General features: G+C 66.9%; 49 protein-coding genes (2 of these 49 cut by a window edge). 23 read left to right on the top strand and 26 right to left on the bottom strand.

The annotated features are described in order from the left end of the window. The 4 genes from OLX02_RS06070 to OLX02_RS06055 form a co-directional block, all read left to right on the top strand. Positions 1-437 carry the 3' portion of a DUF4136 domain-containing protein gene (locus OLX02_RS06070; RefSeq protein ID WP_264421106.1) on the top strand. It extends 250 nt beyond the left edge of the window, so only the last 437 of its 687 coding nucleotides appear in the window; its start codon lies beyond the left edge, outside the window; the stop codon is at positions 435-437. 77 nt (positions 438-514) lie between these two features. Then, positions 515-1,096: a DUF4136 domain-containing protein gene (locus tag OLX02_RS06065; RefSeq protein ID WP_264421104.1), complete on the top strand. Its 582-nt coding sequence runs from the start codon at positions 515-517 to the stop codon at positions 1,094-1,096. Further along, entirely contained in the window at positions 1,093-2,235 is a 1,143-nt protein-coding gene (locus tag OLX02_RS06060) for a M14-type cytosolic carboxypeptidase (protein WP_264421102.1), read from the top strand. The genes OLX02_RS06065 and OLX02_RS06060 overlap by 4 nt, the downstream gene beginning before the upstream one ends. A gap of 41 nt (positions 2,236-2,276) precedes the next feature. Then, positions 2,277-2,399 carry a hypothetical protein gene (locus tag OLX02_RS06055; protein ID WP_264421100.1) on the top strand — a complete coding sequence of 41 codons (123 nt, stop codon included), beginning with the start codon at positions 2,277-2,279 and terminating at the stop codon, positions 2,397-2,399. Positions 2,400-2,417: 18 nt separating this feature from the next. Here the strand turns inward: OLX02_RS06055 and arsC are convergent, their stop codons facing one another. Then, the gene (arsC, locus tag OLX02_RS06050; RefSeq protein WP_264421098.1) at positions 2,418-2,759 is read right to left on the bottom strand and encodes an arsenate reductase (glutaredoxin); all 342 of its coding nucleotides are present in this window, start codon (positions 2,757-2,759) and stop codon (positions 2,418-2,420) included. 156 nt (positions 2,760-2,915) lie between these two features. On the opposite strand from arsC, the gene OLX02_RS06045 reads away from it, so the two are divergent. After that, positions 2,916-4,988 (top strand): TonB-dependent receptor, encoded by a 2,073-nt coding sequence (locus tag OLX02_RS06045; RefSeq protein WP_264421096.1) that lies wholly within the window; start codon positions 2,916-2,918, stop codon positions 4,986-4,988. Positions 4,989-5,016: 28 nt separating this feature from the next. Here the strand turns inward: OLX02_RS06045 and OLX02_RS06040 are convergent, their stop codons facing one another. Together OLX02_RS06040 and OLX02_RS06035 are read right to left on the bottom strand one after the other, a co-directional pair. Further along, a complete protein-coding gene (locus OLX02_RS06040) occupies positions 5,017-5,526 on the bottom strand; it encodes a (2Fe-2S)-binding protein (protein ID WP_264421094.1) in 510 nt (169 codons plus the stop codon). Between the two features lie 41 nt (positions 5,527-5,567). Then, positions 5,568-6,335, bottom strand: coding sequence for a class II aldolase/adducin family protein (locus tag OLX02_RS06035; protein ID WP_264421092.1), 768 nt, complete (start codon positions 6,333-6,335; stop codon positions 5,568-5,570). A 219-nt stretch (positions 6,336-6,554) separates the two neighbouring features. Here OLX02_RS06035 and OLX02_RS06030 point away from each other — a divergent pair, with 219 nt between their 5' ends. Continuing rightward, entirely contained in the window at positions 6,555-7,196 is a 642-nt protein-coding gene (locus OLX02_RS06030) for an energy transducer TonB (protein WP_264421091.1), read from the top strand. Positions 7,197-7,203: 7 nt separating this feature from the next. Here the strand turns inward: OLX02_RS06030 and panC are convergent, their stop codons facing one another. Beyond that, on the bottom strand, positions 7,204-8,058 hold the full coding sequence (gene panC / locus OLX02_RS06025) for a pantoate--beta-alanine ligase (protein WP_264421089.1): 855 nt from the start codon (positions 8,056-8,058) through the stop codon (positions 7,204-7,206). Positions 8,059-8,182: 124 nt separating this feature from the next. Between panC and OLX02_RS06020 the strand changes: the two genes are divergently transcribed. The 3 genes from OLX02_RS06020 to pgmG all read left to right on the top strand — a co-directional run bounded on the left by OLX02_RS06020 (position 8,183) and on the right by pgmG (position 10,768). Beyond that, positions 8,183-9,001 carry a division plane positioning ATPase MipZ gene (locus tag OLX02_RS06020; RefSeq protein WP_264421086.1) on the top strand — a complete coding sequence of 273 codons (819 nt, stop codon included), beginning with the start codon at positions 8,183-8,185 and terminating at the stop codon, positions 8,999-9,001. Further along, positions 8,998-9,291 (top strand): molecular chaperone DnaJ, encoded by a 294-nt coding sequence (locus OLX02_RS06015; protein WP_264421084.1) that lies wholly within the window; start codon positions 8,998-9,000, stop codon positions 9,289-9,291. The genes OLX02_RS06020 and OLX02_RS06015 overlap by 4 nt, the downstream gene beginning before the upstream one ends. Positions 9,292-9,364: 73 nt before the next feature. Continuing rightward, on the top strand, positions 9,365-10,768 hold the full coding sequence (pgmG, locus tag OLX02_RS06010) for a phosphoglucomutase/phosphomannomutase PgmG (RefSeq protein ID WP_264421082.1): 1,404 nt from the start codon (positions 9,365-9,367) through the stop codon (positions 10,766-10,768). 76 nt (positions 10,769-10,844) lie between these two features. On the opposite strand, the gene OLX02_RS06005 is transcribed toward pgmG, so the two are convergent. Continuing rightward, positions 10,845-11,744: a BON domain-containing protein gene (locus tag OLX02_RS06005; protein ID WP_264421080.1), complete on the bottom strand. Its 900-nt coding sequence runs from the start codon at positions 11,742-11,744 to the stop codon at positions 10,845-10,847. 159 nt (positions 11,745-11,903) lie between these two features. Between OLX02_RS06005 and OLX02_RS06000 the strand changes: the two genes are divergently transcribed. Next, on the top strand, positions 11,904-14,345 hold the full coding sequence (locus OLX02_RS06000) for a ligase-associated DNA damage response DEXH box helicase (RefSeq protein ID WP_264421078.1): 2,442 nt from the start codon (positions 11,904-11,906) through the stop codon (positions 14,343-14,345). 106 nt (positions 14,346-14,451) lie between these two features. On the opposite strand, the gene OLX02_RS05995 is transcribed toward OLX02_RS06000, so the two are convergent. The 4 genes from OLX02_RS05995 to OLX02_RS05980 form a co-directional block, all read right to left on the bottom strand. After that, a complete protein-coding gene (locus OLX02_RS05995; RefSeq protein WP_264421076.1) occupies positions 14,452-14,883 on the bottom strand; it encodes an ExbD/TolR family protein in 432 nt (143 codons plus the stop codon). A 45-nt stretch (positions 14,884-14,928) separates the two neighbouring features. After that, the gene (locus OLX02_RS05990; protein WP_264421074.1) at positions 14,929-15,456 is read right to left on the bottom strand and encodes an ExbD/TolR family protein; all 528 of its coding nucleotides are present in this window, start codon (positions 15,454-15,456) and stop codon (positions 14,929-14,931) included. 128 nt (positions 15,457-15,584) lie between these two features. Beyond that, positions 15,585-16,334, bottom strand: coding sequence for a MotA/TolQ/ExbB proton channel family protein (locus OLX02_RS05985; RefSeq protein ID WP_264421072.1), 750 nt, complete (start codon positions 16,332-16,334; stop codon positions 15,585-15,587). 68 nt (positions 16,335-16,402) lie between these two features. After that, positions 16,403-17,062, bottom strand: a complete 660-nt coding sequence (locus tag OLX02_RS05980) for an energy transducer TonB (RefSeq protein WP_264421070.1) — start codon at positions 17,060-17,062, stop codon at positions 16,403-16,405. Positions 17,063-17,390: 328 nt separating this feature from the next. On the opposite strand from OLX02_RS05980, the gene OLX02_RS05975 reads away from it, so the two are divergent. The 4 genes from OLX02_RS05975 to OLX02_RS05960 all read left to right on the top strand — a co-directional run bounded on the left by OLX02_RS05975 (position 17,391) and on the right by OLX02_RS05960 (position 22,144). After that, positions 17,391-18,314, top strand: a complete 924-nt coding sequence (locus tag OLX02_RS05975) for a hypothetical protein (protein WP_264421068.1) — start codon at positions 17,391-17,393, stop codon at positions 18,312-18,314. Positions 18,315-18,363: 49 nt separating this feature from the next. Beyond that, the gene (locus OLX02_RS05970; RefSeq protein WP_264421066.1) at positions 18,364-19,677 is read left to right on the top strand and encodes a homoserine dehydrogenase; all 1,314 of its coding nucleotides are present in this window, start codon (positions 18,364-18,366) and stop codon (positions 19,675-19,677) included. A 261-nt stretch (positions 19,678-19,938) separates the two neighbouring features. After that, positions 19,939-20,931 carry a class II fructose-bisphosphatase gene (gene glpX, locus OLX02_RS05965; protein ID WP_264421063.1) on the top strand — a complete coding sequence of 331 codons (993 nt, stop codon included), beginning with the start codon at positions 19,939-19,941 and terminating at the stop codon, positions 20,929-20,931. A gap of 70 nt (positions 20,932-21,001) precedes the next feature. Continuing rightward, the gene (locus OLX02_RS05960) at positions 21,002-22,144 is read left to right on the top strand and encodes a serine hydrolase domain-containing protein (protein WP_264421060.1); all 1,143 of its coding nucleotides are present in this window, start codon (positions 21,002-21,004) and stop codon (positions 22,142-22,144) included. Between the two features lie 100 nt (positions 22,145-22,244). Here OLX02_RS05960 and rpoC read toward each other — a convergent pair whose 3' ends face one another. Then, a complete protein-coding gene (gene rpoC / locus OLX02_RS05955; RefSeq protein ID WP_264421058.1) occupies positions 22,245-26,528 on the bottom strand; it encodes a DNA-directed RNA polymerase subunit beta' in 4,284 nt (1,427 codons plus the stop codon). Positions 26,529-26,615: 87 nt separating this feature from the next. Next, positions 26,616-30,779, bottom strand: coding sequence for a DNA-directed RNA polymerase subunit beta (gene rpoB / locus OLX02_RS05950; RefSeq protein ID WP_264421055.1), 4,164 nt, complete (start codon positions 30,777-30,779; stop codon positions 26,616-26,618). A 588-nt stretch (positions 30,780-31,367) separates the two neighbouring features. Between rpoB and rplJ the strand changes: the two genes are divergently transcribed. Further along, the gene (rplJ, locus tag OLX02_RS05945) at positions 31,368-31,880 is read left to right on the top strand and encodes a 50S ribosomal protein L10 (RefSeq protein WP_264421053.1); all 513 of its coding nucleotides are present in this window, start codon (positions 31,368-31,370) and stop codon (positions 31,878-31,880) included. Positions 31,881-32,000: 120 nt separating this feature from the next. Next, complete coding sequence (rplL, locus tag OLX02_RS05940; RefSeq protein ID WP_264421051.1) at positions 32,001-32,372, top strand: 50S ribosomal protein L7/L12; 372 nt, start codon at positions 32,001-32,003, stop codon at positions 32,370-32,372. Between the two features lie 98 nt (positions 32,373-32,470). On the opposite strand, the gene OLX02_RS05935 is transcribed toward rplL, so the two are convergent. The 6 genes from OLX02_RS05935 to OLX02_RS05910 form a co-directional block, all read right to left on the bottom strand. Continuing rightward, complete coding sequence (locus OLX02_RS05935; RefSeq protein ID WP_264421050.1) at positions 32,471-33,289, bottom strand: RMD1 family protein; 819 nt, start codon at positions 33,287-33,289, stop codon at positions 32,471-32,473. Then, a complete protein-coding gene (locus OLX02_RS05930) occupies positions 33,286-34,563 on the bottom strand; it encodes an MFS transporter (RefSeq protein ID WP_264421048.1) in 1,278 nt (425 codons plus the stop codon). Before OLX02_RS05930 ends, OLX02_RS05935 begins: the two co-directional genes overlap by 4 nt. Before the next feature lie 63 nt (positions 34,564-34,626). After that, entirely contained in the window at positions 34,627-35,355 is a 729-nt protein-coding gene (locus tag OLX02_RS05925; protein WP_264421046.1) for a TorF family putative porin, read from the bottom strand. Positions 35,356-35,579: 224 nt separating this feature from the next. After that, positions 35,580-37,100, bottom strand: coding sequence for an aldehyde dehydrogenase (gene adh, locus OLX02_RS05920; protein WP_264421045.1), 1,521 nt, complete (start codon positions 37,098-37,100; stop codon positions 35,580-35,582). A gap of 154 nt (positions 37,101-37,254) precedes the next feature. Next, positions 37,255-38,217 (bottom strand): helix-turn-helix domain-containing protein, encoded by a 963-nt coding sequence (locus tag OLX02_RS05915; protein ID WP_264421043.1) that lies wholly within the window; start codon positions 38,215-38,217, stop codon positions 37,255-37,257. Positions 38,218-38,383: 166 nt separating this feature from the next. Then, positions 38,384-38,839: a c-type cytochrome gene (locus OLX02_RS05910; protein WP_264421041.1), complete on the bottom strand. Its 456-nt coding sequence runs from the start codon at positions 38,837-38,839 to the stop codon at positions 38,384-38,386. Between the two features lie 148 nt (positions 38,840-38,987). Between OLX02_RS05910 and OLX02_RS05905 the strand changes: the two genes are divergently transcribed. The 5 genes from OLX02_RS05905 (at position 38,988) to OLX02_RS05885 (ending at position 45,569) form a co-directional block, all read left to right on the top strand. Continuing rightward, positions 38,988-40,337, top strand: a complete 1,350-nt coding sequence (locus tag OLX02_RS05905; RefSeq protein WP_264421039.1) for an MATE family efflux transporter — start codon at positions 38,988-38,990, stop codon at positions 40,335-40,337. A gap of 172 nt (positions 40,338-40,509) precedes the next feature. Continuing rightward, complete coding sequence (gene groES, locus OLX02_RS05900) at positions 40,510-40,797, top strand: co-chaperone GroES (RefSeq protein ID WP_264421037.1); 288 nt, start codon at positions 40,510-40,512, stop codon at positions 40,795-40,797. Between the two features lie 49 nt (positions 40,798-40,846). Then, on the top strand, positions 40,847-42,490 hold the full coding sequence (groL, locus tag OLX02_RS05895) for a chaperonin GroEL (protein WP_264421035.1): 1,644 nt from the start codon (positions 40,847-40,849) through the stop codon (positions 42,488-42,490). 143 nt (positions 42,491-42,633) lie between these two features. Further along, a complete protein-coding gene (locus tag OLX02_RS05890; protein WP_264421033.1) occupies positions 42,634-44,271 on the top strand; it encodes an ATP-binding protein in 1,638 nt (545 codons plus the stop codon). A gap of 110 nt (positions 44,272-44,381) precedes the next feature. Then, positions 44,382-45,569, top strand: coding sequence for a serine hydrolase domain-containing protein (locus OLX02_RS05885; RefSeq protein WP_264421032.1), 1,188 nt, complete (start codon positions 44,382-44,384; stop codon positions 45,567-45,569). Between the two features lie 3 nt (positions 45,570-45,572). Here OLX02_RS05885 and OLX02_RS05880 read toward each other — a convergent pair whose 3' ends face one another. From OLX02_RS05880 to OLX02_RS05855, 6 genes are all read right to left on the bottom strand, one after another. After that, the gene (locus OLX02_RS05880; protein ID WP_264421031.1) at positions 45,573-46,094 is read right to left on the bottom strand and encodes a GNAT family N-acetyltransferase; all 522 of its coding nucleotides are present in this window, start codon (positions 46,092-46,094) and stop codon (positions 45,573-45,575) included. A gap of 11 nt (positions 46,095-46,105) precedes the next feature. After that, entirely contained in the window at positions 46,106-47,311 is a 1,206-nt protein-coding gene (locus OLX02_RS05875) for a DUF445 domain-containing protein (RefSeq protein ID WP_264421029.1), read from the bottom strand. An 83-nt stretch (positions 47,312-47,394) separates the two neighbouring features. After that, positions 47,395-50,592, bottom strand: a complete 3,198-nt coding sequence (locus OLX02_RS05870; RefSeq protein ID WP_264421027.1) for an efflux RND transporter permease subunit — start codon at positions 50,590-50,592, stop codon at positions 47,395-47,397. 15 nt (positions 50,593-50,607) lie between these two features. Next, the gene (locus tag OLX02_RS05865; RefSeq protein ID WP_264421202.1) at positions 50,608-51,825 is read right to left on the bottom strand and encodes an efflux RND transporter periplasmic adaptor subunit; all 1,218 of its coding nucleotides are present in this window, start codon (positions 51,823-51,825) and stop codon (positions 50,608-50,610) included. A 336-nt stretch (positions 51,826-52,161) separates the two neighbouring features. Further along, positions 52,162-52,461 (bottom strand): DUF1153 domain-containing protein, encoded by a 300-nt coding sequence (locus tag OLX02_RS05860; protein WP_264421026.1) that lies wholly within the window; start codon positions 52,459-52,461, stop codon positions 52,162-52,164. Beyond that, the gene (locus tag OLX02_RS05855; protein WP_264421022.1) at positions 52,458-52,817 is read right to left on the bottom strand and encodes a hypothetical protein; all 360 of its coding nucleotides are present in this window, start codon (positions 52,815-52,817) and stop codon (positions 52,458-52,460) included. Before OLX02_RS05855 ends, OLX02_RS05860 begins: the two co-directional genes overlap by 4 nt. A 148-nt stretch (positions 52,818-52,965) precedes the next feature. On the opposite strand from OLX02_RS05855, the gene mnmA reads away from it, so the two are divergent. Next, positions 52,966-54,114, top strand: a complete 1,149-nt coding sequence (gene mnmA / locus OLX02_RS05850; RefSeq protein WP_264421020.1) for a tRNA 2-thiouridine(34) synthase MnmA — start codon at positions 52,966-52,968, stop codon at positions 54,112-54,114. Between the two features lie 7 nt (positions 54,115-54,121). Here the strand turns inward: mnmA and OLX02_RS05845 are convergent, their stop codons facing one another. After that, a complete protein-coding gene (locus OLX02_RS05845) occupies positions 54,122-54,418 on the bottom strand; it encodes a hypothetical protein (protein ID WP_264421018.1) in 297 nt (98 codons plus the stop codon). Positions 54,419-54,555: 137 nt separating this feature from the next. On the opposite strand from OLX02_RS05845, the gene OLX02_RS05840 reads away from it, so the two are divergent. After that, positions 54,556-55,677: a serine hydrolase domain-containing protein gene (locus tag OLX02_RS05840; RefSeq protein ID WP_264421016.1), complete on the top strand. Its 1,122-nt coding sequence runs from the start codon at positions 54,556-54,558 to the stop codon at positions 55,675-55,677. Here the strand turns inward: OLX02_RS05840 and OLX02_RS05835 are convergent. Continuing rightward, positions 55,674-56,477 carry a PhzF family phenazine biosynthesis protein gene (locus OLX02_RS05835; protein ID WP_264421015.1) on the bottom strand — a complete coding sequence of 268 codons (804 nt, stop codon included), beginning with the start codon at positions 56,475-56,477 and terminating at the stop codon, positions 55,674-55,676. The genes OLX02_RS05840 and OLX02_RS05835 overlap by 4 nt on opposite strands. Next, on the bottom strand, positions 56,474-57,280 hold the 3' portion of the coding sequence (locus tag OLX02_RS05830; protein ID WP_264421014.1) for a cation diffusion facilitator family transporter. 174 nt of this gene lie beyond the right edge of the window; only the last 807 of its 981 coding nucleotides appear in the window; its start codon lies beyond the right edge, outside the window; its stop codon occupies positions 56,474-56,476. Before OLX02_RS05830 ends, OLX02_RS05835 begins: the two co-directional genes overlap by 4 nt.

Genomic DNA, 57,280 nt, shown 5'->3' with positions numbered 1-57,280 from the left:
AATGGAAGCTGCCCGTCTATGAAGCCGCCGTGGTCGATGAGCTTGCGCGGCGCGGCTACGATACGGTCAATGCCGCCGATCCGGGGCAGGTCGCGCAAGTGGGCGTCAGCCACCGCACCGTCGTGCCCGAAGAAGCACCGCACAAGCCGGTAAGCGGGGAAATGAGCACTTATGTCTCGAATCGCGGCAGCGGCTATGGGCTGGCGCTGAACGTCGACCTGTCGAAGCCGAGGAAGGCGATCGTCGAAACCCGTCTCGACGTGCGCATCCGCGACAAGGCCAGCGGCCAGACCCTGTGGGAAGGCCACGCCGAGGCGCAGAGCCGCGAAGGCGATGCCGGGCTGGACAACGGTGCCGTCGCCGCGCGGCTTGCCGCCGCCTTGTTCGCGAAGTTTCCCGAAGGCCAGATGGTGGACGTTCCCCGCGCCAATCCATGACGCGGCCTAACCCATGATATTGCGCGCGGGGGGAAAAGGCGCATATCCGGCGCCCTCCTCCAGCGTTCGGAACCGCCATGCGCCGCCTGCTTCCCCTGCTCGCCTTCCTTGCCGCCGCTCCCGCGCTGGCCGCGCCGGTGGAAGTCACGCGCTTCCACACGCCGGACACCATTGCCATTCTGGGCAAGGGGGCGGTGTTCGTGACCGGCGCGCCCGGCACCGATCCCGCCAGCCTTGAAAACCGCGTGTGGCTCGATGCGGTGGCCCGCGAACTCGCCGCGCAGGGCTGGGGCTTCGCCACGGCGGGCGCGGCCGACCGCGTGATCGAGGTGCGGGTGGAACGCCAGACACTGCGCCGCGACCGGCAGCGCGGCCCCGTCTCGGTGGGCGTGGGCGGATCGACGGGCGGCTGGCACAGCGGCGTCGGACTGGGCGTGGGCTTCGACCTGGGCGGCCGGCCGAAGGATCTGGTCGCAACACGGCTAAGCGTGGTGATCCGCGACCGACTGACCGGCCGCGCGCTGTGGGAAGGCCGAGCGGAGAACACCGAGAAAGCCGGCGGCAAGCTGGCGTCGGCCGAACCCGCCGCGCGGCGCATGGCCCATGCGCTGTTCGCGGGCTTCCCCGGCACGTCCGGGGCGACTATCACGGTGAAATGACCGCATCCCCCATCCAGATCGACGCCGCGTTCGACAGCGGCAATATCGAAGTCCTGTCCATCGATGGCGCCAGCGCGCGCCTCGCCATCCGCAAGGACCGCGATTCGGACTTCTTCCAGTGGTTCCACTTCCGCGTGACCGGCGCGGCGGGGCGAGCGCTGGAACTGAAGATCACCGGCCTTGGCCGCTCGGCCTATCCCGATGGCTGGCCCGGCTACCGCGCCGCCTTTTCCGAGGACCGGGAGTTCTGGGGCCGCGCGCACACCAGCTACGATGCGGCCGAGGACGGCGGCACCCTCACCATCCGCCACGCGCCGCAGGCCGGCGCATGCTGGTTCGCCTATTTCGCGCCCTATTCGATGGACCGGCACCACGATCTCGTTGCCTCGGCTGCTGCCAGCGAAGGCGTCACCCAGTGCTGCCTCGGCCATACCCTCGATGGCCAGCCGATCGACTGCCTCGAACTGGGCGAGGGACCGAAGCAGGTCTGGCTCTATGCCCGCCAGCATCCCGGCGAATCGATGGCCGAATGGTGGATGGAAGGCGCACTGGAACTGCTGACCGATCCGGCCGACCCGCATGGCCGCAGGCTGCGCCAGCTCTGCCGCTTCCACATCGTGCCCAACATGAACCCGGACGGATCGGCGCGCGGCCACCTGCGCACCAACGCGCTTGGCGTGAACCTCAACCGCGAATGGGCGGCGCCCACCGCGGAACGCTCGCCAGAAGTGCTGTGCGTGCTGGAAGCGATGAAGCAGACGGGCGTCGATTTCGCGATGGACGTCCACGGCGACGAGGCCATTCCCCACGTGTTCCTCGCGGGGTTCGAGGGCATTCCGTCGTGGAAGGAGGAGCAGGGCGCGGCCTATCGCCGCTACCGCGCGATCCTGGAACGGCGCACGCCCGATTTCCAGACCCGCCGCGGTTATCCCGAAGCACGCCCCGGCGCGGCCAACCTGACCATGTCGACCAACCAGCTGGCCGAGCGATTCGGCGCGGTCGCGATGACGCTGGAAATGCCGTTCAAGGACAATGACGACCTGCCCTGCGCGGTGCAGGGGTGGAGCGCCGAACGCTCGAAGCTGCTGGGTCGCGACTGCCTCGGCGCGCTGCTCGAATGGCTGGGCGAGGCGGGCTGATCTTTACCGCGTGTTAACGGGCGGGGGCGCATGAACGCTGCATGGCTTCTGCGCTTGCCCTTCCCGCGATTCCCGCCCTGCCCGCCGCCGACTGGCTGCGCAGCGCGATCGTGATCGGCTGCGCCCTCGCCCTGATCCTGGCCGACAAGGCGCTTCCCATCTGATTTCCGGGACCTGCGGTCTCAGAGAATCTCCAGCACCTTTTCCTTGGGCCGGCACAGCCGCGCGCCCTTGTCCGTTTCCACCAGCGGACGCTCGATCAGCTTCGGCTCGGCCGCCATCGCCGCCAGCACCGTCGCATCGTCAGCCTGCGGCAGGCCCCGTTCTTCCGCATCGGTGCCGCGCAAGCGCAGGCCTTGTTGCGGCGTGATCCCGGCATCGCGGTAGAGCTGCGCCAGCTTTTCGGCCGAGGGCGGGGTCTTGAGGTATTCGATCACCGTCACCTCTGCCCCGGCGTCCTGAAGCATCGCCAGCGTGTTGCGCGAAGTGCCGCAGCCCGGGTTGTGCCAGATCGTCGCCTTCATGATGCCTTCCTTGTCGTTTGAAGCACTTGGTGCAGCCCTAGCCGCACGGGAGCCGCGCGCAAGCTCGCGTTAATATTGCGATTGATTCGCAATTCCTCCTTGCAATTGAGAACGACTCTCATTTACAGACCCGTTCAGACTTTGAAGGGGACCACCATGAATCGCATCGCCCTCCTGCTGGCCGGAACCGCCATGCTCGCCGCACCGGGTTTCGCGCACGCCGACGAAGCCGCCGACGCCGAAGGCCGGGTGGCGATCGTCGTCACCGGCAAGGCCGATGGCTACCGCCCGGAGGACGCCAATGCGATCAAGACCCCCACGCCGCTGGTCGATGTGCCGCAGACGGTCACCGTGCTGACGCGCGAGCAGCTCGACGACCAGGCCGTCAGCCAGCTGGGCGAAGCGCTGCGCTACGTTCCGGGCGTGGTGCTGGGCCAGGGCGAAGGCCACCGCGACCAGGTCACGCTGCGCGGGCAGAACACCACCGCGGACTTCTATCTCGACGGGCTGCGCGACGACACGCAGTACTATCGCTCGCTCTACAACATCGAGCGCGTCGAAGTGCTCAAGGGCGCCAACGCGCTACTGTTCGGCCGCGGCGGCGGCGGCGGGGTGATCAACCGCGTCAGCAAGACCCCCGACCTCGCCGGGACCAAGGGCGCGGTCGCCGCCAGCGTCGATACCTTCGGCGCCTTCTCTGTCGCGGGCGACCTCAACCAGCCGCTCGGCGAAAAGCTGGGCGCCCGCCTGAACGCCACCTACGAGGAGTTCGACAACCACCGGCAGGACTTCGGAGGCCGCTTCATCGGCGTGAACCCCACGCTGGCGTTCGAGCCCGATGCCGACACCCGTATCGAGCTGTCCTACAACTATGACGACGACGAGCGCACCACCGACCGCGGCGTGCCCTCGATCAACGGCGCCCCGCTTACCGGCTACGACGACACGTTCTTCGGCAGCAGCGCGCTCAACGTGGCGCGCGTCACCGCGCACATCGCGCAGGCCCGCATCGACCACCAGCTGACGGACAACCTGACCTTCAACGTGATCGGCCAGTACAGCCACACCGACAAGTATTACGGCAACCTCTTCGCCGCTTCGGCGGTGAACCCCGCCACGCAGACCGTCACGCTGTCGGGCTACAGCAGCGCCAACGTGCGCGAAAGCTGGATCGGGCAGGCCAACCTCGTGTGGGAAGGCCGCACCGGCGGCATCGGCCACACCCTGCTCGCCGGTCTGGAAGCCTCCAGCCAGGAAACCACCGGCCTGCGCTCGGACCCGGTCTTTTCCGGCTCGAACGTGGTCACGCTGGCCAAGCGGCTGACCGTGCCCTCCGCGATCTTCGCCGCGCCCAGCCGATCGACGCTGAGCAAGGTCGATACGTGGTCGGCCTATGTGCAGGACCAGATCGAACTGGCGCCGTTCCTGCAAGTCGTCGCCGGCGTTCGCTATGACGAGTTCCGCATTTCCGCGACCGACCGCATCAACGCGACCTCGGCCGCGCGCACCGATGGCAAGTGGTCCCCCCGCGCCGGCATCATCCTGAAGCCGCGCAAGGAGATGTCGCTTTACGCCAGCTACACCCGCAGCTTCCTGCCGCAATCGGGCGACCAGTTCGCCTCGATCGACGCCACGCAGGCGACGCTCGCACCCGAGCAGTTCGAGAACATCGAGGCGGGCTTCAAGTGGGACGTGAACCCCGGCCTCGCCTTCACCGGCGCGGTCTATCGCCTGACGCGCGACAATTCGCGCTTCAACAACCCCGTCACCGGCCTGCCCGAACTGTCCGGCCGCACCCGCGCCCAAGGCATCGAACTGTCGCTGGCGGGGCGGATCCTTCCGCAGTGGCAGGCCAGCCTCGGCTATGCCCTGCAGGAAGGGGAAGTGCGTTCGCAGACCACGGCGGCGCCCTCCGGCCGCAAGCTCGCCCAGTTGCCGCACCACCAGGTGTCGGCGTGGACGCGCTACGACCTGACCCGCAAGTTCGGCCTGGGCCTTGGCATCACGCACCAGTCGTCGAGCTACACCACGATCAGCAATGCCGTGCGCCTGCCCGCTTTCACCCGCGTCGATGCGGCGGCGTTCTACACCCTGTCCGACCGTGTCTCGCTCCAGCTGAACGTCGAAAACCTGTTCGACGCCGACTATTTCCCCTCGGCGCACACTGACAACAACATCTCGACCGGCGAGCCGCTCAACGCCCGCCTGACGATCCGCGCCAAGTTCTGAGAAAGCACGGACCGCGATTCCGGGGCGGCTAAAGCCCCGGAGTCGTCGCGGTGGCGGGTGTCGGGAGCGGAACGCCCGGCTCCTCGCGCCGCAGGATGCGCCCGGCGCGCTGCACCGCGCGCACCAGCCGGGGATAGACCCCGCAGCGGCAGATATTGGTCAGCGCCGCCGCGATGTCCTGCTCGGTGGGATCGGCGGTGCGTGCCAGCAGCGCGGCGGCATTCATCACCAGTCCCGGCGTGCAGAAGCCGCACTGGATCGCCTGTTCGACCACCAGCGCCTGCTGCACCGGGTGACTGCGATCGGGCGAAAGCCCCTCGATGGTGGTCACGCTGCGCCCTTCGGCTTCGCCCAGCGAAAGCGTGCACGAGGGCATCGCCTGTCCATCGACGATGACCATGCACGCGCCGCACTCGCCCGTGCCGCAGCCATATTTCGTGCCGGTGAGATTGGCTGCGTCGCGCAGCGCCCACAGCAGCGGGGTATCCGGCTCCAGCCGGAATTCCATCGCCTGATTGTTGACCGTCAGCCGCGCCATGCCCCGGCTCTAGCGGGAATTGGCGCGGCTGGGAATCGGGCTCAGTCGCGCCAGCTGCGATCGACCCGGTCGATCCGGCGCACCCAGGCGTTGAAGTCGGTTTCGCCCGGTCGCGTGCCCGGCACCTGAACGTCGCGCAGATCGCGCTGGTGCACCGCGATCACATCGTCCGGCACGACGATCGGCTTCGCCCCGGTGGAGAGCACCGCCAGCTGGATTTCGCAGGCGCGCTGGAGGCTCCACTGCGTGATGAACATCTGCTGGAGCGAGGATCCCAGCACCACGGGGCCGTGGTTGCGCAGCATCAGGATGCGCTTGTCGCCCAGGTTCTTCAGCAGCCGCTCGCCTTCCTCCGCGCGCACCGTCACGCCTTCGAAATCGTGATAGGCAAGCTGGCCGACGAAGTTGCAGGCGTAGAAGTTGATCGGCATCAGCCCTTCTTCCAGGCTGCACACCGCCATCGTCGCGGTGGTGTGGACGTGGGCGATGGCATGCGCCCACGGCAGGTGCCGGTGGAAATAGCCGTGCTGGGTGAAGCCCGCCTTGTTCACCGGATACTTCGACGGCCCGATGTTGTTGCCGTCGAGGTCGATCTTGACGAGGTTGGACGCAGTGACTTCGGAATAGAGCAGGCCGTAGGGGTTGATGAGAAATGCCCCGTCCTCGCCCGGCACTTTCAGCGAGATGTGGTTGTAGATCGACTCCGACCAGCCGAGCAGGTCGTAGATGCGATAGCACGCCGCCAGTTCCTGCCGCGCCTGCCACTCGGCATCGGAGCAATCGATGTTCGGCCTCAGACTGGTGGCCATGATCCTCTCTCCATTTTTTTGAGTTTCTGGGTGCAACCTTATCGCAAGGGCGCCCGCGCGCAAGCGATCCGGCGCCTGCCTCGCGTCCCGCCGCGATGTGACCGCTCCGGCGAATTGTTAAATATTTTTGACATCATTCTGCAACAATGGCGCAACGGTCCGCGCAGTCCTATCTTCATTGTCCAAACGCCGCGCACGACGCGGCAAGGAGAGGATGCGATGGCACTTTTGTTCGTTCTGGCCGCCGCTGCCGCTGCGACCCAGCCGGTTCCGACCGGTATCGCCGATCCGGACATCAAGGGCATGGTGACCCAGTCCGAATACCCCGCCGACGCCCTGGCGCGCGGCAAGTCCGCCGCCGCCGCGATCGAGATCCGCGTGGATACCGAGGGACGGCCGCAAGGCTGCTCGGTGGTTCGCGCCATCGGCGATGCGAGCTTGGCGAAAGACATCTGCAAGATCACGCTGAAGAAGCGCTACAATCCCGCCCGCCTGCGCGATGGCACGCCCGCCTTCGCCGTGGTCACGACGATGGTCCGCCTCTACGTGCCCGGCACGCCCGATGCGCAGGCCGTGGCGGCCGCACGGCTGGAACCGGCCAACGTGGTCAAGGTGGCCAGCCTGCGCGGCGGAGCGAGCAGCGAGGACGTGGGGCTGGTCATCGCGGTCGATCCCTCCGCGCGCGTAGTCCAGTGCGGTCCCAAGGCCGAGGAACAGCGCACCATTGCCGAGGCCATCTGCGAAAAGCCCGACCTGTTCCACCCATCGGTCGTCACCGACGCCAAGGGTGCGGCCATGCCCTATATCGCGGAAACGACGGTGCGGGTCTTCGCCGCGGCCGACACACCTTCGCGCCCCTGATCGCCGGTCAGGCGACGGCCATGTTGTCGATCAGGCGCGCCGGGCCGATCCGCGCGGCGACCAGTAGCCGCGCGGGACGGCTGTCGAAGACCGGCAGGTTCTCCAGCGTCGCCGCATCGCGCAAGTCGGCATAGTCGATCGAGGAGAAGCCCGCCCCCAGCACGTCGGCGCGCAGCGTCTCCAGCGCCCCGGCCACCGGCTCGCCCGCCACCACCGCCGTGATCGCCTTCCGCATCGCGCGGCTCAGCCCTGCGGCCTGCTGGCGCTCCTCGGCGGAAAGATACTGGTTGCGGCTGCTCATCGCGAGGCCGTCCGCCTCGCGCACGGTGGGCACGCCGATGATCCGATCAGCGCGGGGCTGCGTCAGGTCGAGATCGCGCGCCATGCGGCGGATGATGGCCAGCTGCTGCCAGTCCTTCTCGCCAAACAGAGCGACATCGGGCCGCACCTGGTTGAAAAGCTTGTTCACCACCGTGGCCACGCCATCGAAATGGCCCGGCCGCGCGGCGCCGCACAGTACCGCGTCGAGCCCCGAGACCGAGATGTTGGTGGCATAGCCATCGGGATACATCTGGTCGGGCGTGGGCGCCCACAGCAGATCGACACCTTCGCCTTCGAGCAGCGCGGCATCCGCCGCCAGCCGCCGGGGATAGGCGTCCAGATCCTCGTTCGGTCCGAACTGGCGCGGATTGACGAAGATCGACACCGCAACCCGGTCCGCGCGGGCCTTCGCCTCGCGCACCAGGGTCAGGTGGCCTTCGTGCAGCGCGCCCATCGTGGGCACGAAAGCGAGCGTCTTGCCGCCGTCCTTGAGCAGGTCGACAGCCGGGCGCAGGGCGTCAAGCCGAGAGATGGTTTGCACGCGGGCGGCCTCTCCTTTAATCCCCGGGTCGGGGCATGACATCAACGGTCTTACGGGGGCTACCCCTAGCCGTGTCGCCCTGCCGGCAGCAAGCCCGGCTCACCGCAACGAGAGAGATACCGCCTTGTCCACCGGCCCGCACCGCATCGTCTTCGCCAACGAGAAGGGGGGCACCGGCAAGTCGACGACCGCCGTGCACGTCGCCGTCGCGCTAGCCTATCAGGGCGCCCGGGTCGCCGCGATCGATCTCGACGCGCGCCAGCGCACCATGCACCGCTACCTCGAAAACCGCGCCGAGACGCAGAAGCGCCGGCAGGTTGCGCTCCCCACCGCCACGTTCGCGGTCTATGGCGGAGACAGCACCGAGGAACTGGACCAGCTCACCGAACAGCTCGGCGCCGACCATGACTTCATCGTGTTCGACACGCCGGGCCGCGACGATCCGCTGGCCCGCCACGTCGCAACCCGCGCCGATACCTTGGTGACGCCGCTGAACGACAGCTTCGTCGATTTCGACCTGATCGGGCAGGTGGACGCCGAAACCTTCAAGGTCCGCCGCCTGTCGTTCTATGCCGAGCTGATCTGGGAAGCGCGCAAGAAGCGGGCCATGGCCACGATCAAGGATGCGCGGCGCGAAATGGATTGGGTCGTTGTGCGCAACCGCACCGGCTTTACCGAAGCGCGCAACCAGCGCCGCATCGACCAGGCGCTGACCGAGCTTTCCAAGCGCGTCGGCTTCCGCGTCGCCAGCGGCCTGTCCGAGCGCGTGATCTACCGCGAACTGTTTCCCAGCGGTCTCACCCTGCTCGACAAGGGCCACCTTGGCGAACTGGGCACCAGCCATCTCGTCGCGCGGCAGGAACTGCGCACGCTGGTGGCGGGGCTGAACCTGCCCATGCCGGGCGCCGCACCGGCGCAGCCTGCGCTCGACGGGGTCGCATGACCAAGCTCCTGTGGCTGGTCGTTCTCGCCAGCATCGCAGTGCGAATGCTGGCCGGGCGCTGGCCGTGGGAACTCCTGCGCGAAAACGAACGTTCCGTAGAAGAGAAACGCGCCCGCAATCTTTTGGGCGTAGCGACGGCTGCGAACCGTCAGGACATCATAGATGCCCACCGGCGCCTCATCACCCGGGTTCACCCGGATCGCGGGGGCAGTTCGGAAGCGGTACACGAAGCCAATGCCGCGCGCGACCTGCTGCTCGGACGGCTGGGAGAGCGAGGCCGGGGATCCTGATCCCGGGGCAAACCATCACGCCCTGCCGGGCCTTTCCGGCACGGTTACCGATTTAAGAGGGGACAAGTCCTTCATGACGCACCAGTTCCACCCTACCGTGCTGCGCGAATACGATATCCGGGGCGTGATCGGAGAAACGCTCGGGCCGGATGACGCCCGCGCCATCGGCCGGGGCTTCGGCACCCGCATCGTCCGGGCCGGAGGCAAGCGCGTCGCTGTCGGCTACGACGGCCGCGTCAGCTCGCCGATCCTCGAACATGCGCTGGTCGAAGGGCTCAACGCCAGCGGCGTCGACGTGGTTCGCGTCGGCATGGGCCCCACGCCGATGCTCTATTACGCGGCAGCGTCAATGGAACAGGTAGATGGCGGCATTCAGATAACCGGCAGCCACAACCCCGCCAATTACAATGGCTTCAAGATGGTATTTGAAGGGCGTCCGTTCTTCGGTCCAGACATACTCGATCTCGGCAAGCTCGCCGAGACCGGGGACTGGGTCTCGGGCAACGGGACGTCCGAGATCGTCGACATCATGGACGAATACGTCGAGCGGCTCCTCCGCGGTCTCGACGGAATCGATCCCGCCATGCTGGCCTCGCTCAGCATCGCATGGGATACCGGCAACGGCGCCGCCGGCCCCGTGGTCGAGAAGCTGACCGCTCGCCTGCCCGGCAAGCACACCCTGCTGTTCACCGAGGTCGATGGCAATTTTCCCAATCATCATCCCGATCCTACCGAGGAGAAGAACCTCGTTGATCTTCGGGAAGCTGTCGCGGCCGGAAAACTCGACTTCGGAGTTGCTTTTGACGGCGACGGCGACCGCATCGGTGCGATCGACGGCGAGGGCCGGATCATCTGGGGCGACCAGCTGCTGATGATCTATGCCGAAGACCTGCTCCGGATGGAGCCCGGCGTGACGATTATCGCGGATGTGAAGGCCAGCCGCGCGCTGTTCGACCGGGTCGCGGAACTGGGCGGCAAACCGCTGATGTGGAAGACCGGCCACTCGCTCATCAAGTCCAAAATGAAGGAGACGGGCAGCCCTCTCGCCGGCGAGATGAGCGGCCACGTGTTCTTCGCGCACGACTATTACGGCTTTGACGACGCGCTCTACGCCGCGATCCGGCTGATCGCGGCCTCGGGCCGGCTGGGGAAGTCGGTCACCGAACTGCGCGGCGAGATGCCGGCGATGATCAACACGCCCGAACTGCGCTTCCAGGTCGATGAAAGCCGCAAGTTCGCGGTGATCGACGAAGTGAAGGCGCGGCTCCAGGCCGAGGGCGCCGAGGTGAACGACACCGATGGCGCGCGCGTCAATACGCCCGACGGCTGGTGGCTGCTGCGCGCCTCGAACACGCAGGACGTGCTCGTCGCCCGCGCCGAAAGCCACACCGAGGAAGGCCTCGCACGGCTGATGGGCATGATCGACGCCCAGCTCGCCGCCTCGGGGCTCGAGCGCGGACCGCAAGCCGGGCACTGATCGCCGCTCGCACGATTTACAAAAGGAAGGGCGCCCCCGCAAGGAGGCGCCCTTCTTTCTTGTCGGATCAGAGGGGTCAGTCGCGATTGTCGGGCGTGATCGCGGCGCCGCCAAGGCTGGCGGCGGTGGGCGCCGTGCGGCTTGGCGCGGCATTCAGGTCGGTACGATATCCGGAGGTCTTTTCGCGCGCCTGATCGACCCGCAAGTTGTTCTGCACGTGCTTCACGCCGGAAATGCGCTCGACGCATTCCTCAGCCCTGTGCTTTTCCTGTCGCGTGGGGACCGAACCGGACAGCGTCACTTCACCGCTTTCGACCGCGATGCTGATCTGGCGGGCATCGACTTGCCAATCGTCGGTCAGGCGGTCGTTGGCGTCCTCGCGAATTCGCTCGTCCGAACGCGTATAGTCGGCCGGTCCGCGCCCGCGATGGTCTTCGCGGCGATCCTCCTCGCGGCGGCGGGCCGCACCATCATCGCCCCACCACGACATGACCTCGTCCGCCGCGCGGTCAAGAAACGAGCGATGGCCATCCTCGCGGGCATAGCCCTCGCCCGGCTCGTAGTCAGAGCCCATCTGCCGGTCGCCCCAGTTGCGCGCATCGCGCTGCACGGGCTGGCGGGTAGCACCATAGCCCCCGGCCTGGACGCCATAGCTGTTGCGCGGGACGCCATATCCCCGGTCCCAATTCGCGGAATAGGCATGGCTGCCCGAACCATAGTCGCCGGGTCCGAAGTAGTCTCCCGTCTGGGCGCCCGATCCATAGCCCGTGCCATAGCGCGGCTCGTACCCGCTACGGCCACGCGGCGCGTCGCGCCCGCTCTCGCGGCGATACTCCTGATTGCCGGACGCATAGCGATCGGCGCCGTTTTCGCGGCCCCACTGCTGCTCGCCGGAATAGTCGGCACTGCGGTCCTCGCGGGGGTCGCGCTCACGTTTCAGCGCCGGATCGCGCTGCCAGTCGTAGCGGTCGTTCATCGTCGCACTCCTCTCTCGTTCGTGGGGCGGACGAAAACGCCCGCCACATGGATGCAACTTCAACGGTCGTCGCAGCCGGAGAGTGCCGCGCCCCCACCGCATCGGCGCGGCGCTTCATCGCGGGTGCGGATCAGTGCGTGACGCGTTATCACCATCACGATGACCGATGCCGCCCTCCCCCGCGAAATCGAAAGCTGGTTCGCCGCGCGCGGCTGGCGGGCGCGGCGGCACCAGCGCGAAATGCTGGCTGCGGCCGATGCCGGACTGCACGCGCTGCTCGTGGCCGATACCGGCGCGGGGAAGACCCTGGCCGGGTTCCTGCCGACGCTTGCGGACTTCACCCCGTCACGGCTGGGCAGCGCCGCCGCGCCTGAAGGGCTGCACACGCTCTACGTCTCACCGCTGAAGGCCCTGGCGCACGACGTGCAGCGCAACCTGCTGGCGCCGATCGAGGAGATGGGCCTGCCCATCCGGGTCGAGACGCGCAGCGGCGATACCCCGTCCGACCGCAAGGCACGCCAGCGCGTCCGACCGCCTCACGTGCTGCTGACGACGCCGGAATCGCTGTCGCTGCTGCTCAGCTATCCCGAGAGCGCAACGCTGTTCGCAGGCCTGAAGCGCATCGTGATCGACGAGATCCACGCCTTCGCCACCGGCAAGCGCGGTGACCTGCTCGCGCTCTCGCTGGCACGGCTGCAGGCAATTGCCCCCGATATGCGCCGCGCCGCACTTTCGGCAACCGTCGCCGATCCCGAAGCGTTCCGGGCCTGGCTCGCGCCTTGGGGCGAGGTGGATGCGGTGGCGCTGGTCGAAGGAGAGCCGGGCGCGCCGCCAGAGGTGGAAATCCTGCTGCCCGAGGGCGAGCGCGTGCCGTGGGGCGGCCATGCCGCGGCCTGGGCCGTGCCGCAGCTCTACGACGAGATCCGGCGCAACCGCACCACGCTGATCTTCACCAACACGCGCTTTCTGGCCGAATACATCTTCCAGCTGCTGTGGGACGTGAACGACGACAAGCTGCCCATCGGCATCCACCACGGATCGCTGTCGAAGGAGGCCCGGCGCAAGGTGGAAGGGGCGATGGCGCGCGGCGAACTGCGCGCGCTCGTCGCCACGGCCAGCCTCGACCTTGGTGTCGACTGGGGCGATATCGACATGGTCGTGCAGATGGGTGCTCCGAAGGGATCGTCCCGGCTGCTCCAGCGCATCGGCCGCGCTAATCACAGGCTCGACCAGCCAAGCCGCGCGCTGCTGGTGCCGGGAAACCGCTTCGAGTTCCTGGAAGCGATGGCGGCGAAGGACGCGGTCGACGAAGGCCAGCGGGACGGCGAGGATTTCCGGCCCGGCGGGCTCGACGTGCTGGCCCAGCACGTCATGGCCTGCGCCTGCGCCGGGCCTTTCGATGAAACCGCCCTGCTGGCGCAGGTTCGCTCGTCGCTGGCCTACGCCTGGATCGACGCCGCGGCGTGGCAGCGCGTGCTCGAGTTCGTTGCCACCGGCGGATACGCCCTGCGCGCCTACGACCGGTTCAAGCGGATCGTGCGAGACCGGCAGGGGCTGTGGCGGTTGACGCATCCCGAGCACGCAGCACGGCACCGGCTCAACGCGGGCATCATCGTCGATGCCGAAATGCTCGACGTGCGCTTCCGTAACGGGCGTTCGCTGGGCCGGGTGGAGGAGAACTTCGGCGCCTCGCTCAGTCCCGGGGATACCTTCCGCTTCGCCGGGATGGACCTCGAGGTGGAAAGCCTGCGCGATCTGGAAGTGATCGTGCGCGCGGCGAAGTCGTCAGGTCAGATCCCCAGCTACATGGGGGCGCGGATGCCGCTGACCACGCACCTCGCCGGGCGTGTGCAGGCGCTGCTGGCAGACCGGGCGGGATGGGGCCGCCTGCCCGACGATGTGCGGGAATGGCTGGAAGTGCAGGACTGGCGCAGCCGCCTGCCGGCACCGGGCGAGCTGCTGGTCGAAAGCTTCCCCCACGGGGGCCGCGAATACACCACCTATTACACCTTCGAGGGCTGGAACGCGAACCAGTCGCTGGGAATGCTGATCACACGGCGGATGGAAGACGCGGGGCTGGGGCCACTGGGGTTCGTGGCCAACGACTATGCCCTGGCGGTGTGGGGGCTGAAGCCCGTCGATGATCCCGCCGCACTGCTCTCCCCCGACATTCTCACCCACGAATTCGTCGATTGGGTTCAGAACTCCTATCTGCTGCGCCGTGCCTTTCGCGAAGTTGCGGTGATTGGCGGACTCGTCGAGCGCCAGCATCCGGGCAAGCGCAAGAGCGGCCGGCAGGTGACCTTCTCCACCGACCTCATCTACGATGTGCTGCGCAAGTATGAGCCCGACCACGTTCTGATCGAGGCGGCGTGGGCGGATGCCCGCGCCCGGATGACCGACGTGGGGCGGCTGGGTGACCGGCTGGACCGCGCGGCGGCGCAGCTGGTCCACGTACGGCTGGACCGGGTGACGCCGCTGGCTGTGCCGCTGCTGGTGATGATCGGCCGGGAAACACTGCCGTCCGGCGCGGCGGATGACGAACTGCTGGTCGAAGCCGAAGGACTGGCGGAAGCCGTCATGCGCCCGACCAGAAGTTAGCGCCCCGGCAGGATCGCCGCTCTGGAAGAAATGCGCCGCACGCAAAAAGGGGGCGGATCGCTCCGCCCCCTTTTCGATGTACGTGGCCGTCAGGCCGCCGACGCGATCACTTGCTGAACGTAGCGAAGTTCTCGTTGCCGACGAAGCCGAACTTGGTGACCTTGCTGAGCGTGATGGTCTTCAGCATCCGGTTGGCGATTTCGTAGGACGCGTATTCCTCGGGCTGGAACTGAAGTTCCGGCTCGGGATTCATCGCCTTCGTCGCCTGGAGCAGAGAGACCAGATTGCCTTCCGTGATCGGCGAACCATTCCAGAGGATCTGGTTCTGGGCCGTCAGGATCAGCTTGTTCTTCACCGGGTCCACCGTCGGATTGTTCGTAGGCGGGGTCGCCTGCGGCAAGTCGATGTTGACCGAGTGAGTGGCCACGGGGATGGTGATGATGAACATGATGAGGAGGACGAGCATGACGTCGATCAACGGCGTCGTGTTCATCTCCATCATCGGCGAGCCATCGTCCTTGCCGCCGCTCATTGCCATGGGGTGATACTCCTGTTCGCTCTCTGGCCCGATCGGGAAACGGCGTTAGCCGTTCGGATCGACCGGGGTGGAGATGAAGCCGACCTTGGGATAGCCCGCAGCCTGCACATTATAGATCGCACCGGCGACACACTTCCAAGGAACATTGACGTCCCCGCGGATGTGAACTTCGGGGATCTTTTCCGGGTCCATGTTGGCCGCGCCGCCTTCACGCTTCACGATTGCATCGAGACGGTTGAAGGCCTGCTGGTACAGTTCCTGGTTATCGACCGGCGTGGTGTTGTTGAAGAACACCCGGCACTGGCCAGTGCGCGAGGACCCTTCGTAACCGGCCTGGCCGGGGCCACGCCCGGCAGCATCGGTCGACACGACAGAGAGCATCAGGTTCTCGACCTTGTCCTGCGTTTCTTCCGAAGGAAGGACCGGCACCTTGAGCTTTTCGACGGTCTGGATCGCAACCGGGACCGCGATGAGGAAGATGATCAGCAGCACGAGCATCACGTCCACGAGCGGCGTGGTATTGATGTCCGACATCGGGCGTTCTTCGCCGCCGCCGCCTACAGACATTGCCATTGGTTACATCCTATCCGTTTGAGCCACGGGATCGGCCGGGGATCTGGTCTTGCCCGGATCCCGGCCGGGACCCGCGTTTCCGGAAAGGGGTGTCAGCAGCTTGAGATCTGCTGACACCCGGTGGCCACTTACTTCTTGACCGGAGCGGCCGGGGCGGCCTTGGCCGCAGCGACCGGAACGGCCGGCTTCACGACGCCCTTCGAGGCGAGGTTGGCGAGGACGTCGGTGCTGAAGCCGGTCAGCAGTTCGGCGATGCGCTTGTTGCGCGCCTGCAGGTAGTTGTAGGCGAGCACCGCGGGAACCGCGACGAGCAGACCGAGCGCGGTCATGATCAGCGATTCACCGACCGGACCCGCGACCTTGTCGATCGAGGCCGAACCGGCGAGGCCGATGGCGATCAGAGCGCGGTAGATGCCGACGACGGTACCGAACAGACCGATGAACGGCGAGGTCGCACCGACGGTGGCGAGGAACGGCAGGCCGCCAGCGAGCTTCGCGTTGATCGAAGCTTCCGAGCGAGCCAGCGAACCGTGGGTCCAGTCGTGGGCTTCGGTCGCGTCCATCTTCGAGACCTGGTCTTCAGCGGCGATGCCGTCTTCGACGATCTGGCGCCAGGCCGAGTTCTTCTCGAGCTTGGTCGCGCCTTCCTTGAGCGAACCCGCGCGCCAGAAAGCGGCGATGCCCGAGAACTGGCCGAGGATCTTCTGCTGTTCGAAGAACTTGGTGAACAGGATGAAGAACGAACCGAACGACATGATGCCGAGGATCGTCACGGTGGCGTACGAAATGAAACCGCCAGCCTGAAGGGCTTCGGCGAAGCCGAACTTGTTCTGCGGCGCAGCGGTGGTCGCTGCAGCAGCGAGCGTCTGGATAAACATTCGGGTCTTCCTCTCAAGAATTCAAACGTGCCCTGGGGGCAGTCAAAAGGGGTAGGCCTGGCCGGGGGTCAATCCTTCGGGATGACCCAGCGCACCGAGCTGCTGTACGAACTGCCCACCGGCTGGCCGCCCTGCGTACCCGGCTTGAAGCGGGCACGACGCATGAGGTTGGCGCAGGTGGCCTCGTCGAGATCGGGGCTGCCGCTCGAACGGGTGATGGTGCAGTTGCTCGGCTTCCCGGACGCGTCGTATTCCAGACGGAATCCAGTCGTGCCTTCGCGCTCTTCACGCAGGGCGCGCGACGGATAGTCGTTCGTCGTCACCCAGCTGCCCGGATTGCCCTTGGGCGTGCCCGGAGTGGGCGGCGCGGGGGGCGGGGGCGCAGCGGGCGGCGGCGGAAGCTGCACAGCCACAGGCGCCGGCGGCGGAGCAACCGGCGGCGGCGTCGTCACGGCCTGCACCTGCGGAGCAGGGGCATTGAACGTGATGGGCGGCGGCGGCGCTACGATCGGCGGCGGCGGCGTATCCTGCTTTGGCGGCGGCGGCGGCGGCTCCTCCGGCGGCTTTTCCTCCTCGATGTTGACCGCCGAGGTTACCTCTTTCACCTTCTTGAACGCCTGATACGCCAGCCCAGTGACCAGCGCATAGCCGACGACGACATGAAGGAGAGCAACGATGATGAGCGCGGTGATCTTGTTACCGCTCATCTGTTGGTCAGCGTATGCCATTCAGCTCCATAACTCCTGATCTCCCCCCCTGACCCGATCGAGATTCGATCGGCCCAAGACGGGGCCTCGGGAAGAATCACCGTTCCCCCCGATAGGCCAAATCCAGCGATATTTATCCACCCTGCCGGCAACCCGGACCGCCGACATCGGGTGCAGATGACCCGGCGGCGGCTTTTCGGACGTTTATTTATGAACTGTCCGATTGCCGCGAGCTTTAACGCCGATGCTGGAGGCGCGCAAATGCTTTATCCGTTAAGTCTCGATTCACGCTTTCGCCTCCCCATATAGGGCGATTCCGGCGGCAAAACGCTCCCACAGGATGGTCACGATGCTTCGCTTTCCCCTCTTCGCGCCGACGGCGCTGACCGCTGCGGCGATGGTTCTTGCACCTCTGGCCGGGGCAGCTGCGCAGGCACCGGCCGGCGTGATTCGTGCACCCGCTGCCGCTTCGGCCGCCGCTGCCAATCCTCTCGATCTCACCTATGCCGATCTGGCCGACCTCGCGCTGCCGGCCGACCTTGTCGCCCGTGCGCAAGTGCGCAAAGTCGCCCGGCTCAAGCCCGAGCAGGCCCCGGGGCTGCCCGCCGGAAGCGCGCGCCTCTATGTCGAGGCCCGCACCACGGCGCTGCTGGCGGGGCCGGATCTGGGCGAATCGATCCGCTTCCTCGCCGACGTGCCGCTCGATGCGAAAGGCCGGGTGCCGCGGCTCTCCAAGGCGGACGTCCTCGTTCTGGCACATACCGTTCCGGCCAAGCCAGGCGACCTGCTGCTCGTGGCGCCCGACGCCATGCTGCCATGGTCTTCCGGTACCGAGCAGCGGCTGCGCGCGATCCTGACCGAGAAGCTTGCGCCCGACGCACCGCCCGCGATCACGGGCCTGCGTGAGGCCCTGCACGTCCCCGGCAACCTGGCGGGCGAAGGAGAGACCCAGCTGTTCTTCGCCACCGAAGGCGGCAAGCCCGTCTCCCTTTCGGTCGTGCGCCGGCCCGGCCAGGCAGCGACCTGGGGCGTGAGCTTCAGCGAGATCGTGGACCAGGCCGCACGCCCCCCGGCGAAAGACACCTTGGGCTGGTACCGACTGGCCTGCGCCCTGCCGGCCCAGCTGCCTGAGGGCACCAACATCTCCGGGTCGCCCGAGGACCAGCGGATCGCGGCCGAGGACTATGCCCAGGTGCTCGGCGAGCTTGGTGCGTGCCTGCACAATCGCGCACCGGCCGCGCCCCCCGTTGCAGCAGCGCGTCCGCTCCCCTAAGGCGCAGCGCGACAGCAGCAGGCCGCAAGCGCGGCGGAACGGGGAAGTCATGAGCGAACCATTGCGCATCGCGCTTGCCGGGCTTGGCACGGTGGGCGGCGGGGTCATCCGGGTGATCGAAACCAATGCCGATCTGATTGCCCGCCGCGCCGGGCGGCCGATCGTCATCACCGCGATCAGCGCGCGCAATCGCCACAAGGACCGCGGCGTCGACCTGTCGGGCTATGCCTGGGAAGATGACATGGTCATCCTCGGCGAGCGCCCTGACGTCGACGTGGTGGTGGAACTCGTCGGCGGGGCGGACGGCCCGGCCTTGGCGCTGGCGCGCACCACCTTCGAGGCAGGCAAGGCGCTCGTCACCGCGAACAAGGCGATGATCGCGCACCACGGGCTGGAACTGGCCGCACGGGCCGAAGCGGCCAAGGTCGCGCTGAAGTTCGAGGCGGCCGTGGCCGGCGGCATCCCCGCAATCAAGGGCCTGAAGGAAGGCGCGGCCGCCAACGACATCATGCGCGTCTACGGCATCCTGAACGGCACCTGCAATTACATCCTCAGCACCATGGAGGACACGGGCCGCGACTTCGCCGACGTCCTCGCCGAGGCGCAGGCCAAGGGCTATGCGGAATCCGATCCGACCTTCGACATCGACGGCATCGACGCCGCGCACAAGCTGTCGATCCTGTCGTCGATCGCGTTCGGCACGGCGGTCGACTTCCGCTCGGTGACCGCGACCGGCATCCGCCGCGTGCTTGCCGCCGATATCGCGCAGGCCGACGCGCTGGGCTACTACATCCGCCTGATCGGCATGGCCGACACCGAGATCGACGCCGAGGGCAATCGCCGGCTGTTCCAGCGCGTCCATCCGCATCTGGTGCACCGCGACCATCCGCTCGCGCATGTCGACGGGGCGACCAACGCGGTTGTCGCCGAAGGCAACTTCGTCGGCCGCCTGCTGTTCCAGGGCGCCGGCGCCGGCGATGGCCCCACCGCCAGCGCGGTCGTGGCCGACCTGATCGACATTGCCCGGGGCGATATCGGCGCGCCGTTCTCGATCCCGGTCGCTGAACTGGACAGCGCCGCGCCGGCCGAAACTGGCCACCGCACCGGCAAGGCCTACTTGCGCTTCTCGGTCGCCGACCGCCCTGGCGTGCTGGCCGAGATCACCGCCGCGATGCGCGATGCGGGCGTCTCGATCGAAAGCCTGATCCAGAAGGGCCGCGCGGGCGTGGACAGCGACCAGGTGCTGGTCGCGATGGTCACGCACGAAGGGCCGGAAAGCGCGATCGCCGAAGCGATGCGCCTGCTCGAAGGCTCACCCAGCCTGTCCGAACCGCCGCTGGTGATGCACATCCTCGAAGACTGAGCGTGCGGGGCGCCGTCAGGGCGCCCCGATCTCGCTTTTCGCAATGCGGTCCACGTCACGCGGCGGCGGCGCCACCGAACTGTCACCGTCGGTGGGTAGCCGGTACCGCTATCCCGCAGACCGCGCCTTCACCGCGCCGGAGAGAGCCAACGCTACGGCAACAAGGACAAGCCGCACTCTCGACAAACCGGCCATCGCCGGTCTAGGGCACGCATACGTCTGCACACGCGCGTTTTCACGCCGCCAGCCATCGGAGTCAACGTGACCGAATCGACCCACAAGCCTGCCCCCTCGAAGGTTCTCGACCGCGTCCTCGTGCTCGAAATGGTGCGCGTCACCGAAGCGGCGGCGATCGGCGCATCGAAGCTGATCGGCCGTGGCGACGAAAAGGCGGCGGATCACGCTGCGGTCGAGGCGATGCGCGCCGCCTTCAACGAGCTGTGGATGGACGGCACCGTCGTCATCGGCGAGGGTGAGCGCGACGAGGCACCGATGCTCTACATCGGCGAGAAGGTCGGCGCGGCGCCGGGCACCGGTCCCAAGATCGACATCGCGCTCGATCCGCTGGAAGGCACGACGATCACCGCCAAGGCCGGACCGAACGCGCTCGCCGTGCTCGCCGTTGCCGAAGAGGGCGGCCTGCTCAACGCGCCCGACGTCTACATGGACAAGCTGGCGGTCGGCCCCGGCTACCCCGATGGCATCATCGATCTCGACAAGTCGGTCACCGACAACGTCAAGGCCGTCGCGGCTGCCAAGGGCGTGGAGCCGGGCGACATCATCGTTTGCGTGCTCGATCGCCCGCGCCACGCCGATCTCATCGCCGAGCTGCGCGGCCTTGGCTGCGGCATCATGCTGATCCCGGATGGCGACGTCGCCGGCGTGATCGCGGTGACCAACGAGGACACCGGCGTCGACATGTACATGGGTTCGGGCGGCGCCCCGGAAGGCGTGCTCGCCGCTGCTGCGCTGCGCTGCGTCGGCGGACAGTTCAAGGGCCGGCTGCTGTTCCGCAACGACGACGAGCGCGCGCGCGCGCGCAAGTGGGGCATCGAGGATCTCAACAAGCAGTACGACCTGCGCGAACTGGCCAAGGGCGACTGCATCTTCGCCGCGACCGGCGTGACCGACGGCTCGCTGCTCGACGGCGTCAAGGTCCACAAGAACGGCATGCTGAGCACCGAGAGCGTCGTCATGCGCGCCAGCTCGGGCACGGTCCGCTGGGTCAAGGGCGAGCACCGCAAGCCCCGCTGAGCAGCACCTTCGCCGCGCTTGCACCCTTTGTCCGTCTGGGCCACCCTGACGGACAAAGGGAGAGAAAAGCATGAACGGCGAAGCTGAATTCGCGGCGGCATTGGCCGCCGCCAACCTTCCGGGCGCGGTCGCGCTCATTACCGACAGCACCGGAACCCGCTACCTGCGCGCCTTCGGCATGGCCGACGCCGTGGCAGGCACGCCGATGCGCGAAGACACGCCCTTCCAGATCGCGTCGATGACCAAGGCGCTGACCTCCGCCGCCGCTCTCCAGCTGGTTGAGCGCGGCCTGCTCGACCTCGACGCCCCGATCGGCACCGTCCTGCCCCAGCTGGCCGACCCGCAGGTGCTGGACGGCTTCGATGACAAGGGCGCCGCGATCCTGCGCCCGGCGCGCCAGCCCGTCACCCTGCGCCACCTGCTGATGCACACCTCCGGCTGCGGGTATACCTTCATGGATGCCGACCTGCTGCGCCATGCCATGGCCGAAGGCCGGATGGTGCCGGGCAGCCTCGACAGCCTGCGCCTGCCGTTGATGTTCGATCCCGGCGAGCGCTGGGCATATGGCACCGGGATCGACTGGGCCGGGCTCGCGGTCGAGGCGGTGTCGGGCATGCGTCTGGGCGAATGGTTCGAGCGCGAACTGACCGGGCCGCTCGGCATGACCCAGACCGGCTTCCACGCCGAACTGCCCGAGGGTGCGGCCCAGGTTCATGTCCGCGATGGACAGGGCGGCTTTACAATCTCGCCGATGGTGCTGGGCGGCGGCGAATATCACAACGGCGGCGGCGGCCTGACCTCCACCGCGTCCGACTATGCGCGCTTCCTGCGCATGGTGCTGCGCGGCGGCGAACTAGACGGCGTGCGGGTGCTATCCCCCGAAACCGCGCGGCTGATGCACACGGATGCGCTGCCCGCGCACCTGTCCGCTGGCGAGATGACCACCGCGATGCCGCAGCTGGCGACCGCGTTCGATCCGCTGCCCGGCCAGCGCGGCGGGTGGACGGTGGGCGGGTTCCTCGTCAACACCGAGGTCGGGCCGGCAGGCCGTTCGCCGGGCAGCCTGCACTGGGCAGGGATCTTCAACTGTTACTACTGGATCGATCCGGCCCGCGATCTCGCCGGCGTGATCCTGGCGCAAGTGGCGCCCTTCGCCGATCCAGGCGTGCTGTCGGCCTTTGCCGCGCTGGAAGGCATGGCCTGCGCGCAGTAGCGCCCGCGCCCCGCGCCCTGCGGCCAACACGCCGCCCAACAGAAAACCCCGCCGGATCGCTCCGGCGGGGCTTCTTGCATGGTCAGTGCGGCAGCGAAGCTCAGGCTTCGTCGTCGCCCTTGATCAGGTATTCGCCAGCGTCCGCGTCGGTGCCGTGGGTCTCGCCCTCGACCGCCGCGAGCGGATCGTTGCCGATCGCCGCTTCCGGACCCTGCGCCAGTTCAGCGGCGTGCTCCTCGGCTGCGGTGACCGGTGCGATCAGCGATTCCTGCAGCTTGCGATAGGACGCACGCAGCGCGGCATCGCGGCTGGAAGCGGCAACGCGCATCCGGTTCATGCCCGCGCCGGTACCGGCGGGGATGAGACGGCCGACGATGACGTTTTCCTTCAGGCCGATCAGCGAGTCCTTCTTGCCTTCGACCGCCGCCTGCGTGAGCACGCGGGTGGTTTCCTGGAACGACGCGGCGGAGATGAACGAGCGGGTCTGGAGGCTCGCCTTGGTGATGCCCAGCAGCACCGGCTTGCCTTCGGCCGGACGCAGGCCTGCTTCCAGGCGTGCGTTGGTCTCGGTCATTTCCTCGAAGTCGACCTGCTCGCCCGGCAGCAGGGTGGTGTCACCGCCATCGGTGATTTCCACCTTCTGCAGCATCTGGCGAACGATCACCTCGATGTGCTTGTCGTTGATCTTCACGCCCTGCAAGCGGTAGACTTCCTGGATTTCCGCCACGAGGTATTCCGCCAGAGCCTCGACGCCCATGACTTCGAGGATGTCGTGCGGATCCGGCGAACCGGAAATCAGGTTGTCGCCCTTCTTGACGTAGTCGCCTTCCTGCACGTCGATCACGCGGCTCTTCGGCACCAGGTACTCCACCGGATCACCCTCTTCCGGGATGATCGCGATCTTGCGCTTGGCCTTGTAGTCGCGAACGAACTCGATGCGGCCCGCGATCTTGGCGATGATCGAATTGTCCTTCGGCTTGCGAGCCTCGAACAGTTCGGCAACGCGCGGCAGACCACCGGTGATGTCGCGGGTCTTGGCGGCTTCGCGGCTGGCACGAGCGAGGATGTCGCCCGCGTTGACCGTCTGGCCGTCCTCGACCGAGAGCGTCGTGCCCGGCGCCATCATGTAGCGCGCGGCCTCGCCCGAATTCTCGTCGAGCAGGGTCAGGCGCGGACGCAGGTCTTCCTTCTTGGCCCGGCCACCCGCACGGTTCTCGGTGACGACGCGCTGGGCGATACCCGTTGCTTCGTCGACCAGCTCCGTCAGCGTGCGCCCGTCGATGAGGTCCTGATAGCGGACCACACCCGGCTTTTCGGTGATCACCGGCGTGGTGAACGGATCCCATTCGGCCAGGCGTTCGCCCTGCTTAACCACTGCACCGTTCTCGTGCAGCAGGTGGGTACCGTAGGGCACACGGTGCATGGCGCGTTCGCGGCCATCGGTGTCCATGACCACGATTTCGCCGTTGCGGGCGAGCGACAGGCGGCGGTTGCGGCTGTCCATGATCGTCGGGATGTCGCGATGGACCACCGTACCGTCGCAGATCGATTCAAGGTGCGACTGTTCGTTGACCTGCGCAGCACCGCCGATGTGGAAGGTACGCATCGTCAGCTGCGTGCCAGGCTCACCGATCGACTGCGCCGCGATGACGCCCACGGCTTCACCGATGTTGACCGGCGTACCGCGCGCAAGATCACGGCCGTAGCAGGTTCCGCAGACGCCCTGCGGCGCCTCGCAGATCAGCGGCGAACGAATGCGCGCCGACTGGACCCCAGCAGCCTCGATCCGGGCCACGGTCGGCTCGTCGAGCAGGGTGCCCTTCTCGACGATGACCGCGCCGGTCTTCACCTCGATCATGTCTTCGGCCAGCGTACGGCCGAGGATACGCTCGCCCAGCGAGGCGATCGTCGCGCCGCCCTGCACGATCGCGCGCATTTCCAGCGCACGCTCGGTGCCGCAGTCGTTCACGGTGACGACGCAGTCCTGCGACACGTCGACCAGACGGCGGGTCAGGTAACCCGAGTTCGCCGTCTTGAGCGCGGTGTCGGCCAGGCCCTTACGAGCGCCGTGGGTCGAGTTGAAGTACTCAAGGACGGTCAGGCCTTCCTTGAAGTTCGAGATGATCGGCGTTTCGATGATCTCGCCCGAAGGCTTGGCCATGAGGCCGCGCATACCGGCGAGCTGCTTCATCTGGGTCGGCGAACCACGCGCGCCGGAGTGCGACATCATGTAGATCGAGTTGACGGGCTTTTCACGGCCGTTCTCGTCGATCGGGGTCGCGCGGATCTCGTCCATCATGGCCGCGGCCACCTGGTCGCCGCAGCGGCTCCATGCGTCGATGACCTTGTTGTACTTTTCCTGCTGGGTGATCAGGCCGTCCTGGTACTGCTGCTCGTAGTCGGCAACCAGTTCCTTGGTCTCGCCCACCAGCGCGTCCTTGCTGTCGGGGATGATCATGTCGTCCTTGCCGAACGAGATGCCCGCCTTGAACGCGTTGCGGAAGCCCAGCGCCATGATCGCGTCCGCGAACAGCACCGTGTCCTTCTGGCCGGTGTGGCGATAGACCTGATCGATGACGTCCGCGATTTCCTTCTTGGTGAGCAGGCGGTTGACCAGCTCGAAGGGCACCGTGTGGTTCTTGGGCAGGCACTCGCCGATCAGCATGCGGCCCGGCGTCGTTTCATAACGCTTGAGGTACTGCTTGCCGTTCTCGTCGGTCTGCGGAACGCGCGCGACGATCTTGGAGTGCATGGTGACGGCACCGGCGAACAGCGCCTGGTGCACTTCCGCCATGTCGCCCAGCATCATGCCTTCGCCCGGCTCGCCCTTGCGATCCATCGAAAGGTAGTAAAGCCCCAGCACCATGTCCTGCGACGGCACGATGATCGGCTTGCCGTTCGCGGGCGACAGGATGTTGTTGGTCGACATCATCAGCACGCGCGCTTCCAGCTGGGCTTCCAGCGAGAGCGGCACGTGGACGGCCATCTGGTCGCCGTCGAAGTCGGCGTTGAAAGCCGAGCAGACGAGCGGGTGCAGCTGGATCGCCTTGCCTTCGATCAGCACGGGCTCGAACGCCTGGATGCCGAGGCGGTGGAGCGTCGGCGCGCGGTTGAGCATCACCGGGTGCTCGCGGATCACCTCGTCAAGGATGTCCCAGACTTCCTTGCGTTCCTTCTCGACCCACTTCTTGGCCTGCTTCAGGGTCATCGACAGACCCTTGGCGTCCAGACGGGCGTAGATGAACGGCTTGAACAGCTCGAGCGCCATCTTCTTCGGCAGGCCGCACTGGTGCAGCTTGAGTTCCGGACCGGTCACGATGACCGAACGACCCGAATAGTCGACGCGCTTGCCGAGCAGGTTCTGACGGAAGCGGCCCTGCTTGCCCTTGAGCATGTCGGACAGCGACTTCAGCGGACGCTTGTTGGCGCCGGTGATGACGCGGCCGCGGCGGCCGTTGTCGAACAGCGCGTCAACGGCTTCCTGCAGCATGCGCTTTTCGTTGCGGACGATGATGTCCGGCGCGCGCAGCTCGATCAGGCGCTTCAGGCGGTTGTTGCGGTTGATGACGCGGCGATAGAGATCGTTGAGATCCGAGGTCGCGAAGCGGCCACCGTCGAGCGGCACCAGCGGGCGCAGTTCGGGCGGAATGACCGGCACGACGTCAAGGATCATCCACTCCGGACGGTTGCCCGAATCGATGAACGATTCGACGACCTTCAGGCGCTTGATGATCTTCTTGGGCTTCAGTTCCGACTTGGTCTCGGACAGTTCCTTGAGAAGGTCTTCCTTCTCCTGGACCATGTCGAGGTCCATGAGCATGTGCTTGACCGCCTCGGCGCCGATGCCGGCCGAGAACGCGTCCTCGCCGTATTCGTCCTGCGCGTCGAGCAGTTCGTCCTCGGTCAGCAGCTGGTAGCGTTCGAGCGGCGTGATGCCCGGCTCGATGACCACGTAGCTTTCGAAGTAGAGGATGCGCTCAAGCTGCTTGAGCTGCATGTCGAGCAGCAGGCCGATGCGCGACGGCAGCGACTTGAGGAACCAGATGTGCGCGACCGGCGCGGCCAGTTCGATGTGGCCCATGCGCTCGCGGCGCACCTTGGTCACGGTGACTTCGACGCCGCACTTTTCGCAGACGACGCCCTTGTACTTCATGCGCTTGTACTTGCCGCACAGGCACTCATAGTCCTTCACGGGACCGAAGATGCGCGCGCAGAACAGGCCGTCGCGCTCGGGCTTGAACGTGCGGTAGTTGATGGTTTCCGGCTTCTTGATCTCGCCGAAGGACCAGCTGCGGATGCGCTCGGGCGACGCCAGACCGATCTGGATCTGGTCGAAGGTCTCGGGCTTGGCGAGCTGGTTGGTGAATTTGGTCAGGTCGTTCATTTTTTGCCGTTCCCTTGCCTCATGCAGAGGCGCTGGACGTGAAATTCCGCGAATGGGACAGGGCGGCCCGAAAGCCGCCCCGCCGCCTTATTCCGCCGCCTGCGCGAAGTCGTCGTCGTCGTCCTCGTTGTCGAGCGACGAGAGTTCGACGTTGAGACCCAGCGAGCGCATTTCCTTGACGAGCACGTTGAAGCTTTCGGGAATGCCGGCCTCGAAGGTGTCGTCGCCCTTGACGATCGCCTCGTAGACCTTGGTGCGGCCGACAACGTCGTCCGACTTGACCGTCAGCATTTCCTGGAGCGTGTACGCCGCGCCGTAGGCCTGGAGAGCCCAGACCTCCATTTCGCCGAAGCGCTGGCCACCGAACTGCGCCTTACCGCCCAGCGGCTGCTGGGTGACGAGGCTGTAGGGCCCGATCGAACGCGCGTGGATCTTGTCGTCCACAAGGTGGTGCAGCTTGAGCATGTAGATGATGCCCACGGTCACCTTGCGGTCGAACGCTTCGCCGGTGCGTCCGTCATACAGCGTCGACTGACCCGAGGTATCGAGGCCCGCCATCGTCAGCATCGCCGAAACGTCGGGCTCGCGCGCGCCGTCGAACACCGGGGTGCCCATCGGCACGCCGGCCTTCAGGTTATCGGCCAGCTCGAGGATCTCGGCCGTCGAACGGCTGTCGATGTCCTCGCGGTAGTTCTCGCCATAGATCTCGTGCAGCTTGTCGATCAGCACGCTCGGCGGCGCGGCCGCTTCGGGGTTCGGATTGGCGTGGCGCCATTCCTCGAGAGCATGCTTGATCTGCTGGCCAAGGCCGCGCGCGGCCCAGCCCAGGTGCGTTTCGAAGATCTGCCCGACGTTCATGCGCGAAGGCACGCCCAGCGGGTTGAGCACGATGTCCACGTGCGTACCGTCCGCGAGGAACGGCATGTCCTCGATCGGCAGGATGCGCGAGATGACGCCCTTGTTGCCGTGACGGCCAGCCATCTTGTCGCCCGGCTGCAGCTTGCGCTTCACCGCCACGAAGACCTTGACCATCTTGAGCACGCCCGGGGCGAGATCGTCGCCGCGTTCGAGCTTCTCCTTGCGGTCCTCGAACTTCTCCTGGATCGCCTTGACGGTCTCGTCGTACTGCGCCTTCACCGCTTCGAGCTGCGCCTGGCGCGCATCGTCGGCAACGGCGAACTTCCACCATTCGTGACGCTCGACATCGGCCAGCAGCTGCTCGTCGATATCGGCGCCCTTCTTGATGCCCTTCGGCGCGGCCGTGGCGACCTGGCCGAGCAGCATTTCGCGCAGGCGGTTGAACGTGGCGCGGTTGAGAATGGCGCGTTCGTCCTCGCGGTCCTTGGCGAGGCGTTCGATTTCCTCGTTCTGGATCGCACGGGTACGGTCGTCGATCTCGATGCCGTGGCGGTTGAACACGCGCACGTCGACGATGGTGCCCGAAACGCCCGGCGGCAGGCGAAGCGAGGTGTCGCGCACGTCGCTGGCCTTTTCACCGAAGATCGCGCGGAGCAGCTTCTCTTCCGGCGTCATCGGCGATTCGCCCTTCGGCGTGATCTTGCCGACGAGGATGTCGCCCGGATGCACTTCGGCGCCGATGTAGACGATGCCCGCTTCGTCGAGGTTGCGCAGGGCTTCCTCGCCGACGTTCGGGATGTCGCGCGTGATGTCCTCAGGCCCGAGCTTGGTGTCGCGGGCCATCACTTCGAACTCGTCGATGTGGATCGACGTGAAGACGTCGTCCTTCACGATCCGCTCGGAGATCAGGATGGAGTCTTCGTAGTTGTAGCCGTTCCACGGCATGAACGCGACGAGGCTGTTGCGGCCGAGCGCCAGTTCGCCGAGTTCGGTCGAGGGACCGTCGGCAAGGATGTCGCCCTTCTCGACAAGGTCGCCCACCTTCACCAGCGGACGCTGGTTGATGCAGGTCGACTGGTTCGAACGCTCGAACTTCTGCAGGCGGTAGATGTCCACGCCCGACTTGCCCGGCTCGATGTCGCCGCTGGCGCGGATGACGATACGGGTAGCGTCGACCTGGTCGACCACGCCGGAGCGCAGCGCCGAGATCGCGGCGCCCGAATCGCGCGCCACGGTCTCTTCCATGCCGGTGCCCACGAACGGCGCATCAGCCTTGACCAGCGGCACCGCCTGGCGCTGCATGTTCGAGCCCATCAGTGCGCGGTTGGCGTCATCGTTTTCCAGGAACGGAATGAGCGAGGCCGCGACCGAGACGAGCTGCTTGGGCGAAACGTCCATCAGCGTGATCTGGTCACGCGGGCTCATCACGAATTCGCCGTTCTGACGGGCGGAAACCAGTTCTTCGACGAACGAGCCGTCGGCGTTGGTTTCGGCCGACGCCTGCGCAACGGTGTGCTTCTGCTCTTCCATCGCCGAAAGGTAGACGACGTCCTTGGTCACCTTGCCGTCGATGACCTTGCGGTACGGGGTTTCGATGAAGCCGTACTTGTTGACGCGCGCGAAGGTCGAGAGCGAGTTGATCAGACCGATGTTCGGGCCTTCCGGCGTTTCAATCGGGCAGATGCGGCCATAGTGGGTCGGGTGAACGTCGCGGACTTCGAAGCCCGCGCGTTCGCGCGTCAGACCGCCCGGCCCGAGCGCCGAAACACGGCGCTTGTGGGTCACTTCGGACAGCGGGTTGGTCTGGTCCATGAACTGCGAGAGCTGCGACGAACCGAAGAACTCGCGCACCGCGGCAACCGCGGGCTTCGCGTTGATCAGGTCGTTCGGCATGACGGTCGACACGTCGACCGACGACATGCGCTCCTTCACCGCGCGTTCCATGCGCAGCAGGCCGACGCGGTACTGGTTCTCCAGCAGCTCGCCCACCGAACGGACACGGCGGTTGCCGAGGTTGTCGATGTCGTCGACTTCGCCCTTGCCGTCCTTCAGGTTCACCAGTTCCTTGACCACGGCGAGGATGTCCTCGGTGCGCAGCGTGGTGACGGTGTCCGGGCAATCGAGGCTCAGACGCATGTTGAGCTTCACGCGGCCCACGGCCGAAAGGTCGTAGCGGTCCGGATCGAAGAACAGGCCGTCGAACAGCGCTTCGGCGGTTTCGCGCGTCGGCGGTTCGCCCGGGCGCATCACGCGGTAGATGTCGGAGAGGGCCTGATCGCGGTCCTCGGCCTTGTCCGCCTTCATCGTGTTGCGGATCCACGGACCCGTGTTCATGTGGTCGATGTCAAGCAGTTCGAGACGGTCGACGCCCGCCTTGTCGAGTGCCTCGAGGTTCTCGGGGCTGACTTCGTCGCCAGCCTCGATCCAGATGCGGCCGGTGCTTTCGTCGATCAGGTCCTTGGCCGAATAGCGGCCGAAGATTTCCTCGGTCGGGATCAGCAGCTCCTCAAGACCGTCCTTGGCCGCCTTGTTCGCGGCGCGCGGGCTGATCTTGGTGCCGGCGGGGAAGATCACTTCGCCCGACTTGGCGTCGACGATGTCGAACGCGGGCTTCACGCCGCGCCACTGGTCGAGCACGAAAGGCACGCGCCAGCCGCCGTCGCCGCGGGCCCAGATCACCTTCTCGTAGAAGAAGTCGAGGATCTGCTCGCCGCCAAGGCCCAGCGCATAAAGCAGCGCCGTGACCGGCAGCTTGCGCTTGCGGTCGATGCGGACGTTGACGATGTCCTTGGCGTCGAACTCGAAGTCGAGCCACGAACCACGGTACGGGATCACGCGCGCGGCGAAGAGGTACTTGCCCGACGAGTGGGTCTTGCCACGGTCATGGTCGAACAGGACGCCCGGCGAACGGTGCATCTGCGAGACGATCACGCGCTCGGTGCCGTTGATGAAGAACGTACCGTTGTCGGTCATGAGCGGGATATCGCCCATGTAGACGTCCTGCTCCTTGATATCGATGAGCGACTTGGTCTCGGTCTCGGCATCGACCTCGAAAGTCGCGAGCTTGAGCGTCACCTTCATCGGCGCGGCATACGTGATGCCCCGCTGGCGGCATTCGTTCACGTCGTACTTCGGCGACTCGAGGACGTAACCGTCCTTTTCCTTGATATCGAGGCTGGCCGTGCCCGCGAAATCCTGGATCGGGAACACCGAGCGAAGGGTCTTTTCGAGGCCCGACACATAGCCCGTCACCGGGTCCGAGCGCAGGAACTGCTCGTACGATTCGCGCTGAACCTCGATCAGGTTCGGCATCTGCACGACTTCGTGAATGTCACCGAAGATCTTGCGGATGCGCTTCTTCACGCCAGCGCGTGCGGGAGCTTTGTTCGCCATGGAAGGGTTATGCCTCTTCGCTCTAATCGTGCCGGGAAACCGGCTGAATTCTGCCACGCGCGGCGGGTGGCGCCATCCAGCAGCAAAAGGCCGCATGGCGCGTAGCATCCGGTCGGATGCCGCGGCCCGCAGCCTGTTGCGTCAGAATGGAAATCCGGGATCGCTTCCTTCGTGGGCCTTCCCCCGCGCATGGGAAAGCCTTGCTCGAAGCGGCGGATGAAGGAGGCCGTATAGGCGTGCCACCGCGCAAAGTCAAAGCCTTGCGGGCCTGTCGCCCGCGGACCTCCCCGTCCATGCTTGACTTTCGCCGCCCGATGCGACAGAGGCCCGCCCCGACCGGCAGGCCTAGCGCCTGTGCCTGGTCATCCGTCCGAGACAGCTGGAGCAGGTTCCCTGCTTAATCACCAGCCTAGGCGGGGAAATGAGTTTCTGGCCCCTCGCTCCGATTGCGATGCGTGGTGCCTTTGGCGCTTTGATGCGCACCTCCTTCCCTTGTCAACGGACTCGCCGGTGCCCTTTTGCGGGGCATCGACAACGTAGCCGGCCGCGCGGGGTTCGCCCCGCTCGGCCATTGTGAAGGAGTAAGGCATGGATCGTTCGCAAAAAGCCGAATCGGTCGCATTCCTCAACGGCGTGTTCAGCGAGGCCGGCGCGGTGGTGATCACCCGCAACCTCGGCATGACGGTGGCCCAGTCCACTGTCCTGCGGAACAAGATCCGTGAAGCGGGTGCCACCTACAAGGTTGCGAAGAACAGTCTTGCCAAGCTTGCCGTCGCAGGCACCGATTACGAAGGTCTGGGTGATTTCTTCACCGGTCCGACCGCGATCGCTGCTTCCGTCGACCCGGTGGCTGCCGCCAAGGCCGTCATCGAGTTCGCCAAGACCACCGACAAGATCGAAATCGTCGGCGGCTCCATGGGGACGCAGGTTCTGAACGCGGATGGTGTCAAGGCGCTCGCCTCGATGCCCTCGCTCGACGAACTGCGCGGCACGCTCATCGGCCTCATCCAGGCTCCGGCCACGAAGATTGCCCAGCTCACGACCGCTCCGGCGGCCAAGCTGGCCCGCGTCTTCGGTGCCTACGCCAAGGAAGCCGCATAAGCGATTTCGAGCCGGGCGCTTGCGTCCGGCGCCTCGGAAATCGCGGCAAGCGCATAAGACTGTTCCTTTTCCGTCCGGCCGGAACGCGGCCGGGCACCACACAATCTGGAGTGATACAACATGGCTGACATCGCCAATCTCGTCGCCGAACTGTCGAAGCTGACCGTTCTCGAAGCCGCCGACCTCGCCAAGGCTCTCGAAGAAGCATGGGGCGTTTCCGCCGCTGCTGCCGTTGCCGTGGCTGCTGCCCCGGCTGCTGCTGCCGAAGCCGTTGAAGAGAAGACCGAATTCGACGTCATCCTGACCGGCGACGGTGGCAAGAAGATCCAGGTCATCAAGGAAGTCCGCGCGATCACCTCGCTCGGCCTGACCGAAGCCAAGGCGCTGGTTGAAGCCGCTCCGAAGGCTGTCAAGGAAGGCGTGTCGAAGGCTGAAGCCGAAGACATCAAGAAGAAGATCGAAGAAGCCGGCGGCACCGTCGAAATCAAGTAATCTTCTTCCGGATTTCCGGATCAGGAATACAGGAAAGGGCGGTCCTTCGGGGCCGCCCTTTTCATTTGGAGGGGCACCGTCCGCGTCGGCGATCGGCGCTAGTGCATCGCTCCCAGCAGGTTGAGCACGATCTCGAAGGCGATCAGCACGATCACCGCCGCTTCCAGCCGGACCGCCCGCTTGTCGCGCACGATCTCCACCAGCGTGTCGGCGAAATCGCCAAGCGCCGAGAACTTGCGGTCGAGCACTTCGGCGCGCTCCTTCAGTTCGTATTCGTTTTCCAGCCGCGCATAGAGCCGGTCGAGTTGCGGGTTGTCCCACAGCACGTCGGGCCGTTCGTCCACCTGGACCATGCCGGTCACGCGGTGGCGCGCGGCAAGCACCGCGCCCACCAGCCGCATCACCGCCCGGATCGAGAGACGTGCGCGCCCGTTGACGCGCAGATCCTCCACCACCGGCGCGCTCGCGTCGAAAGCGGAGGCGACCATCGCCTCGTCGCGGTTGAGGACGGCGCTGCGGGCCAGCACCGTCGCCACCAGCAGCAACCGGTCGGGATCGACATCGGCGAGCATGATGCTGCCTTCGGCGCCGATCCGGTCCGCCTGCTCGGCCGACACGAACAGTTCCACGCTTTCCGTTTCACGCTCGTCCGTGGGAGCCTCGACATGGGCCGCGCAGGCATTGACCAGCGCCTCGGCGCTCTGGCCGCGCGGCGCGAACGTGACGACCACGCCGAAACGGAAAACGAAAGCCGGCCCGATCCGCGATCCGGCCTGCGCCAGTTCGGCACTTTCGCCAATGTCCTTGGTCCGAACGCGGGCCCCCAGCAGCCATGCGGTGGCGACCAGCGGCTCCGCGCGAGAGGGTGCGGTATCGGCCAGGCTTCCCACCATCACGACATCGGGCGAAACGATCATGCCGGCGCGCTCCCCTTACCGGTCGCGAGACCGATCCCGATGGGCCGGATCGGCGGCAGCACCCACTGGAACAGCACCGCGCCCAGCAGGCTGATCGCGGCGGCAAACGCGAAAGCGCCCGCAAAGCCGCCCGAGGCATCGACGATCAAGCCGGTGATCAGCGGACCCGCCACGCCCGAAAGACTGCCGATGGCGTTCTGCCAGCCGATCCAGCTGCCGGCCAGCCGCTCCCCGGCGAAGATCTGGCCGATGGCATAGGTCATGGTCGGCCCGATCCCCATCGCAAGTCCGGTGAACACCAGCCAGCCAAGCAGGCTGGCCTGTCCCGGTGCCATGGCGATGCCGACGATGCCCACCGCGAGCGCGACCTGCCCGCCCACACTGAACGCCCGGCGCACCGTGTCCTCGTCGCGCCCGGCGCGCACCATGCGGTCGGACGCGTGCCCGAAGAACAGCGACGCGGCGGCCTGCGCGCCATAAGTCGCGGCCGCGAACCAGGCCATCGTCCCGATCGACAGGCCCCGGCTGTTGACGAGGTAGAGCGGCAGCCAGATCGAGACGAAGAAAAAGGCATAGTTGGCGGTCACGTGGCAGGCGCCGGTGATCCACAGCGCCCGCTGCCGCAGCAGCCCGGCATAGGACAATCCCTGCGGCGCCGCGCTCCTGCCCACATCGGGCAAGGCTCGCACCACGAAGAACCAGGGCACCAGCCAGGCCAGTGTCACCGCTCCAAACGCCGCGAACACCGCCTGCCAGCCCCAGCGCGCCAGGATTGCCCCGCCCGCCAGCGTGCCCAGCGCCGGCCCGAGCGCAAGGCCCACCGCGACGACCGCGTTGGCGGTGCCGCGCTGCGCCGGGCCGACATGGCGCGCGATCAGCTTGGATGTGCAGGGAAAGACGAAACTTTCGCCCAGCCCCAGCAGCAGCCTCAGGACGATCAGACTGGCCAGCCCACCGACCAGCCCGGTCAGCATCGTGCTCAGCGCCCACAGCGCCAGCGCGAAGGCCAGCACCTTGTAGACGGAAATCCGGTCGCTCAGCCAGCCGAGCAGCGGCTGCATCGCCGCGTATGTCCAGAAGAAGGCCGATGCCGCGAGGCCGAAAGTCGTCGCTGACAGCCCCAGGTCGGCTTTCATCTTCGGCGCGGCGATGCCCAGTGCGCCGCGATCGACGAAATTGAGCAGCACCGCCACCGCCAGCAGCAGCACCAGCGCCCGGACGGCTCCGGCTCTGCCCCCGCCGCCGGCCCTCATATCCGCCGATGCCGTGGCCATGTCCGCGCCGCCCCTTTCGCAAAGCGCAAGAGTAGCAGCGCGGCATGGCACGGCAAGCCTTGCTCAGAAGGCGAGGCTGAACGATCCCACCACGCGCGCCTTCGCCAGCCTGCCGATGTGGCTGGCATCGGTGTCGTGATAGCGCACATCGAGCTTGGCGCCCTTCATCACGGCGTAGCTCAGGCCCGCATTCCACGTCGTGTAATCGGGCAGGGCATCGATCTGCTGCCGCCCTACCGCACCCGACGCGGTCAGCTTGCCGGTCAGCGGATAGGACGCGCCCACTTCGCCATAAAAGGCGTGTTGGCGCGTGCCGAAGTAATTGCCGGTATAGTATCCGGCCGCCTTCAGCCCCAGCTTGCCCACGCTGCCCGAAATGGCAGCCTTGCCTTCCAGCGTGTCGATCTTCGCCGGTGCATCGACATAGCCATAGCGCACCGCGCCCAGGTCGAGCTTCACGGCGCCCAGATCGAAGACATAGCCGCCCCACAGGTCGTATTCCTGCGAGATGCCGGCAAAGTGGACGTTCTCGGTGCCCGCGCCGGCGTAGAAGTTCCGGTAGCCGACCGAGACGGTGGCAAAGACTGCCGGCTTCTCGTCCGACTGGCTGACCCCGCGCCAGACGTATTCGGTCGCGCCGGTCAGGCCGAAGCCCACTTTCAGGTCCGAAGGCGCCTCGGTCTTCACGTTCGCGGCGGGCGTCTTGTCCTGGTAGGTTTCCGCATCCTGGGCAAACGCGCACGCGGGGGCGATCGCCGCGGCAATGGCCGCGACGGCAAGAGTGATCCTCATCTGGCAATCCTTCCCTAGGTTTTATGGTTCGTTCTGGCGGGCGCGCGCATCCGTTCGCGGACCGCGCCCGCGTCATTGGTCATGGCAAATGGAGGGGAGCGTCCGGGACGCCGCCTTGGGAGAGGTGGCGCGGCGCCCCGAAGCCTGCGACCCACGCCTGCTATCCGCATTGGGGGTCGATGCGACCCGTCGGACTTTTCAGAGTTCCCGACGGTATATGCGCGTCAGAAGAAGCCGAGTTTCTTCGGGCTGTAGCTGACGAGCATATTCTTGGTCTGCTGGTAGTGATCCAGCATCATCTTGTGCGTCTCGCGGCCGATGCCCGACTGCTTGTATCCGCCGAACGCCGCGTGCGCGGGGTAGGCGTGATAGCAATTGGTCCAGACGCGCCCGGCCTGGATCGCGCGGCCAAAGCGATAGCAGGTGTTGGCATCGCGGCTCCACACGCCCGCACCAAGGCCGTAAGCGGTGTCGTTGGCGATCTGCAGCGCCTCCTCCGCGGTCGAGAAGGTGGTGGTGGAAACCACCGGGCCGAAGATCTCCTCCTGGAAGATCCGCATCTTGTTGTGACCCTTGAACACGGTCGGCTGGATGTAGAAGCCGCCCGCCAGATCGCCGCCAAGGCTGGCGACACCGCCGCCGGTCAGCACCTGCGCGCCCTCATCCTTGCCGATCTGGAGATAGCGCAGGATCTTCTCCTGCTGCTCCGCGCTCGCCTGCGCGCCGATCATCGTCGCCGGATCGAGCGGGTTGCCCTGCACGATCTGCTCCACGCGGCGGAGCGCCCGCTCCATGAAGCGATCATAGATCGATTCATGGATCAGCGCGCGGCTGGGGCAGGTGCAAACCTCGCCCTGGTTGAGCGCGAACATCACGAAGCCCTCGATCGCCTTGTCGAAGAAGTCGTCGTCGTGCGCGGCCACGTCGGCAAAGAAGATGTTGGGGCTCTTGCCGCCCAGTTCCAGCGTCACCGGGATCAGGTTCTCGCTGGCGTATTGCATGATAAGGCGCCCGGTGCTGGTTTCGCCGGTGAACGCGATCTTGGCGATCCGCCTGGAGCTGGCGAGCGGCTTCCCCGCCTCGAGGCCGAAGCCGTTGACCACGTTGAGCACGCCGGGGGGCAACAGGTCGGCGATCAGTTCCATCAGCACCAGGATCGAGGCCGGCGTCTGCTCCGCGGGCTTCAGCACCACGCAGTTCCCCGCCGCCAGCGCGGGCGCCAGCTTCCACGTGGCCATCAGGATCGGGAAGTTCCAAGGGATGATCTGCCCCACCACGCCCAGCGGTTCGTGGAAGTGATAGCCGATGGTGTCCTCGTCGATCTCCGCGATCGAGCCTTCCTGCGCGCGGATGCATCCCGCGAAATAGCGGAAGTGGTCAATGGCAAGCGGGATGTCCGCCGCCATGGTCTCACGGATCGGCTTGCCGTTGTCCCACGTTTCCGCCGTGGCGAGCAGGGCCAGGTTGGCCTCCATCACGTCGGCAATGCGGAGCAGCACCAGCGCGCGCTCGGCGGGCGAGGTGCGGCCCCATGCGTCCTTGGCGGCGTGCGCGGCGTCGAGCGCGAGTTCGATGTCGTCGGCATCGGACCGCGCGACGCGGCAGATCACTTGCCCGTTGATCGGCGAGACATTGTCGAAATAGCGGCCGGCGCATGGGGCCACCCACTTGCCGCCGATGAAATTGTCATACGTGCTCGCGAAGGGCGCAACCTTCGCCGCCTTTTCCGCCACAGCCGTGTCCATGGTGCCATCCTCTCTCGTTGTCCGGGGCGGCGCGTTTCCGTCACCCTCAAGCTGCGATGGTTCCACCAGATGGCCCGGCTGGAAATCCCCCCGCCGGCCTTGGCCGATCCACCTGTCTCATGCGTGAGACAGCAGGGACCAGGTCGCTGGCGGATCAGTGCATCCCGATCATGCCGGCGCGCTCCATCCGCCGGTACATCGTCGCGCGCGCCACGCCGAGCAGCCGGGCCGCTGCCGCCACATTGCCGCCGGAGCGCGCCAGCGCCTGCCGCAGCACGGCGCGCTCGCTGTCCTCGAACCCGGCGGGCGCTTCCTGCCCCAGCACGTCGGCCAGCGGCTTGGGATCGAGCGCGCGCGCAGCGCCCAGCCCCAGTCGCCGCCGCGCCGCGCGCGTTGCTCCGATAACCAGGTCGTCGCGGTCGACCGCCAGCAGCGCCGACCCGCGTCCCGGCGCGTCGGGCGCATGGACGATGCGCGCCCCGGAATAATGGCGGCAGAAGTATTCGCGCTCGATCTGGCGCGCGGCGTCCTGCACCAGCGCCGCCACAAGCGCGGCCATCGCCTCGCCGTGATCGGCCCGCGCGCTGGACACGTCGAGCGCGGCCACCAGCTGCCCCTCGGGGCCGAAGATCGGCGCATCCATGCACGAAACGCCGATGTTGCGGCTGGCGAAATGCTCGCCTTTCAGGATCGAGACGGGTCGTTCCTCGACCAGGCAGGTGCCGATGCCGTTGGTGCCCTCGGCCGCCTCGCTCCAGTGCGCGCCGATCGACAGGCCGATGGCGTCGAACAGCGCGGCATCGCCCGCACCGGACCGCGCCTCGATCACCGTGCCTTCCACGTCCGACAGGATCACGCAGCAGCCGGTTCGCCCCACGCTGCCGAACAGCGTGTCGAGCACCGGGGTCGCCGCCGCCAGCAGCGGGCCGTTGGCCTCTCGCAAAAGGTCCAGCGCGGCCCCGCCGATGCGGGGACCGGTGCGCCCGCCCGCCGGGTCCAGACCATGGTGCAGCGCAGACCGGCACCACGATGCGGCAACCGCGGAAGTGCCCGCGTCACGCCCGGATTCAACCGTGCTCAGCACATGTTCGCTATGCTTGCCGCGCCCATTGGGCATGATGTCACCCTCTCGCCAAGCCGCCGATGCCCCGGCACTCGTGGGCGGTGCCGCATGACTCGGGACTGGCGCGGCAATCCTTAGCCGGATCGCGCCGAATGCAAGGGTTTTTGGTGAGACGGGCGACGGGCGGTGTCTCGTTTCCGGGACACCGCCTGCGCGGCGTTCACTTCAGCGTCTTGAGGTAGTCGATGATTTCCTTGCGCTTGGCCGCGTCCGCCTGCCCCGCATAAGTCATGCGCGTGCCGGGGACGAGCTTCATCGGATTCTCCAGCCACTTGTCGAGCGTGGCGTCGTCCCACGTCAGGCCGGAGGCCTTGAGCGCGGGGCTGAAGCTGTAACCGGGCACGTCGCCCGCCTTGGTGCCGACGATGCCGAACAGGCTGGGGCCGATCACCGTCTTGCCCTTTTCGACCGCATGGCAGCTCTTGCAGATGCCGAACGCGGCGGGGGCGGCATTGGCGGCGACCGCCGTCGTCGCGGCCGTGTCAGCCGCAGCCGGAGCAGCCGCGGGGGCAGAGGTATCCGCCGTCTGCGCGGTATCTTCCTGCTTCGCGCCGCCGCAAGCCGAAACGCCGGCCGCAAGTGCGACCGAAAGCGAAACCTTCATCAGCATCTTCATCGGGTATGCCCTTTTCCTTGACGGCCACCTCTTCCCCCAACGCAACGCCGATGACAGGCGTTTGGTGCCGGGGCACGGGGCCTTTCCATGGGACCGCCCCCGCCCTATGCCCCCGCCCGTGATGTTTGAGAAGCCACCCGCAACGACCATGGACGAATGGCGCAGCACGCTGCGGCTCGCCGCGCCCTTGGTGGGTGCAAACCTGCTGCAGATGGCGGTGTTCGCGGTAGACGTGGTGTTCGTCGCGCGGCTCGGCCCGGAAGCGCTCGCCGCATCCTCGCTGTCGGTCGCGCTGTTCGGGCTGCTGATCTGGAGCCTGACCGGGCTGGTCGGCGCGGCCTCGCCGCTGATCGCTGCCGAACTCGGCCGCCGCCGCCACGCGGTCCGCGAAGTGCGCCGCACCGTGCGCATGGCCGCCTGGGCGGGCCTGCTCGCCGCGTTCATCGCCATGGGCGTGTGCCTGCTGGGCGGCCCGCTGATGCGGCTGACCGGCCAGCAGGAAGGCGTGATCGTGCGCGCCGTGCCGTTCCTGAACGTGCTGATGTGGGCGGCGATTCCCGCCGTGCTGGCGGCGCTGCTGCGCACCGTGGTGGCCACGCTCGGCCGGCCCGGTATCGGCACCGCGATCACCGCGATGGCGGTGGCGGTCAACGCTTTCGGCAACTGGGTCTTCGTGTTCGGCCACCTCGGCGCGCCCGAGCTGGGGCTGACCGGTTCCGCGATTTCCAGCGTCGTCACCAGCAGTGCCATGCTGATCGCCTATGCGCTGGTGATCCGCTTTGACCGGCGGCTCCGCCGCTACCGTTTCCTCGGCCGCTGGTGGCGCCCCGAATGGCAACGCTTTCGCGATGTGCTGGCGATCGGCCTGCCGATCTGCGGCACGATCATTGCCGAAGCGGGCATGTTCAACGGTGCGGCGTTCCTGATGGGCCGGATCGGCGAGGCGGAACTGGCCGGGCACACGGTCGCGCTCCAGTTCGCCGCGATCGCATTCCAGGTGCCTTTCGGCGTTGGGCAGGCCGCCACGATCCGCGTCGGGCTGGCCTATGGCGCGGGCGACAGCGGCGCGATCGCGCGCGCCGGGCGGGTGGGAATGCTGCTGGGCATCGGCTTCATGGCGCTGTCCGCCGGGATCATGCTGGCCTTTCCGCGCCCGTTGCTGCGGCTCTATGTCGATCCCGATGCGCCGGAAAACGCGCGCATGGTCGCCTTCGCGCTGCAATACATGGCGGTGGCGGCGGCATTCCAGCTGTTCGACGGCGCGCAGGCGGTGGGCGCCGGCATGCTGCGGGGGCTGCAGGACACGCGCGTGCCGATGCTGATGGCGCTGTTCGGATACTGGGTTCCCGGCGTGGGCACCGCGCTCTGGCTGGGCCTGTTCACCCCGCTCGGCGGCCTTGGCGTGTGGATCGGGCTGCTCATCGGCCTGGTGTTCGTCGCCGGCCTGCTGCTGTGGCGGTGGCATCGCCGGGCGCGGCTGGGCCTTCTGCCGGCCTGACGCCACTCCCCGACCGTCGCATGGGGCTGTTCATCGACGCGAAAAGATTCTTGGATCGGCGCGCTTGACGCCTCTTGGGCACGCACCCATATGCAGGCCGCTGGCACTCTCGCCTTGAGAGTGCCAAGCACGATTTCATATCCCAATTGAACATTGGAAGAGGGAGCAACCCATGACTTTCCGTCCGCTGCACGACCGCGTGCTGGTGAGCCGCGTCGAAGCCGAGGAAAAGACCGCCGGCGGGATCATCATCCCCGACAGCGCCAAGGAAAAGCCCGCTGAAGGCGAAATCGTCGCCGTCGGCACCGGTGCCCGCGCCGAGAACGGCACGATCACCCCGCTCGACGTCAAGGTCGGCGACCGCGTTCTGTTCGGCAAGTGGTCCGGCACCGAAGTCAAGGTCGACGGCAAGGACCTTCTGATCATGAAGGAATCGGACATCCTGGGCGTGATCGGCTGATCACCCGGATTTCCAACCTACCCAATCCAGATATTCAAAGGAAATCAACATGGCAGCCAAGGACGTAAAGTTCGGCCGCGACGCCCGCGAACGCATTCTGCGCGGCGTCGACATCCTCGCCGACGCGGTGAAGGTCACGCTCGGGCCCAAGGGCCGCAACGTGGTGATCGACAAGAGCTTCGGCGCCCCCCGCATCACCAAGGACGGTGTTTCGGTCGCCAAGGAAATCGAACTCAAGGACAAGTTCGAGAACATGGGCGCCCAGATGCTGCGCGAAGTGGCCTCGAAGGCCAACGACGCAGCCGGTGACGGCACCACCACCGCCACCGTTCTGGCCCAGGCGATCGTTCGCGAAGGCATGACCTCGGTCGCCGCCGGCATGAACCCGATGGATCTGAAGCGCGGCATCGACATCGCCGTCGGCAAGGTCGTCGAAAACCTCAAGGCGCGTTCGACCCCGGTTTCGGGCACGGCTGAAATCGCCCAGGTCGGCATCATCTCGGCCAACGGCGACGTCGAAGTCGGCGAAAAGATCGCCGAAGCGATGGACAAGGTCGGCAAGGAAGGCGTCATCACCGTTGAAGAGGCCAAGGGCCTCGAATTCGAGCTGGACGTCGTCGAAGGCATGCAGTTCGACCGCGGCTACCTGTCGCCCTACTTCATCACCAACCCGGAGAAGATGACGGTCGAGCTGGAAAGCCCGTACATCCTCATCCACGAGAAGAAGCTCTCGTCGCTCCAGGCGATGCTGCCGGTTCTCGAAGCCGTGGTGCAGACGGGTCGCCCGCTTCTCATCATCGCCGAGGACATCGAAGGCGAAGCACTGGCCACGCTCGTGGTCAACAAGCTGCGCGGCGGCCTCAAGGTCGCGGCCGTCAAGGCACCGGGCTTCGGCGATCGCCGCAAGGCCATGCTGGGCGACATCGCCACGCTGACCCAGGGCGAGATGATCTCGGAAGACCTCGGCATCAAGCTCGAGAGCGTCACGCTCGCGATGCTCGGCCAGGCCAAGAAGGTCACCATCGACAAGGACAACACCACGATCGTCGACGGCGCCGGTTCGGCTGACGACATCAAGGCCCGCGTCGAGCAGATCCGTGCCCAGATCGAAGTCACCACCAGCGACTACGACCGCGAGAAGCTCCAGGAGCGTCTTGCCAAGCTCGCCGGCGGCGTGGCCGTAATCAAGGTCGGCGGTGCTACCGAAGTCGAGGTGAAGGAGCGCAAGGACCGCGTCGACGACGCTCTCCACGCGACCCGCGCCGCGGTTGAAGAAGGCATCGTCCCCGGTGGCGGCACCGCGCTGCTCTATGCGACCAAGGCTCTCGACGGCCTCAAGGGCGCCAACGACGACCAGACCAAGGGCATCGACATCGTTCGCCGCGCGATCCAGACGCCGCTGCGCCAGATCGCCCAGAACGCCGGTCATGACGGTGCGGTCGTCGCGGGCAACCTGCTGCGCGAAAACGACGAGAACCAGGGCTTTAACGCCGCAACCGACACCTACGAGAACCTGAAGGCCTCCGGCGTGATCGACCCGACCAAGGTCGTCCGCACGGCTCTCCAGGACGCGGCGTCGGTTTCGGGCCTGCTGATCACCACCGAAGCGGCGATCAGCGAGCGTCCGGACGACAAGCCCGCGATGCCCCCGATGGGTGGCGGCATGGGCGGCATGGGCGGCATGGACTTCTAAGGTCCGCCAACCAACGTCAGAAGACAGGGCCGGAAGGGAAACCTTCCGGCCTTTTCTTTTAGGCGGGAACCAACTTCATCATCCATCGTTTGCCGCCCGATGGAACTCCCGGTGCGCTTCCTGCTTCATGGTCGCTCGTCATAATGGCGCGGGACGAAAATCACGCGCATCCCGACCTTCTGGCGGACTTCGATCCCGGCCTTTACCGCGCCCTGTTCGAATCAATGGACCAGGGATACTGCGTCATCCGCTTCCTCGACGGTCCGCACGGCCCGCTCAGCGATTACATCCACATCCTCGCCAACGCCGCCTATGAGCGGAACACCGGTATTCCCAACGTCGTCGGCCAGCGCCTGCGCGAAATGGTGCCGGACGAAGCCGACGCCTGGGTCGCGTTCTATGGCAAGGTGCTGCGCACCGGCGAGCCGATCCGCTTCCGCAACGAACTCGTGGCCACGGGCCGTCACCTGGAAGTCTCCTCGTTCCGCATCGGCCCCTTCGAGGACCGGCTCGTGGCGGTCCTGTTCAAGGACGTGACCGAGCAGGTCGATGCCGAGGACGCGCTGCGCCAGCTCAACGAAACGCTGGAGGCCCGCGTGGTCGAGGCGCTCGCCGGGCGAGAGGAAGCCGCCGCCGCGCTGCGACAGGCGCAGAAGATGGAAGCGGTGGGTCAGCTGACCGGCGGCCTCGCCCACGATTTCAACAACCTGCTCGCCGGCATCCAGGGCGCGTTCGAGCTGATCGATCGCCGGCTACAGAAGGACAACGCCGCCGACGTCTCGCGCTACCTTGCCGCCGGGCTGGGCGCCACGCGCCGCGCGGCCGCGCTCACCCACCGCCTGCTGGCCTTTTCCAGGCGCCAGACCCTTTCGCCCCGCCCCACCGACATCAATGCGCTGCTGCCCGAATTCCTCGACATGGTCCGCCGCACCGTCGGCCCGTCCATCGCGGTGGCGGTGGCACAGGAACCCGGGCTGTGGCGCACGCTGGTCGATCCCAACCAGCTGGAAAACGCGCTGCTGAACCTGTGCATCAACGCGCGCGACGCGATGCCGCAGGGCGGCACCCTGACCATCTCGACGCACAATCTTGCGCTCTATGGCGACGAGGCCCACACCCGCGGCCTTGAGCCGGGCGACTATGTCGGCATCACCGTTCAGGACGAAGGCGTGGGCATCGCCCGGGACGACATCGACCGCGTGTTCGATCCGTTCTTCACCACAAAGCCGCTTGGCCGGGGCACTGGCCTTGGCCTGTCGATGGTCTATGGATTCGCGCGGCAAAGCCGGGGCCTCGTGCGGATCCGGTCCGAACTGGGCAAGGGCACGCTCGTCCGCATCTTCCTGCCGCGCCACCACGGCGAGGGCGACGAGCACCACCCTGCGGAACAGGCGCCGACTCCCTCGCAGATGCGGCAGGGAACAGTGCTGGTCGTGGATGACGAGCCGACCGTCCGGCTGCTGCTGACCGAAGCGCTGGAAGCGCTGGGCTATGCCTGCATCGAGGCATCGGACGGCCCCGAAGCGCTCGCCTTGCTGGACAACGACCAGCCGATCGACCTGCTCGTCACCGACGTCGGCCTGCCCGGCGGGCTCAACGGCCGGCAGGTGGCCGATGCCGCACGGCGCACCCGCCCCGGCCTGAAAGTGCTGTTCGTGACCGGCTATGCCGAAGGAAGCGTGATCGATGGCTCGGCGATCGATCCGGGGATGGACATCCTGACCAAGCCCTTCACGGTGGACGAACTGAACCGCCGCATCGCATCCCTGATCGGAGCCTGATCCGGCATCTGTCCGGGCCGCCCCCAAGGGCACCCACGAATCGCCCTTCCCCGCGCCGCCGCGCGCGATATGCTGCGGCCAACGACAACATGAAAACGGGGGAACAGGGGATGCGCAAGCGCACGATCGCGCTGGGACTGGCCGGCGCGGCGATATTGGCGGGCGGGGCATGGTATGCCAGCCTCGACAAGGAAACGCGCGGTCTCATCGCCGCCATGCCCACCAACGCCGACGTGCTGATGTGGTCGCAGGACCAGCGCGACGCCGCCTTCCGCGCGCTCGACCGGCTGCCGGTGCTCGCGCGGCATCACACGATCGCTCCCTCGGCCCACCCCGTGCCGCTGCCACCGGGCAAGCCGCTCGCCATTCCCGGCATGGACCACTACCTCGCCAGCCAGCGCGCCGCCGCCATGGTCATCGTGCAGGACGGCAAGATCCGCTTCGAACGCTACGGCCTGGGCTTCGATGCCAACGGCCGCTGGACCAGCTTCTCGGTCGCCAAGTCGTTCACCTCCACGCTCGTCGGCGCGGCCATCCAGGACGGCGCGATCCGCAGCCTGGAGGACAAGGTAAGCCAGTACATTCCCGGCCTGCGCGGCTCCGCCTATGACGATGTCACCATCCGGCAATTGCTGACGATGAGTTCGGGCGTGCGCTGGAACGAGGATTACGAGGACCCGAAGTCCGACGTGGCCGAATTCAACCGGGCCAAGCCCGAAGACGGCCTGGACGCCACCGTCAGCTATATGCGCAAGCTGCCCCGCGCACACCCGCCGGGCGCCGTGTGGCACTACAACACCGGCGAAACCAACCTGATCGGGGTGCTCGTCACCTCGGCGGTGAAGAAGCCGCTGGCGCAGTATCTCGAGGAGAAGATCTGGCAGCCGGCGGGGATGGAGCAGGAAGCGACCTGGCTGCTGGGCAAGACCGGGCACGAGATCGGCGGCTGCTGCCTGCAAGCCGCCACCCGCGATTTCGCGCGGTTCGGCCTGTTCGTTCTGGCCAACGGCAAGGCTGGCCGCCAGCAGATCGTGCCGCCCGACTGGTTTGCGCAGGCCACCCACAAGCAGAAAGACATCGGCAAGCCCGGCAAGGGCTACGGCTTCCAGTGGTGGACCTACGACGACGGCTCGGTCGCGGCGCAGGGTATTTTCGGGCAGGGAATCTTCATCGACCCGAAGCGCCGGCTGGTGATCGCCTCCAACGCCGACTGGACCCGTGCAAGCAAGGGACCGGAACCAGAAGCGCGCGAGGCCTTCTACAAGCAGGTGCAGGCGCTGATCGACGCGGGGAACTAGCGCTCAGCCGTTCCGCTCCAGCAGGATCAGCCGCGCATCGCCGTCGTCATGCTCGCCGCAGCGGACGAAGCCCAGCTTCTCCGCCACCGCGACCGATGCAACGTTGGTGTCGTTGATCATGCAGGCGATCCGCCGCGGGCCAAAGGCGGTCTCGAACCAGCCGATCGCGGCCGCAGCCGCCTCGCTGGCGATGCCTTTGCCCCAGGCGCGCTCGGCGAAGATCCAGCCGATTTCGGGCGTGTCGTCCATGCCCTTGCCGAAACCGCGCCACGAATGGAACACGCCGCAGATGCCGATCACGCTGTCGTCGCCGCGCAGCCGGCACGTGAATATGCCATAGCCGTAGAGCGCCCAGCTTCCGGCATTGCGCAGCAGGCGGTTGAATTCCTCCATCGCGCTCGTCGGCCGCGCGCCCAGGTTGCGGCGCACCGCCTCGGGTGCAAGCAGGTCCACCAGCCCGGCATGGTCGCCCGCCTGCGGGCGCCACAGCTCCAGCCGCTCGGTCACCAGCACCGGTCCGCTCACCTGATCCCCCTTCACAGCAGCACGTCCACCGCATGGATGGCCACGCCCACCAGTCCGCCGACGACGGTACCGTTGATGCGGATGAATTGCAGGTCGCGGCCCACCGCGCCTTCGATCCGGTCGGTCACGGTGCGCGCGTCCCAGCGCCGCACCGTCTCGGACACCAGCCGCACGATCTGCCCACCATAGCGGCTGGCCACGCCTACCAGGGTGCGCCGCGCGAAGCGGTTGACCAGCACCTGCAACCGCGCGTCATGCTGCAGCGCGCGGCCCAGTTCGCCCAGGCTGTCGCCGATCTGGCCCGAAAGCACGCCCTCCGGCTCGCGCACCGCCTTGAGCAGGCGCGCGCGCCCGCGTTCCCACAGCGCATCGAGCCAACCCGCAAAGGCGGGATTCGCCAGCACTTCGCCCTTCATTCGCTCCACGCGGGCGCGCATTTCGGGATCGTGGACCAGATCGTGGGCAAGCTGGTTCAGCCCATCCTCGATCTTCACGCGCAGCGGATGATCCGGCATCACCACCGTCTCGGCGAGCAGCTTGTACAGCCCGTCGAGGATGGTGTTGGCCAGCCGCTCGTCCAGCCGCGCGAACCGCACCAGCGCATTGGCGCGCTCGTGGATCATCGCGCGGATCATGTCCTCGTTCGCTTCCAGCGTGTGCGCGGTCTTGCGGATCAGGCTTTCGATCAGCGGCATGTGCCGCCCGTCCGCGATCATCGCGCCCAGCAACTGGCCCAGCAGCGGTGCCAGATCGAGCTTCTCGATCTGGCCGCGCAGTGCGCCCTTGGCGATGCCGCCCAGCTTTTCCTGATCGAGCGATTCCAGCACGTCGGCGACAAGGCTGGTCGCGCCGTCGCGCAGGCGGCTTTCCGATCCGCGCGGATTGGCAAGGAACTGCCCCGCCAGTGTCGCCGCGTTCAGCGCCTGCAGGCGCCGCGCCACGACTTGCGGCGTCAGGAAATTGTCCTGCAGGAACGTAGCCATCGTGTCGGCGATACGGTCCTTGTTCTCGGGAATGATCGCGGTGTGCGGGATTGGCAGGCCCAGCGGATGGCGGAACAGCGCCGTCACCGCGAACCAGTCGGCCAGCCCGCCCACCATCGCCGCCTCGGCAAAGGCGCGCAGGTAGCCCCATGCGGGATCGGCCGTCTCGAAATGCCGGGCGAGGAAGAACGTCCCCGCCATCGCCACCAGCAGTCCCGTGGCGATCAGCCGCATCTGCCCCGCCCCGTCACGCGGGACGGCCAGGGCCCCGCGCCGGCCGGATCGGGCGGGCGGGGCGGGAACGGAAGGAAGCTGGCTCACTCCGCCGGGAATGCCTCGCCCGCCGACCGGTTCCCTCCGCCGGGGCCGCCGGCCGCATGGTTGCGCGGATCGTCGGGGTCGTAGCTCAGCACCTTGCGGCTCAGCCACGGGCCGACCCGCTTCTCCAGCCCGTCCGCCAGGCTGAAGCCAGCGGGCACGATCAGCAGCGTCAGCACGGTCGACAAGGTCAGCCCGCCGATCACCGTGGTGCCCATCGGCGCGCGCCAGCCGGCGTCACCGCCCAGCGAGATCGCGGTGGGGATCATGCCTGCCACCATCGCCACGGTGGTCATCACGATCGGCTGGGCGCGCTTGTGCCCGGCCTCGATGATCGCCTCCAGCTTGGTCTTGCCGGTGGCCATCTCGTCGATGGCGAAGTCGATCAGCAGGATCGAGTTCTTGGCGACGATGCCGAACAGCATGAGGATGCCGATGAACACCGGCAGCGACAGCGGCTGCCCCACCAGGCCCAGCAGGAGCAACCCGCCCAGCGGTGCCAGGAACAGCGATCCCATGTTGACCAGCGGCGAAATGAACCGGTGGTAGAGCAGCACCAGCACCGAGAACACCAGCAGCACGCCCGCGCCCAGCGCAACCATGAAGTTGGTGAGCATTTCGGCCTGCCAGCGATCCTCGCCCGCGGGGGCGTTGGAAACGCCCTGCGGCAGGTTCCGCATCACCGGCAGCTTGTTGATCGCCGCCATCGCGGTGCCCTTGGCCATGCCTTCGGGCAAGTCGGCGCCGATGAACACGCGGCGGTTCTGGTTGTAGCGCTGGATCGTCGTCGGGCCGGAACCGAAGCCGATGGTCGCCACGCGCGACAGCGGCACGGAGTTGCCCGAGGTGGTGGGCACCGGCAGGTTCTCGATTGTCGAAAGATCGCGGCGCGATTCCACCGGCAGCTTCACGCGGATCGGCACCTGCCGGTCCGACAGAGAGAACTTGGCGCTGTTCTGATCGATCTCGCCCTGCGTCGCGATGCGGATCACCTGGCTCAGCGCCTGTGTCGTCACGCCCAGGTTCGCGGCGAGATCGAGATGCGGCGTGATGACGATTTCCGGCCGGCGCATGTCGGCGCTGACGCGCGGCGCCACCACTTCCTTCAACCCGCTCATCTGTTCGACCAGCGTCTGCGCGGTCTTCTGCAGGAGGTCGGGATTGGAGCCGGACAGCATGATGCTGATCGGACGCCCAGATCCACCGCCCGGCCCGCCGCCGTTCTGGCTCAGGAACGAAACGCGCGCGTCGGCCACCGCCTGCAGGCGCGGGGTCAGCGCGCGCTCGAATTCGGCGCTGGTGCGCTTGCGGTCCTTCTTCAGGCTCAGGAACACGCGCCCCTTGCCTTCCTCGACGCGTTCCAGCGCCACGTTGACCTCAGGCTCGTTCTTCACCAGCGCGAGGACTTCATCCATCTTGCGCTCGGTCTGCTCGATGGTGGTGCCCGGCACCATCTCCACCGAGATGCGGCTGAAATCCTCGTCGGTTTCGGGGAAGAACTGCGACGGAATCACGAAGAACATCGCCACCGTAAACAGCAGTGCGCCCGCGCCCACGCCCATCATCCACAGCCGGTGATCGCGCATCCGCGCCCGGAAATGCCGGCGCGGATGTGCCGCGCGATAGGCCTGCGCATCGCGCGTATCGAGCGACCAGCGCAGCACCTTCATGTAGCGGTCCATCCACACGCCGCCGCCATGTTCGGCATGGCCGTGCGATTTCAGGAAGTAGGCCGCCACCATTGGCGTGATCATGCGTGCCACGAACAGCGAGAACAGCACGGCCACCACCACGGTCAGGCCGAAGTTCTTGAAGAACTGGCCCGAAACACCGGGCATCATGCCCACCGGGAAGAACACCGCGACGATCGAGAAGGTGGTGGCGACCACCGCCAGCCCGATTTCGTCGGCCGCGTCGATCGATGCCTGATAGGGCGATTTGCCCATCCGCATATGGCGCACGATGTTCTCGATCTCGACGATCGCGTCATCGACCAGCACGCCCGCGACCAGGCCCAGCGCCAGCAGCGACAGCGTGTTGAGCGTGAACCCCATCAGGTTCATCACCCAGAACGTGGGGATCGCGGACAGCGGGATGGCGATCGCCGAGACGATCGTGGCGCGCCAGTCGCGCAGGAAGAAGAACACCACGATCACCGCCAGCACTGCGCCCTCGACCATCGAGGACATCGAGCTGCGATACTGGTCCTTGGTATACTGGACCGAGTTGAACAGCTGGGTGAAGTGGACCTTGCTGCCCTGCTCCTTTTCGATCCGGGCCAGTTCCTTCACCGTGGCGTCGAACACGCTCACGTCGCTTTCGCCGCGCGCGCGGGCGATGCTGAAGGTCACCACCGGCTTGCCCTGGAACTTGGCGATGGAGGTGATCTCGCTGTAGCTGTCGCGCACGTCGGCCACGTCAGCCAGCTTGATCGTCCGCCCGCTGGGCAGCCCGATCTCGTTCTGCGAAAGGTCGAAGGCGCTCTGCGCATTGCCCAGCACGCGCACGGCCTGCCGCGATCCCGCCACTTCGGCGCGGCCACCCGCGGCGTTGAGGTTGACCTGCCGCAGCGCCGCATTGACCTGCACCGCGGTCACGCCCTGCGCCTTCATCCGCATCGGGTCGAGCGTCACCGCAATCTCGCGGTCGACGCCGCCGGAACGCGTCACTTCTGCCATGCCCGGCACCGACAGCAGCCGCTTGGCCACGGTATCGTCGATGAACCAGGAAAGCTGCTCGATCGTCATGTCGTCGGCCGAAACCGCGAAATAGGCGATCGGCTCGGACGAGGTCTGGGCCTTGATCACCTGCGGCTCAAGGATGCCGTCGGGCAGGTTGCCACGCACCTGGTCGACCGCGTTCTTCACCTCGTTCACCGCGGCATTGATGTCGGTGCCGATCTTGAACTGGATCATCGACTGGCTGACGCCTTCCGATGCGGTCGAACTGATCGTGTCGATCCCCGCGATCGTCCGCACGGCGGATTCGACGTGCTGGGTGATCTGGTTCTCGATTTCCGTCGGCGCGGCGCCCGGCTGGGTGATCGTGACGATCACCATCGGGAACTCGATGTCGGGCTGGTCCTGGACCTTCATGTTCATGAACGACATGAGGCCGGCCAGAGTCAGGCCCAGGAACAGGATGATCGGGACGACCGGGTTGCGGATCGACCACGCGGAAATGTTGGCGAAGTTCATGGGGTCCTTCCCCCGTCAGCCACCACGCCCGGCAGGCGCGACGACAGGACGAACGGTGTCGCCCGGATTGAGGAAGCCGCCGGCGCGCAGCACGACGCGCTCGTTGCCCGAAAGGCCCTGGCGCACGACGATGCCCTGCGGCGTCACGTCGCCGGTCGTCACCGACCGCCGCTCGACCTTGTTGTTGCCGCCCACGATATAGACGTAGGCGCCGCGCGGATCCGACAGGATCGCCGATTCCGGCAGGACCGGCGCCGTGGTCGTCCCGCTCTTGATCGAAGCGCTGGCAAAGCCGCCGGGCCGCAGCGCCGGATCATAGGCGAGCGCAATGCGCGCCACGCCTTCGCGGGTCTGCGCGTCGATGGTCGGCGCCAGCTGCCAGATCTGGCCGGTGAAGGCGCGCGGCGTGCCCACCGGGGTCACGTCCGCGGATACCCCCACGGCAAGCCGCGCGAGATCGTTCTCGGCCAGGCGCGCCTGCATTTCCAGCTCGCCGCCCTTGGCCACGCGGAACAGCACGCCCGAGGCCGCGCCCACGATCTGCCCCGGCTCGACGCCGCGGGTCAACACCAGTCCGGAAGCGGGCGCGACGATGTTCAGCCGCGCCGTGCTCGCCTGCAACTGGCCAAGGCTGGCCTGCGCGACGCGGACCTGCGCCGCGGCGGAATCGCGCGTGGCGGTCAGCCGGTCGATGTCGGCCTTGGAGATGAAGCCCTTGGCCACCAGCTTGAGCGCGCGATCGAGATTGGCCTGCGCCAACCGGGCATTGGCCTGCTGCACCGCGATGTTGGCCGACTGGCCCGAAATCTGTTGCGACTGGACCGAGCGGTCGACCACGGCCAGCACCTGCCCGGCGCGCACCCAATCGCCCGCGTCGACCAGCACGCTCACCACGCGGCCGCCCTCGCCGGCAATGCCCACCGGCATTTCGCGGCGGGCGGCGATGGTGCCGCTGGCGGTGACGATGCCTTCCACGGTGGTCCGGCCCGGGCTGACGACCGAAACGGTCTGCGCCTGCGAGGTCGATGCGGCAGTTTCGGTCGCCGTGCCGCCACGGTGCATCAGCCACCACGCCAGGCCGAGCACCAGCGCGATCAGCACGGCAGCCACGATCATGCGGCGGCGATCGATCTCGGCCGCCTCCGCCGGAACGGTATCGGTTGGGTTCGGGCCCAGCGCTTCATCGGGTCCGAAGTGGGCGGGTCCGGGCTGGATGCTCGTCTCGTAATTCATGTCGTTCACGTGCCTTCGCCCCGCACGGGCCGCTCCCGACCGCTGCGCCGGAAAGTCCGGATACTGCGGTGTGTTATATGACTAGATCACCGGTCGCAAGCGCGGCGGCCCCGCCTTTGTGGCGCAATTGTTGTTGGCAATAGACCCCGTTCCGACCAGTTGCAATTGCGGCTCGACAAAGGACTTGCGGCAGCTGGCCGAGTGTTGCCCGGTTGCATCTGTAATCAGGTATATAACTTTCGGGAATGAATTGGCGTGCCGCAAACGAAAACGGCCGCTTCCCGAAGGAAGCGGCCGCCCGTGGATGGCTCGTTTCGCGCGACCGCGCGAACCCGCTCAGTACTTGAGCTGGCGTTCGTAGAGGTCGCGATAATGCTGAAGGCGGGTCACGCGCAGACCCTGCATGCCCGACCGGTCCACCGCGCGCTGCCACGAGGCGAACTCTTCGAGCGTCAGGCCATAACGCTCGCAGACCTCGTCGATCGTCAGCAGACCACCGTTAACGGCGGCGACGACTTCGGCCTTGCGGCGCACGACCCAGCGCGTCGTGGTCGGCGGGGGAAGGTTTTCGAGCGTGAGCGGTTCACCAAGGGGTCCGATCACCTGCGACGGCCTGATTTTCTGGTTTTCGATCATGGCTTTTCTCGACGGGACAGACTGACGGGGGACGGGCGGGACACTGAATTCGGGGTGTTCATGAATGTGCGCCCCCCGCCTTTGCCAATCCCTGAATGATAAAGGTTAATGCGGTCTTCATACTCCGCATTTTCCGCCGGATTTACGGCGGCTTGCAGCAAACGCGCGGCGGACCGATGGAAGCTTGCGCCCCTTCCGCCACCGGGTGCGGCGGCCAGCCTCTGCGCGCTCACGGCACGCCGAAGGTCCTGCGCCGCGGCAAGCCGCGCACAGAGTTCGCTCCAGCCGAGCGGCCGCAAATCGCGGCGCGCCTCGTCCAGGTCGATCCCCCATAAATCGGTGAAACCCATGTCCATGGGGAGGGCATTAGACCGCAGACATATAAAGGGAGGTAAAGCTCACTTTTACCAATAGTTAGCCATTTCCCATCCGATCCCCCGAGAGCGCCGGGCCGTCGGCGGATTTGCCCTGCCCCTCGCGCGCGAAAACGCCTAAAGGGCGGCGATGCCTGCACTTACCGGCCTTGCGAGTCCCGAAACCCTGTTCGATCTTCCGCGCCCCGCCGCGGCCAGCCGCATCGTCGTCGCCATGTCCGGCGGGGTCGACAGCTCGGTCGTTGCCGGCATCGCCGCCGCGAGCGGCGCCGAAGTGATCGGCGTGACGCTGCAACTCTACGACTACGGCGCCGCGACCGGCCGCAAGGGCGCCTGCTGCGCGGGGGACGATATCCGCGATGCGCGCGCCGTGGCCGACCGGCTGGGCATCGCGCACTACGTGTTCGATCATGAATCGAGCTTCCGCGAAGAAGTGGTCGATCGCTTTGCCGACGATTACCTGGCGGGGCGCACCCCCATCCCCTGCATCCGCTGCAACATGGGGCCGAAGTTCACCGACTTGCTGCGCATGGCGCGCGAACTGGGCGCGGACTGCCTCGCCACCGGGCACTACGTCCGCCGCGTGATCGGCCCGGCCGGCCCGGAACTGCACCGCGCCGCCGATCCCGCGCGCGACCAGTCCTATTTCCTCTACGGCACCACCGAGGAACAGCTCGCTTTCCTGCGCTTTCCGCTGGGCGCCATGCCCAAGCCCGAAGTGCGCCGCCTTGCGGGGGAACTGGGCCTTGGCGTCGCGGCCAAGCCCGACAGCCAGGACATATGCTTCGTCCCCGACGGCGATTACGCCAAGGTGGTCGAGAAGGTGCGCCCCGAAGGCGCCGCGCCGGGCGAGATCGTCCATGCACAGACCGGCGAGGTGCTGGGCCAGCATCGCGGCATCATCCATTACACGGTGGGCCAGCGCCGCGGGCTGGAGATCGGCGGCCAGCCCGAACCGCTCTACGTCACCACGCTCGATGCCCCGGCCCGCCGCGTGCTGGTCGGCCCGCGCGCGCTGCTCGCCGTGGGCCGGGCCACCGTGACCGAGACCAACCGCATCGGCCCTCTTCCTGATGGCCCGCTGACGGCCAAGGTGCGTTCGCTGGCAAAGCCCGTGCCGATCGCGCTCGAAGGGCCGTTCGGCGGCGGCCAGTCCACTGCGATCCGCTTCCTTCAGCCCGAATACGGGGTGGCACCGGGCCAGGCGGCGGTGCTTTATGCCGGTGAGCGGGTGGTCGGCGGCGGCTGGATCGAAAGCACCGAAAGCTGGGCGAGCTAGCGAAGCGCTACTTCCACGGCTCCAGCACACATCCCCAGCCCTCGCGGTAGGTCGCGGTCTGGCTGGCGAGCAACGGGAAGCGCGCGGTCACGCTCTTGGCCTCGGTATCCTCGGACAGCGAGACGAGGCTCATCCCCGGTTCGAAATCCTTGCGACAATCGCCCAGCGACCGTCCACCCTCGAACCGGCAGGAACAGGCCACGCGCGCGCCATAGGACGTGCCGGTGATGGCATAGCCGTGCAGCGGCTTCCAGAAATAGGCCAGCACCGCCGCCACCAACAGCAGCACGACAAGCGCCTTCATCACCCATCGCCGGCCGCGCGGCGGCGGCGCGTACGGGTGGCCCGGCCCGCCGGGCGGCGGGAAGACGGGCGAGGTTGTGGGTGAAAGGTGGTCGGCCATTGCCTTGCGGGATCGATCTGGAGGAAAGGTCGGAGGTCATGCCCCGCCTGCCGCTCTCCCTTATCGCCCCCCTCGCGCTGGTGCCAGCCTTGTTCGGTTGCAGCAGCGGGAACAAGGCCGCCTTGCCGCCGCTTTCGGCGGAGGCGATGGAAGCGGTGTCGCAGGATCCGGGCGCCGACCGCGAGAAGCTCGCCCGCGCCGTCGATGCGCTGTTCACCGCGCCCGACGCCGCGGAAACCCGTGCCGTGATCGTCATGCACGAAGGCCGCATCGTCGCCGAACGCTATGCGCCGGGCTATCACGAGAACACGCGCTTCGTGTCGTGGTCGATGGCCAAGACGATCACCGGGGTGATGATCGGGATGCTGGTGTCCGACGGCCGCCTGCGCCTAGCCGAATCGGCACCCGTGCCGCAGTGGCAGCGCCCCGGCGATCCGCGCGGGGAAATCACCCTGCGCCAGCTGCTCCAGATGCGATCGGGGTTGCGCCATGTCGAGGCGGGCAATCCGCCTTACGAATCCGACGAAGTGCGAATGCTGTTCCTCGACGGCCGGGACGACATGGCGCGCTATGCAGAGGACCAGCCGCTGGAGCACGAGCCGGGCGCGAAGTGGGTCTATTCGAGCGCGACGAGCGTGATCCTGTCCGACCTTGCCGCGCGGGTGCTGGCGCCCGAGCAGACCCCGGAAATCCGCCGCCGCGCCGTTGCCGACTATCTGCGCACCCGGTTGTTCGAGCCGGTGGGCATGCGCTCGATGATCCCCGAGTTCGACGCCGCCGGCACCTTGATCGGCGGCAGCCTGATCCACGGCACCGCACGCGACTGGGCCAAGTTCGGCGAATTCCTGCGCAACAAGGGCGCGGTGAAGGGCGCGCAGATCATCCCGCGCCAGTGGATCGACTTCATGACCACCCCTTCCCCGCGTGAAGCGCAATATGGCGCGCATGTCTGGCTCAACCGCACGCCGACCGAAGGGAAACCGTCACTTTTCCCCGATCGCGGACCGCGCGACCTGTTCGCCTGCGAAGGGCATCTGGGCCAGTTCGTGATGGTGTCCCCCAGCCGTCAGCTGGTGGTCGTGCGGCTGGGCAAGACCGACGACCCGCAGCTTCGCCCGGTGGTCGACCGGCTGGCCGACGTGGTCCAGCTGTTCCGCTAAGGCAGGCGGAACGTCCCTTCGACCACGGTGGTGCAGCGCCCGCCGAGCAGCACGCGGTCGCCCGCCAGCTCCACGTCGAACCAGCCGCCGCGTGGGGAAGCTTGCCACGCGGAAAACCGCGCTTGCCCCAGCCGCTGCGCCCAATACCGCGCCAACACGGCGTGCGCGGAGCCGGTCGCGGCATCCTCTGGCACGCCCTTGCCGGGGACGAAGACGCGGGTGGCGATGGCCGCGCCGGGGGCGGCGGCGGGTGCGGTGCAGATAAACTGCTGCGGGCCGAGCGCCGCGAGCGCGGCGAAATCGGGCGCAAGTGCGCGGATTTCCGCCTCTTCGGCATAGACCAGCAGGTTGTAGCCCTTGGCGCTGCGGAATGTTTCACGTGGAGCACCGAGCAGGCCCTGCCCCGGCACCGGTCCTGCTTCGACCGGGATAACCGGCAGGGAAACCACGAGAATTTCGCCGTCTCGGGCCACCTCCAGCACGCCAGACCAGCGCGTTGCGAAGCGTACCCGAACGGCACCTGAAGCGTCCTGAAGCAGCGCATGGGCCGCGCCGAGCGTGCCGTGGCCGCACAGCAGGACTTCGACTTGCGGGGTGAACCAGCGCAGCTGCCAGTCGGCCGCGCCGGAACGGTCGGGCACGAGGAACGCCGTTTCCGCCACCATCAGTTCGGCGGCGATACGGCGCAGGGTTTCATCATCGGGCCAGGCATCGAGCAACAGGACCGCGGCCTGGTTGCCGGTAAGCGGCCCGCGCCCGAAAGCATCGACCAGAAAGAAGCGGGCGGCGGGCGCGCTCACGCCGCGCCGGGGCTGCCTTGCGCGACCAGCGCGGGGCTTTCGCCATTTGGACCGGGCGCGAGCAGGTCCTGCGCGCCCATCGGCTGTTCATCGACCAGCCCTTCGGGATCGGGGTGAATCAGGACTTCGACGCCGGGGAACTCGGCCATCAGCTTGTCCTCGATCTCATCCATCACGCGGTGCGCCTCGGTCACGGTCATGCGGCCATCGACCCAGACGTGGAACTGCACGAAATCGCGGTTGCCGCTGGTGCGGGTGCGCAAATCGTGCAGACCCTTCAGTTCCGGGTGCTGGGCAACGACGGCCAGGAACCGCTCGCGCTTTTCGAGCGGCCATTCGTGGTCCATCAGCTGCTCGATCGCATCCTGCGATGCGCCCCACGCGCCCCATCCGAGCCACAGCGCGATGCCGAAAGCAAAAGCGGCGTCGGCGCCGGCCACGCCCAGCCACTGGTCGATCACCAGTGCGGCGATCACCGCGAGGTTGAGAAACAGGTCCGACTTGTAGTGGACGTTGTCGGTCGCGATGGCGAGGCTGCCGGTGCGGCTGATGACCGAGCGCTGGTAGGCGAGCAGCGCCAGCGTGGCGATCATGGCGATGGCCGAGACGATCACGCCCGATTCGGCCTCGGCCACGCGCTCGTGCCCCATGAACTGGCCGGCCGAGCGGAAAGCGAGGCCGATCGCCGAGATCGAGATCAGCACGACCTGGAACATCGCCGCCAGCGCTTCCGCCTTGCCGTGGCCGAAGCGGTGGTTGTGATCGTCGGGCTGCGAAGCGACCCACACGCCGAGCAGCGTGGC

This window comes from Novosphingobium sp. KCTC 2891 (assembly GCF_025938155.1).
Taxonomy (GTDB): Bacteria; Pseudomonadota; Alphaproteobacteria; order Sphingomonadales; family Sphingomonadaceae; genus Novosphingobium.
Note: the sequence above shows the minus strand (reverse complement) of the source record. Positions and strands in the feature narration are given on the sequence as shown.

What these genes read in the sequence shown, in the direction of transcription:
- OLX02_RS06065 (WP_264421104.1), top strand. Translation starts at nt 515, where the DNA reads ATGCGCCGCCTGCTTCCCCTGCTCGCCTTCCTTGCCGCCGCTCCCGCG.
- OLX02_RS06060 (WP_264421102.1), top strand. Translation starts at nt 1,093, where the DNA reads ATGACCGCATCCCCCATCCAGATCGACGCCGCGTTCGACAGCGGCAAT.
- OLX02_RS06055 (WP_264421100.1), top strand. Translation starts at nt 2,277, where the DNA reads ATGGCTTCTGCGCTTGCCCTTCCCGCGATTCCCGCCCTGCCCGCCGCC.
- arsC (WP_264421098.1), bottom strand. Translation starts at nt 2,759, where the DNA reads ATGAAGGCGACGATCTGGCACAACCCGGGCTGCGGCACTTCGCGCAAC.
- OLX02_RS06045 (WP_264421096.1), top strand. Translation starts at nt 2,916, where the DNA reads ATGAATCGCATCGCCCTCCTGCTGGCCGGAACCGCCATGCTCGCCGCA.
- OLX02_RS06040 (WP_264421094.1), bottom strand. Translation starts at nt 5,526, where the DNA reads ATGGCGCGGCTGACGGTCAACAATCAGGCGATGGAATTCCGGCTGGAG.
- OLX02_RS06035 (WP_264421092.1), bottom strand. Translation starts at nt 6,335, where the DNA reads ATGGCCACCAGTCTGAGGCCGAACATCGATTGCTCCGATGCCGAGTGG.
- OLX02_RS06030 (WP_264421091.1), top strand. Translation starts at nt 6,555, where the DNA reads ATGGCACTTTTGTTCGTTCTGGCCGCCGCTGCCGCTGCGACCCAGCCG.
- OLX02_RS06015 (WP_264421084.1), top strand. Translation starts at nt 8,998, where the DNA reads ATGACCAAGCTCCTGTGGCTGGTCGTTCTCGCCAGCATCGCAGTGCGA.
- pgmG (WP_264421082.1), top strand. Translation starts at nt 9,365, where the DNA reads ATGACGCACCAGTTCCACCCTACCGTGCTGCGCGAATACGATATCCGG.
- OLX02_RS06005 (WP_264421080.1), bottom strand. Translation starts at nt 11,744, where the DNA reads ATGAACGACCGCTACGACTGGCAGCGCGATCCGGCGCTGAAACGTGAG.
- OLX02_RS06000 (WP_264421078.1), top strand. Translation starts at nt 11,904, where the DNA reads ATGACCGATGCCGCCCTCCCCCGCGAAATCGAAAGCTGGTTCGCCGCG.
- OLX02_RS05995 (WP_264421076.1), bottom strand. Translation starts at nt 14,883, where the DNA reads ATGGCAATGAGCGGCGGCAAGGACGATGGCTCGCCGATGATGGAGATG.
- OLX02_RS05990 (WP_264421074.1), bottom strand. Translation starts at nt 15,456, where the DNA reads ATGGCAATGTCTGTAGGCGGCGGCGGCGAAGAACGCCCGATGTCGGAC.
- OLX02_RS05985 (WP_264421072.1), bottom strand. Translation starts at nt 16,334, where the DNA reads ATGTTTATCCAGACGCTCGCTGCTGCAGCGACCACCGCTGCGCCGCAG.
- OLX02_RS05980 (WP_264421070.1), bottom strand. Translation starts at nt 17,062, where the DNA reads ATGGCATACGCTGACCAACAGATGAGCGGTAACAAGATCACCGCGCTC.
- OLX02_RS05975 (WP_264421068.1), top strand. Translation starts at nt 17,391, where the DNA reads ATGCTTCGCTTTCCCCTCTTCGCGCCGACGGCGCTGACCGCTGCGGCG.
- OLX02_RS05970 (WP_264421066.1), top strand. Translation starts at nt 18,364, where the DNA reads ATGAGCGAACCATTGCGCATCGCGCTTGCCGGGCTTGGCACGGTGGGC.
- OLX02_RS05960 (WP_264421060.1), top strand. Translation starts at nt 21,002, where the DNA reads ATGAACGGCGAAGCTGAATTCGCGGCGGCATTGGCCGCCGCCAACCTT.
- rpoC (WP_264421058.1), bottom strand. Translation starts at nt 26,528, where the DNA reads ATGAACGACCTGACCAAATTCACCAACCAGCTCGCCAAGCCCGAGACC.
- rpoB (WP_264421055.1), bottom strand. Translation starts at nt 30,779, where the DNA reads ATGGCGAACAAAGCTCCCGCACGCGCTGGCGTGAAGAAGCGCATCCGC.
- rplJ (WP_264421053.1), top strand. Translation starts at nt 31,368, where the DNA reads ATGGATCGTTCGCAAAAAGCCGAATCGGTCGCATTCCTCAACGGCGTG.
- rplL (WP_264421051.1), top strand. Translation starts at nt 32,001, where the DNA reads ATGGCTGACATCGCCAATCTCGTCGCCGAACTGTCGAAGCTGACCGTT.
- OLX02_RS05935 (WP_264421050.1), bottom strand. Translation starts at nt 33,289, where the DNA reads ATGATCGTTTCGCCCGATGTCGTGATGGTGGGAAGCCTGGCCGATACC.
- OLX02_RS05930 (WP_264421048.1), bottom strand. Translation starts at nt 34,563, where the DNA reads ATGGCCACGGCATCGGCGGATATGAGGGCCGGCGGCGGGGGCAGAGCC.
- OLX02_RS05925 (WP_264421046.1), bottom strand. Translation starts at nt 35,355, where the DNA reads ATGAGGATCACTCTTGCCGTCGCGGCCATTGCCGCGGCGATCGCCCCC.
- adh (WP_264421045.1), bottom strand. Translation starts at nt 37,100, where the DNA reads ATGGACACGGCTGTGGCGGAAAAGGCGGCGAAGGTTGCGCCCTTCGCG.
- OLX02_RS05915 (WP_264421043.1), bottom strand. Translation starts at nt 38,217, where the DNA reads ATGCCCAATGGGCGCGGCAAGCATAGCGAACATGTGCTGAGCACGGTT.
- OLX02_RS05910 (WP_264421041.1), bottom strand. Translation starts at nt 38,839, where the DNA reads ATGAAGATGCTGATGAAGGTTTCGCTTTCGGTCGCACTTGCGGCCGGC.
- OLX02_RS05905 (WP_264421039.1), top strand. Translation starts at nt 38,988, where the DNA reads ATGGACGAATGGCGCAGCACGCTGCGGCTCGCCGCGCCCTTGGTGGGT.
- groES (WP_264421037.1), top strand. Translation starts at nt 40,510, where the DNA reads ATGACTTTCCGTCCGCTGCACGACCGCGTGCTGGTGAGCCGCGTCGAA.
- groL (WP_264421035.1), top strand. Translation starts at nt 40,847, where the DNA reads ATGGCAGCCAAGGACGTAAAGTTCGGCCGCGACGCCCGCGAACGCATT.
- OLX02_RS05890 (WP_264421033.1), top strand. Translation starts at nt 42,634, where the DNA reads ATGGCGCGGGACGAAAATCACGCGCATCCCGACCTTCTGGCGGACTTC.
- OLX02_RS05885 (WP_264421032.1), top strand. Translation starts at nt 44,382, where the DNA reads ATGCGCAAGCGCACGATCGCGCTGGGACTGGCCGGCGCGGCGATATTG.
- OLX02_RS05875 (WP_264421029.1), bottom strand. Translation starts at nt 47,311, where the DNA reads ATGCGGCTGATCGCCACGGGACTGCTGGTGGCGATGGCGGGGACGTTC.
- OLX02_RS05870 (WP_264421027.1), bottom strand. Translation starts at nt 50,592, where the DNA reads ATGAACTTCGCCAACATTTCCGCGTGGTCGATCCGCAACCCGGTCGTC.
- OLX02_RS05865 (WP_264421202.1), bottom strand. Translation starts at nt 51,825, where the DNA reads ATGAATTACGAGACGAGCATCCAGCCCGGACCCGCCCACTTCGGACCC.
- OLX02_RS05860 (WP_264421026.1), bottom strand. Translation starts at nt 52,461, where the DNA reads ATGATCGAAAACCAGAAAATCAGGCCGTCGCAGGTGATCGGACCCCTT.
- OLX02_RS05855 (WP_264421022.1), bottom strand. Translation starts at nt 52,817, where the DNA reads ATGGACATGGGTTTCACCGATTTATGGGGGATCGACCTGGACGAGGCG.
- mnmA (WP_264421020.1), top strand. Translation starts at nt 52,966, where the DNA reads ATGCCTGCACTTACCGGCCTTGCGAGTCCCGAAACCCTGTTCGATCTT.
- OLX02_RS05845 (WP_264421018.1), bottom strand. Translation starts at nt 54,418, where the DNA reads ATGAAGGCGCTTGTCGTGCTGCTGTTGGTGGCGGCGGTGCTGGCCTAT.
- OLX02_RS05840 (WP_264421016.1), top strand. Translation starts at nt 54,556, where the DNA reads ATGCCCCGCCTGCCGCTCTCCCTTATCGCCCCCCTCGCGCTGGTGCCA.